42 protein-coding genes (2 of these 42 only partly in view) are annotated in these 57,671 nt (G+C 72.5%); 22 read left to right on the top strand and 20 right to left on the bottom strand.

Annotated elements, in window-relative coordinates:
* From ACZ6WH_RS07970 to ACZ6WH_RS07960, 3 genes are all read right to left on the bottom strand, one after another.
* Positions 1–450, bottom strand: partial view of a threonine aldolase family protein gene (locus tag ACZ6WH_RS07970; protein ID WP_469727211.1) — the start only. The gene continues 657 nt to the left of window position 1, outside the view; 450 of the gene's 1,107 nt are visible here — the first part of the coding sequence; the start codon lies at positions 448–450; the stop codon falls past the left edge of the window.
* Positions 451–518: 68 nt separating this feature from the next.
* A complete protein-coding gene (locus ACZ6WH_RS07965; RefSeq protein ID WP_469726824.1) occupies positions 519–1,283 on the bottom strand; it encodes an SDR family NAD(P)-dependent oxidoreductase in 765 nt (254 codons plus the stop codon).
* Between the two features lie 29 nt (positions 1,284–1,312).
* Entirely contained in the window at positions 1,313–2,710 is a 1,398-nt protein-coding gene (locus ACZ6WH_RS07960; RefSeq protein ID WP_469726823.1) for a DUF6421 family protein, read from the bottom strand.
* Positions 2,711–2,950: 240 nt separating this feature from the next.
* Between ACZ6WH_RS07960 and ACZ6WH_RS07955 the strand changes: the two genes are divergently transcribed.
* The 3 genes from ACZ6WH_RS07955 (at position 2,951) to ACZ6WH_RS07945 (ending at position 4,680) form a co-directional block, all read left to right on the top strand.
* A complete protein-coding gene (locus ACZ6WH_RS07955; RefSeq protein ID WP_469726822.1) occupies positions 2,951–3,703 on the top strand; it encodes a PadR family transcriptional regulator in 753 nt (250 codons plus the stop codon).
* Between the two features lie 78 nt (positions 3,704–3,781).
* Positions 3,782–3,907: a hypothetical protein gene (locus ACZ6WH_RS07950; RefSeq protein ID WP_351598893.1), complete on the top strand. Its 126-nt coding sequence runs from the start codon at positions 3,782–3,784 to the stop codon at positions 3,905–3,907.
* 89 nt (positions 3,908–3,996) lie between these two features.
* On the top strand, positions 3,997–4,680 hold the full coding sequence (locus ACZ6WH_RS07945) for a glycerophosphodiester phosphodiesterase (RefSeq protein WP_469726821.1): 684 nt from the start codon (positions 3,997–3,999) through the stop codon (positions 4,678–4,680).
* Between the two features lie 43 nt (positions 4,681–4,723).
* Here the strand turns inward: ACZ6WH_RS07945 and ACZ6WH_RS07940 are convergent, their stop codons facing one another.
* The gene (locus ACZ6WH_RS07940; RefSeq protein ID WP_469726820.1) at positions 4,724–5,266 is read right to left on the bottom strand and encodes a GNAT family N-acetyltransferase; all 543 of its coding nucleotides are present in this window, start codon (positions 5,264–5,266) and stop codon (positions 4,724–4,726) included.
* Between the two features lie 172 nt (positions 5,267–5,438).
* On the opposite strand from ACZ6WH_RS07940, the gene ACZ6WH_RS07935 reads away from it, so the two are divergent.
* The 5 genes from ACZ6WH_RS07935 to ACZ6WH_RS07915 all read left to right on the top strand — a co-directional run bounded on the left by ACZ6WH_RS07935 (position 5,439) and on the right by ACZ6WH_RS07915 (position 9,250).
* Positions 5,439–5,831, top strand: a complete 393-nt coding sequence (locus ACZ6WH_RS07935; protein WP_469726819.1) for a VOC family protein — start codon at positions 5,439–5,441, stop codon at positions 5,829–5,831.
* Between the two features lie 194 nt (positions 5,832–6,025).
* Positions 6,026–6,589: a DUF5134 domain-containing protein gene (locus ACZ6WH_RS07930; RefSeq protein ID WP_469726818.1), complete on the top strand. Its 564-nt coding sequence runs from the start codon at positions 6,026–6,028 to the stop codon at positions 6,587–6,589.
* 136 nt (positions 6,590–6,725) lie between these two features.
* Positions 6,726–7,661: a M56 family metallopeptidase gene (locus ACZ6WH_RS07925; protein WP_469726816.1), complete on the top strand. Its 936-nt coding sequence runs from the start codon at positions 6,726–6,728 to the stop codon at positions 7,659–7,661.
* Positions 7,662–7,726: 65 nt separating this feature from the next.
* Positions 7,727–8,464 carry a phosphatase PAP2 family protein gene (locus ACZ6WH_RS07920; RefSeq protein WP_469726815.1) on the top strand — a complete coding sequence of 246 codons (738 nt, stop codon included), beginning with the start codon at positions 7,727–7,729 and terminating at the stop codon, positions 8,462–8,464.
* A 90-nt stretch (positions 8,465–8,554) separates the two neighbouring features.
* Complete coding sequence (locus ACZ6WH_RS07915; RefSeq protein ID WP_469726814.1) at positions 8,555–9,250, top strand: HAD family hydrolase; 696 nt, start codon at positions 8,555–8,557, stop codon at positions 9,248–9,250.
* A gap of 67 nt (positions 9,251–9,317) precedes the next feature.
* On the opposite strand, the gene ACZ6WH_RS07910 is transcribed toward ACZ6WH_RS07915, so the two are convergent.
* The 9 genes from ACZ6WH_RS07910 to ACZ6WH_RS07870 form a co-directional block, all read right to left on the bottom strand.
* On the bottom strand, positions 9,318–10,925 hold the full coding sequence (locus tag ACZ6WH_RS07910; RefSeq protein ID WP_469726813.1) for an amino acid adenylation domain-containing protein: 1,608 nt from the start codon (positions 10,923–10,925) through the stop codon (positions 9,318–9,320).
* Positions 10,926–11,002: 77 nt separating this feature from the next.
* On the bottom strand, positions 11,003–11,692 hold the full coding sequence (locus ACZ6WH_RS07905) for a thioesterase II family protein (RefSeq protein WP_469726811.1): 690 nt from the start codon (positions 11,690–11,692) through the stop codon (positions 11,003–11,005).
* The gene (locus ACZ6WH_RS07900; RefSeq protein WP_469726809.1) at positions 11,689–12,987 is read right to left on the bottom strand and encodes a condensation domain-containing protein; all 1,299 of its coding nucleotides are present in this window, start codon (positions 12,985–12,987) and stop codon (positions 11,689–11,691) included. Before ACZ6WH_RS07900 ends, ACZ6WH_RS07905 begins: the two co-directional genes overlap by 4 nt.
* Entirely contained in the window at positions 12,980–14,275 is a 1,296-nt protein-coding gene (locus ACZ6WH_RS07895) for an MFS transporter (RefSeq protein WP_432851608.1), read from the bottom strand. The genes ACZ6WH_RS07900 and ACZ6WH_RS07895 overlap by 8 nt, the downstream gene beginning before the upstream one ends.
* Entirely contained in the window at positions 14,265–16,082 is a 1,818-nt protein-coding gene (locus ACZ6WH_RS07890; protein WP_469726807.1) for a condensation domain-containing protein, read from the bottom strand. The genes ACZ6WH_RS07895 and ACZ6WH_RS07890 overlap by 11 nt, the downstream gene beginning before the upstream one ends.
* A complete protein-coding gene (locus ACZ6WH_RS07885) occupies positions 16,079–17,200 on the bottom strand; it encodes a MupA/Atu3671 family FMN-dependent luciferase-like monooxygenase (RefSeq protein ID WP_469726805.1) in 1,122 nt (373 codons plus the stop codon). Before ACZ6WH_RS07885 ends, ACZ6WH_RS07890 begins: the two co-directional genes overlap by 4 nt.
* Positions 17,197–20,232, bottom strand: coding sequence for a type I polyketide synthase (locus ACZ6WH_RS07880; RefSeq protein ID WP_469726804.1), 3,036 nt, complete (start codon positions 20,230–20,232; stop codon positions 17,197–17,199). The genes ACZ6WH_RS07885 and ACZ6WH_RS07880 overlap by 4 nt, the downstream gene beginning before the upstream one ends.
* A 64-nt stretch (positions 20,233–20,296) precedes the next feature.
* Positions 20,297–23,368, bottom strand: a complete 3,072-nt coding sequence (locus tag ACZ6WH_RS07875; RefSeq protein WP_469726802.1) for a non-ribosomal peptide synthetase — start codon at positions 23,366–23,368, stop codon at positions 20,297–20,299.
* 3 nt (positions 23,369–23,371) lie between these two features.
* Positions 23,372–23,635, bottom strand: a complete 264-nt coding sequence (locus tag ACZ6WH_RS07870; RefSeq protein WP_469726801.1) for a hypothetical protein — start codon at positions 23,633–23,635, stop codon at positions 23,372–23,374.
* A 358-nt stretch (positions 23,636–23,993) separates the two neighbouring features.
* On the opposite strand from ACZ6WH_RS07870, the gene ACZ6WH_RS07865 reads away from it, so the two are divergent.
* From ACZ6WH_RS07865 to ACZ6WH_RS07850, 4 genes are read left to right on the top strand one after another with little or no spacing between them, the layout of a single operon-like run.
* A complete protein-coding gene (locus ACZ6WH_RS07865) occupies positions 23,994–27,158 on the top strand; it encodes a non-ribosomal peptide synthetase (protein WP_469726800.1) in 3,165 nt (1,054 codons plus the stop codon).
* Entirely contained in the window at positions 27,155–34,174 is a 7,020-nt protein-coding gene (locus ACZ6WH_RS07860) for an amino acid adenylation domain-containing protein (RefSeq protein ID WP_469726799.1), read from the top strand. The genes ACZ6WH_RS07865 and ACZ6WH_RS07860 overlap by 4 nt, the downstream gene beginning before the upstream one ends.
* Positions 34,175–34,212: 38 nt before the next feature.
* On the top strand, positions 34,213–34,422 hold the full coding sequence (locus tag ACZ6WH_RS07855; RefSeq protein WP_469726798.1) for an MbtH family protein: 210 nt from the start codon (positions 34,213–34,215) through the stop codon (positions 34,420–34,422).
* Positions 34,412–35,644 (top strand): cytochrome P450, encoded by a 1,233-nt coding sequence (locus ACZ6WH_RS07850; protein ID WP_469726797.1) that lies wholly within the window; start codon positions 34,412–34,414, stop codon positions 35,642–35,644. Before ACZ6WH_RS07855 ends, ACZ6WH_RS07850 begins: the two co-directional genes overlap by 11 nt.
* Positions 35,645–35,697: 53 nt before the next feature.
* Here ACZ6WH_RS07850 and ACZ6WH_RS07845 read toward each other — a convergent pair whose 3' ends face one another.
* Positions 35,698–38,133, bottom strand: coding sequence for a non-ribosomal peptide synthetase (locus tag ACZ6WH_RS07845; protein WP_469726796.1), 2,436 nt, complete (start codon positions 38,131–38,133; stop codon positions 35,698–35,700).
* Positions 38,134–38,478: 345 nt separating this feature from the next.
* Between ACZ6WH_RS07845 and ACZ6WH_RS07840 the strand changes: the two genes are divergently transcribed.
* From ACZ6WH_RS07840 to ACZ6WH_RS07820, 5 genes are all read left to right on the top strand, one after another.
* Positions 38,479–39,678: a MalY/PatB family protein gene (locus tag ACZ6WH_RS07840; protein ID WP_469726794.1), complete on the top strand. Its 1,200-nt coding sequence runs from the start codon at positions 38,479–38,481 to the stop codon at positions 39,676–39,678.
* Between the two features lie 204 nt (positions 39,679–39,882).
* A complete protein-coding gene (locus ACZ6WH_RS07835; protein WP_469726793.1) occupies positions 39,883–41,805 on the top strand; it encodes a B12-binding domain-containing radical SAM protein in 1,923 nt (640 codons plus the stop codon).
* A 481-nt stretch (positions 41,806–42,286) separates the two neighbouring features.
* Positions 42,287–43,798, top strand: a complete 1,512-nt coding sequence (locus ACZ6WH_RS07830; protein ID WP_469726791.1) for a flavin-containing monooxygenase — start codon at positions 42,287–42,289, stop codon at positions 43,796–43,798.
* Between the two features lie 117 nt (positions 43,799–43,915).
* Positions 43,916–44,884: an AurF N-oxygenase family protein gene (locus ACZ6WH_RS07825; RefSeq protein ID WP_432851633.1), complete on the top strand. Its 969-nt coding sequence runs from the start codon at positions 43,916–43,918 to the stop codon at positions 44,882–44,884.
* Between the two features lie 57 nt (positions 44,885–44,941).
* Complete coding sequence (locus tag ACZ6WH_RS07820) at positions 44,942–46,549, top strand: FAD-dependent oxidoreductase (protein WP_469726789.1); 1,608 nt, start codon at positions 44,942–44,944, stop codon at positions 46,547–46,549.
* A 119-nt stretch (positions 46,550–46,668) separates the two neighbouring features.
* On the opposite strand, the gene ACZ6WH_RS07815 is transcribed toward ACZ6WH_RS07820, so the two are convergent.
* The 3 genes from ACZ6WH_RS07815 to ACZ6WH_RS07805 form a co-directional block, all read right to left on the bottom strand.
* Positions 46,669–47,358, bottom strand: a complete 690-nt coding sequence (locus tag ACZ6WH_RS07815) for a TetR/AcrR family transcriptional regulator (protein WP_432851637.1) — start codon at positions 47,356–47,358, stop codon at positions 46,669–46,671.
* Between the two features lie 99 nt (positions 47,359–47,457).
* The gene (locus ACZ6WH_RS07810; RefSeq protein WP_432851639.1) at positions 47,458–47,982 is read right to left on the bottom strand and encodes a hypothetical protein; all 525 of its coding nucleotides are present in this window, start codon (positions 47,980–47,982) and stop codon (positions 47,458–47,460) included.
* A 234-nt stretch (positions 47,983–48,216) separates the two neighbouring features.
* The gene (locus tag ACZ6WH_RS07805; RefSeq protein WP_469726787.1) at positions 48,217–48,756 is read right to left on the bottom strand and encodes an HAD domain-containing protein; all 540 of its coding nucleotides are present in this window, start codon (positions 48,754–48,756) and stop codon (positions 48,217–48,219) included.
* 326 nt (positions 48,757–49,082) lie between these two features.
* Here ACZ6WH_RS07805 and ACZ6WH_RS07800 point away from each other — a divergent pair, with 326 nt between their 5' ends.
* A complete protein-coding gene (locus tag ACZ6WH_RS07800; RefSeq protein ID WP_469726786.1) occupies positions 49,083–49,958 on the top strand; it encodes an MEDS domain-containing protein in 876 nt (291 codons plus the stop codon).
* 51 nt (positions 49,959–50,009) lie between these two features.
* Here ACZ6WH_RS07800 and ACZ6WH_RS07795 read toward each other — a convergent pair whose 3' ends face one another.
* The gene (locus ACZ6WH_RS07795) at positions 50,010–50,930 is read right to left on the bottom strand and encodes a dihydrodipicolinate synthase family protein (RefSeq protein ID WP_469726785.1); all 921 of its coding nucleotides are present in this window, start codon (positions 50,928–50,930) and stop codon (positions 50,010–50,012) included.
* A gap of 267 nt (positions 50,931–51,197) precedes the next feature.
* Between ACZ6WH_RS07795 and ACZ6WH_RS07790 the strand changes: the two genes are divergently transcribed.
* Positions 51,198–52,739 (top strand): UxaA family hydrolase, encoded by a 1,542-nt coding sequence (locus tag ACZ6WH_RS07790; RefSeq protein WP_469726783.1) that lies wholly within the window; start codon positions 51,198–51,200, stop codon positions 52,737–52,739.
* Between the two features lie 223 nt (positions 52,740–52,962).
* On the top strand, positions 52,963–54,420 hold the full coding sequence (locus ACZ6WH_RS07785) for an amino acid permease (protein ID WP_469726782.1): 1,458 nt from the start codon (positions 52,963–52,965) through the stop codon (positions 54,418–54,420).
* A gap of 107 nt (positions 54,421–54,527) precedes the next feature.
* Here ACZ6WH_RS07785 and ACZ6WH_RS07780 read toward each other — a convergent pair whose 3' ends face one another.
* The gene (locus ACZ6WH_RS07780; RefSeq protein ID WP_469726780.1) at positions 54,528–55,985 is read right to left on the bottom strand and encodes an FG-GAP-like repeat-containing protein; all 1,458 of its coding nucleotides are present in this window, start codon (positions 55,983–55,985) and stop codon (positions 54,528–54,530) included.
* A 147-nt stretch (positions 55,986–56,132) separates the two neighbouring features.
* Between ACZ6WH_RS07780 and ACZ6WH_RS07775 the strand changes: the two genes are divergently transcribed.
* The gene (locus tag ACZ6WH_RS07775) at positions 56,133–56,657 is read left to right on the top strand and encodes a DinB family protein (protein WP_469726779.1); all 525 of its coding nucleotides are present in this window, start codon (positions 56,133–56,135) and stop codon (positions 56,655–56,657) included.
* Positions 56,658–56,666: 9 nt separating this feature from the next.
* A complete protein-coding gene (locus ACZ6WH_RS07770; protein ID WP_469726777.1) occupies positions 56,667–57,197 on the top strand; it encodes a hypothetical protein in 531 nt (176 codons plus the stop codon).
* On the opposite strand, the gene ACZ6WH_RS07765 is transcribed toward ACZ6WH_RS07770, so the two are convergent.
* Positions 57,194–57,671, bottom strand: partial view of an LLM class flavin-dependent oxidoreductase gene (locus ACZ6WH_RS07765; protein WP_469726776.1) — the end only. Its footprint extends 587 nt past the window's final position; the window shows 478 of its 1,065 coding nt (coding positions 588–1,065); its start codon lies beyond the right edge, outside the window; its stop codon occupies positions 57,194–57,196. The two genes, ACZ6WH_RS07770 and ACZ6WH_RS07765, sit on opposite strands and share 4 nt — an antisense overlap.

Here is a 57,671-nt window from a genome sequence, read left to right as displayed (position 1 = left end):
CCAGCCGTACGCCTCGCGGTCGATCAGCTCCGGGGTGAGCTTGCCGTCCGGGGTGGGGACGGTCAGCAGCTTCAGGCCGCCGACCCGCTCCGGCGCGCCGCATTCGTCGACGTGGATGTGCGCGGACTCCGCGCAGATCACGGCGCCCCAGCGGTCCGTCACGGCCTGGAGGGCCACGACGTTGGCGCCGGTGCCGTTGAAGACCGGGAAGGCCTCGGCGGTCGGCCCGAAGTGGCTGCGGATGACGCGCTGGAGATTCTCGGTGTACTCGTCCCCGCCGTAGGCGATCTGGTGACCGCCGTTGGCGAGGGCGAGCGCTTCGAGGATCTCGGGATGCGTGCCGGCGTAGTTGTCGCTGGCGAAGCCGCGCACCGACGGGTCGTGGTGGCGCCGCGCGTCGGTCCTGCCGGTGCCGGCGGCGGATTCCGTGGCCCGTTCCGCCCGCCCCACCGCTTCGCGCACGGCGGGGCCTACGGCCTCGGTCACGGCCTTCGCTACGGCCTCGGTCACTGCCTCGGTCACGGCTTGGGGGTCAGCCACAGACGCTGTCCATTCACTTCCCGGGCGGGCCGGTCCCAGACGCCGACGACGGCTTCGGCCAGCTCCGTCACGTCCGTGAAGCCCGCGAATTTGGCGTTCGGTCGCTCGGCGCGCATCCGGTCGTTGACGAGCGCCTTGACCACCAGGATCGCAGCCGCCGCGTGCGGCCCGCTCTCGCCCCCGGCCTTGCGGAAGGCGTCGCCCAGCGCCAGGGTCCAGGCCTCGGCCGCGGCCTTCGACGCGGCGTAGGCGGCGTTCCCGGCCGTCGGCCTGCTCGCGCCGGCCGCGCTGATCAGCAGGTAGCGGCCGTTCCCGCTGCGCTTCAGGGCCCCCTCGAAGGCGAGCGAGGTGTGCTGGACGGTACGGATCAGCAGCTTCTCCAGCAGGTCCCAGTCGGCGAGGTCGGTCTCGGCGAAGGAGGCGGAGCCGCGCCAGCCGCCCACGAGGTGCACCAGCCCGTCGATCCGGCCGAACTCCTTCTCCGTACGGTCCACCCACTCCCGGGTGGCGGCCAGGTCCAGCAGGTCGACGGTGTCGCCCGTGACGGTCGCGCCGCCGTGCGCGTACCGCGCGGCGTCCACCGCCTCGGCCAGCCGCTCCGCGTCCGCGTCCGCGGCGACCACCGTGGCCCCCGCCTCGGCCAGCCGCAGCAGCGCCGCCCGGCCCGCCGGGCCGCCCGCGCCGGCCACCGCGACGACCGCGCCGTCCAGCGCGCCCTGGTTACCGGTCGAAGTCGTAGTCATCTCCGCCTCCCGCTGCTTCTCGTCCGCGCTCACGCCGCCGCTCCGGCCGCAGTACCGGCCGTGATGCCCTTGGTGGAGGCAATCACCTCACGGAGCTTCTTGCGCAGGGCCTCATAGAACATGCTCAGCGGGAATTCGTCCGGAAGCACCTCGTCGACGAGTTTGCGCGGCGGCAGGCTCAGGTCCAGGGCGTCGGGGCCCTTGGCCCAGACCGAGCCGGGGTGCGGCGCGAGGTAGCCGGAGACCAGGTCGTAGGCGGCGAACCAGTGGACCAGCTTGGGCCGGTCGATGCCGTCGCGGTAGAGCTTCTCGATCTCGCCGCACAGCTCCTGCGTCACCTGCGGGATCCGCTCCCAGTCGATGTGCAGGGTGTTGTCCGTCCAGCGCACGGCGTCGTGCTGGTGCAGGTAGGCGAAGAGGAGCTGGCCGCCGAGGCCGTCGTAGTTCTTCACGCGGTCGCCGGTGACCGGGAAGCGGAACATCCGGTCGAAGATCACCGCGTACTGCACGTCCCTGGCCTGCGGCAGGCCCTCCGCCTCCAGCTTCACGGCCTCCTTGAAGGCGGTGAGGTCGCAGCGCAGCTCCTCCAGGCCGTACATCCAGAACGGCTGCCGCTGCTTGATCATGAAGGGGTCGAAGGGCAGGTCACCGTGGCTGTGCGTACGGTCGTGGACCATGTCCCACAGGACGAACGCCTCCTGGCACCGGTCCTGGTCGGACAGCATCGCGCGGACGTCGTCCGGGAGCTCGATACCCAGCACCTCCACGGCGGCCTCGCTGACCCGGCGGAACCGCGCGGCCTCGCGGTCGCAGAAGATGCCGCCCCAGCTGAAGCGCTCCGGGGCCTCCCGCACGGCGATGGTCTCGGGGAAGAGCACCGCGGAGTTGGTGTCGTAGCCGGCGGTGAAGTCCTCGAAGGTGATGCCGCAGAACAGCGGGTTGTCGTAGCGCGTGCGCTCCAGGTCCGCGAGCCACTCGGGCCAGACCATGCGCAGCACGACGGCCTCGAAGTTGCGGTCCGGGTTGCCGTTCTGGGTGTACATCGGGAAGACGACCAGGTGCTGGAGGCCGTCCTCGCGGCCGCGCGCCGGCTGGAAGGCGAGCAGCGAGTCCAGGAAGTCCGGCACGCCGAAGCCGCCGTCGGCCCAGCGGCGCAGATCGGCGACGAGCGCGCGGTGGTACGCGGCGTCGTGCGGCAGCAGCGGGGACAGCGCCTCGACCGCGGCTATGGCGCGGTCCACCTCGCGGCGGACGGCCTCGGCGGCGGGCGCGCCCTCGGCGCCGAGGTCGATGGAGCCGTCGCCGGCCTGCCAGGGCCGCAGGGCCTCGACCGCGTCCTTGAGGACCGGCCAGGCCGCGTGCTCGACGACGCGCTCAGCGGTCGACGTACCCGCCTGGACACCCACAGGCGAAAGAATTTCCGTCATGACTGCCCTCCGGCAGGAGATCGTGTGGTGGGGACACCGTAACCAGGGAGGCTTCGGACTCTCAAGGGGATACGAAGGAAATCATCCTGCCGTACCCCCGTTGTCGGAGATGTTTTTCCTGCGATCCGGCCGCATCTCGGCGTTTTCTCTCCTACCCAGCCATTCGGGTGACAGGCGTACCGGGATCGGACGGAACCGGTCATCATCCGCTCATCGCACGATCAGCGGCCGCTCAGGACCGTGCGGAAAGACGCGATCTTCGGGCTCCGCGACCACGCCGCCCCGCCGCGCCTCCAAGATGGCCGGACCAGCACGCCGTACCGCCGCCAGGGGGCCACCACGTACCCGCGACTTCCCGTCACCGCCTGGGCGGTGCTCGGGCTGCTCTCCTTCCGTGACGACCGCACCGGCTACGACCTCAAGAAATGGGCCGACGCCTCGCTCCGCTTCTTCTACTGGTCGCCGGCCATCAGCCAGATCTACGCCGAACTGCGCCGCCTGGAGGAGCTGGGCCTGGTCACCTCCCGGCGCTCGGGCCCGGAGGAACCGCGGGCCAAGCGCAGCTACACCATCACCCCGGACGGCCGGGACGCGCTCACCGCCTGGGCGGAGGGCACCCAGGACTGCGGCCCGCCGGTCCTCAAGCACCCGCTCGTCCTGCGCGTCTGGCTGGGGCACCTCGCCGTGCCCGGCACCCTGCGCACCCTGGTGGAGCGGCATCGCGACCGCACCCGCGCCGCGCTGCGGGAGGTACGGGAGGCGCTCTCCGCGATCGGAGCGGAGCGCGAGGGGGACTTCCCGCGCGTCGCGCTGGGCTGGAGCGAACGGCAGCATCTGGCCGAGCTGGAGCTGGCCGAGGCCATGCTCGCCGACCTGGAACGGCTGGGGTGCGGGACCCCGGAAGGGGCCCGGCGGGCGGCGGACGGCCGGGGCCGGAGCGCCCAGCCGGTCCCCCGGCGTCAGCACGCGGAGGACGCGCCCACGCACGGGTGACCGGATTCGCGGCCCCGCGCCCCGCCCGGAGAGGACAGGTACCCTCCGCACCGCCCGTCGACGAGGGAGACACCCCGCGTGAGCACCCGTGCCGTACTGGTCGCCGCCGTCATCACCGGCCTTGTGCTGGGCGTCGCGAGCGCCCGCGCCGGGCACGCCGCGACGACATCCGGTGTTCCCTTCGCCGTCAGCGTGGCCCGTTAGGCTGGCCGCCGTTTCCGGCAGCCGTGCCCCAGCCGGCTGCCGGTGCCGTACCGCCAGCCACAGCCGACAGCCACAGAAGCGAGGCAGCCTTGTCCTTCCTGACCATCGGACACCGCGGGGTCATGGGCGTGGAGCCGGAGAACACCCTGCGTTCCTTCCGCCGCGCCGAACACGAGGGGCTCGACCTCATCGAGCTGGACCTGCACCTCAGCAAGGACGGTGCGCTCGTCGTCATGCACGACGCGGAGGTGGACCGTACGACGGACGGGCACGGGCCGATCGCCGACCACACCCTCGCCGCGCTGCGTGAGATGGACGCGGGCGAGGGCGAGCGGATCCCCGTCTTCGAAGAGGTCGTCGACGCCGTGCGGGCGCCGCTGCAGGCCGAGATCAAGGACGTGGCGGCGGCCCGCGCGCTGGCCGACGTGCTGCGCGAGCGGGACCTCGTCGACCGGGTCGACGTGATCTCCTTCCACGACGAGGCGCTGGCGGCGGTCAGCGCGCTGCTGCCGGGCGTCCGCACCGGCCTCGTGGCCAGCCGGTACGGCAAGGACGTGGTGGACCGGGCGCAGGCGGTGGGCGCCGGCTACGTCTCGCTGAACATCCGGCGGCTCACCCTGGAGCTGACCGAGCGCGCGCACGCGGCGGGCCTGCGGGTGCTCGCCTGGACCGTGAACACCCACGACCAGCTGCGGATCGCCCGCGGGCTCGGCCTGGACGGCGTGATCACCGACTTCCCCGAGATCCGCCGGGCGACGCGCTTCACGGCGTAACGGCCGCGGCGCGGGCCCGGCCGAGCCGGCTGCTCGACCGGCGTCAGGCCAGCTTCTTGACCAGCAGCTCGAACTCCAGGTCGGCGCGCTGCGGGATGCCGAACCGCTCGTCGCCGTACGGGAACGGGGTCATCCGGCCGGTGCGCGCGTAGCCGCGGCGCTCGTACCAGGCGATCAGCTCGGCGCGCTGCCGGATGACCGTCATGTGCATCTCGCGGGCGTCCCACTCCTCGGCCACGGTGCGCTCGGCCTCGGCGATGATCACCTTGCCCAGGCCGCCGCCCTGGCGGGTGGGGCGTACCGCGAACATGCCGAAGTACGCGTGCTCCCCGCGGTGTTCGAGCTGGCAGCAGGCCACCAGCTCGCCGTCCTGCTCGGCGACCAGGAGCCGGCTGCCCTCGGCCTCGACCACCGCGGCGACGCCCTCGGGGTCGGTGCGCTGCCCCGCGAGCAGGTCCGCCTCCGTGGTCCAGCCCGCGCGGCTGGCGTCGCCCCGGTACGCCGACTCGATCAGCTCGACGAGGTCGGGGACGTCGGACGCGGTGGCGGGGCGGAAGGTCAGCTCGGGAGCCGGCGTGGTGGCCATGACGGGCGGGGGTCCTCTCGGGGGCGGGCGGGGCCGTGGGTACGTGCCGGGGCGGGTGGCCCGGTGGCTGCGTGCCGGGCAGGCGTGGCGCCCGGTCGTGTCGAGGCTAACAAGGGGGCGGCCCCGCACGTCGCCGTGTTCCCGAAGCCCGGGAACCTTTAGGGTCCGTGCCATGGTGCAGGTACTGAGCAGCAGAGTGCTGGTGCGGCCGGCCGACGCCGAGCGGTCGCGGGAGTTCTACGGCAAGGCGCTGGGCCTTCCCGTGTACCGGGAGTTCGGTACGGGGCCCGAGCGCGGGGTCGTGTACTTCCTCGGCGGCGGCTTCCTGGAGGTCTCGGGCCGGTCCGAGGAGCCGCCCACCCCGACGCTCCAGCTCTGGCTCCAGGTCGCGGACGCGGCCGCGGCGCACAAGGAGCTGGTGGCGAACGGCGTGGAGATCCTCCGGCCGCCGGTCAAGGAGCCGTGGGGGCTGATCGAGATGTGGATCGCCGACCCCGACGGCCACCGGATCGTCCTCACCGAGGTCCCGGCGGACCACCCGATCCGGTACCGGCCGGGGATCTGACGCGTGCCGTCGGCCGAGGGGCCGGACGACCGGCGCCGGCCCGGCGGCCGACGGTAATTCGCACACGCGCTCCCTAGTGCGCCTGTGCGCTCCCGTGAAGCGGGGTCCCGGTGGGCATCCTGCGAGCGGAAGAGATCGTTCGCGCCGGAGTTCCGGCGCGCGCGGCCCGTAGGTGCTCCGGGGGGAGGTACACCGTGCACGGACCGACGACGACCGGCTGGCTGCTGGTCGTACTGTGCGCAGCGGCGGGCATTTACTGCCTCGCGCGCTCGCGGGCGGCGACGGAGCGGGACGCGGGCCTGCGCGGGCGGGCGCGCGGCGAGGCGGTGATGGCGCTGGGCATGGGGGTGATGGCGCTGCCCGCCTCGGCCGTCCCCGTGCCGGGCTGGTCGGCATGGGTCTTCGTGGGGGTCTTCGCGGCGGCGGGCGTCTGGGCGGTCGCCGCCCGCCATCCGCACCACGCCGTGGGTTCGCTCGCCATGGTCTACATGGCGCTGGTGATGACGGCGGTGCCGGCCGGCGCCGGGCACGGCGGCCACGGCGGGGCGGGCGGCGTGCCCGTCCTGACCGGCCTGCTGCTCGCCTACTACGCCGCGCACGCCGTCGCCTCCGGCCTCCGGCTGATACCGGCCCCCGCCGTGCTGGCTGCGGGGAGCGCGCCGGGCGGCGGGGTGGCGGCCGTGCCGAGGCCCGAGCTGCTGAGCGCCTGCCGGACTGCGATGAGCATGGGGATGTTCACGATGCTGCTGGCGGTGTGAGGCGCGGCGGTGGGGAGGCCCGGGGCGAGCCGTGGCGGCTCCCCTGAGCGCCTCACACCTCAACTGCCGGTGGTATGCGTCACTCTCTGGGCGAGACCGTACCTCTCAGTAGCCTCCCGCTCATAAAGTGACGGCCATGATGGTCCCCTTCGCGCTGATCCTCCTCGGCGCGCTGGCGGCGGCAGTGGCGCCGCGCCTGATGGCCCGTGCGAGCTGGCCCGACCGCGAGCCGGTGCTCGCTCTCTGGGTCTGGCAGTGCGTGGTCGCCGGTGTGCTGCTGTGCTGTGTGCTGGCCATGTCGCTGAGTGCCGCGGCTGCCTGGGAAGCCGTCCGGGGCAACGTCTTCGCGCTCGCCCCGCGCGGCGTCATCGAGGCGTACGCGCTCGGTGCGTACGGCTCCTGGGCCGCGCCGCTGGCCGTCCTCCTCGCCTGCGGCGGGGCGTGGACCGCCGTCGTGCTGACCCGGGAGGTGCGGGCCGCGCGGGCGCGCCGCAAACGGCACCGCGCCGATGTCGCGCTGCGCTCCCCGCTGCTGCCCGGCGAGGAGCGGACCGGCGACCCGATGGTGGTGCTGGAGGGCGACCGCGCCGAGGCGTGGTGGCTGCCCGGCCTGTCGCCCCAGCTGGTGGTCACCACCGGCGCGCTGCGCCGGCTGAAGGGGCAGCAGCTCGACGCGGTGATCGCGCACGAGAAGGGCCACGCCCGCGCCCGCCATCACCTGCTGCTGCACTGCGCGGCGGCGCTGGCTGTCGGCTTTCCGCAGGTGCCGGTCTTCGCCGCGTTCCAGGACCAGGTGCACCGGCTCGTGGAACTGTCCGCCGACGACATCGCCTCCCGGCGCTTCGGACGGCTCACGACCGCCCTGGCACTGGTCGAACTGAACGAGGACCGCGGGGTCTTCGGCCCCACCCCGACCCAGTGCGCGCAGGTCCCGGCGCGGGTCGACCGGCTGCTCTCCCCCGCGCCCCGGCTCACCCCGGGCCGCCGCCTGGGCATGACGGCCATGGCCGCGCTGGTACCGGTCGTACCGCTGCTCGTCACCTTCGTACCGGGGCTGAGCGCCCTCGCGTGACGGCGGCGAACGACGCGCGCGGCCACGAGTGGCCCTGACCGGGGTCGTTCCGTCAGGATCGAGGCATGGGATCTCCGTCGCCTCCGTCGTCTTCCGGGATCGACAGTGCCTCCGGGCCCGCCGTGCCGTCCGGGCCCACGACAAGCGCGCGGGCGCTCCGCGCCGCGGGGTGGCTCGCCGCGGTGGCCGTGGCGCTCGCCGTCCTCGTGATCGTCCGCTGGCCACCGCTGATGCACGCGGACCGGACGGTCGCCGGGGAACTGCACCGGGTCGCGCGCACCTCGCCGGACTGGACCGCGGTGAACCGCGTCCTCAGCGACTGGGTGTGGGACCCCTGGACCATGCGCGCGGCGCTGGTGGTGCTGGTGGGGTGGCTGTTGTGGTGCGGGGTGCGCGTCCTCGCGGCCTGGGTCGCGGCCGCGTCCGTCGCCGGGACGCTGCTCCAGCAGGGCGTCAAGGCCGCGGTGGACCGGCCGCGCCCGGTCTGGCCGGACCCGGTCGACTCGGCCCACTACGCCGCGTTCCCCTCGGGGCACGCGATGACCGCCATGGTCGCGGCCGGACTGGCGCTGTGGGTACTGCGCGAGCGCGGCGCGCCCGTGACGTGGCTGCGGGTGGTGGGCGCGGTGGCCGTGGTGTCCGTGCTCGGTGTCGGCGCCACCCGCCTGTACCTGGGCGTGCACTGGCTCTCCGACGTGCTGGCCGGCTGGCTCCTCGGCGCGGCCCTGGTGGCGGTGGCGGCGGGCCTCTACACACGGCTCGCGTCGACGGCGGCGACACCCGGCCCACCCGGCCGGAGCTGACCGCCCACCGCGACCGGCCCGTTGCGTCGGTGCACCGACGCAACGGTGGTCGTGCTTGGTCCGGGGCGCCGGACGGGTCAGGATGTGGTCATGGCGTACAAGGGTGTGCTCTTCGATTTTTCCGGGACGCTGCTGCGGATCGAGTCGGTTACCTCGTGGCTGCGCGGCGCGCTGGACGAGACCGGTATCACCATGACGGCGGAGGAATTCGCCCACACCGCACGGGAGCTGGACCGCGCCGGCGCGCTGCCCGGCGGGTCCTCCCCGGAGCGGCTGCCCGACGGACTGACGGAATTGTGGCGCATCCGGGACCGTACGGCGGAACACCACCGCGAGCTGTACACCGGGCTCGCCCGCCAGGTGCCGCTGCCGGCCGAGGAGTTGTACGACACGCTGTACGTCCGCCACAAGTCACCGGCCGCCTGGGCGCCGTACCCGGACGCCGCCGACGTGCTGCGCGGGCTGCGCGAGCGCGGCGTGGCGACCGGGGTGGTCAGCAACATCGGCTGGGACCTGCGGCCGGTGCTGCGGGCGCACGGACTGGCCCCGCTGATCGACGCGTACGTGCTCTCCTACGAGCACGGCGTTCAGAAGCCCGACCCGCGCCTCTTCGAACTGGCCTGCCGGGAGCTGGGGCTCGCCGCGCAGGACGTCCTGATGGTCGGCGACGACCGCCACGCGGACGGCGGCGCCCGGGCGCTCGGCTGCGGCTACTTCCCCGTCGACCACCTCCCGGCCGCCGAACGCCCGGACGGCCTGCGTCCGGTCCTCGGCCTGGTGGGCTGAGCTCAGCCCCGGCCGACCGGACGTCCAGTGAGAACAAGCCGGAGGTGGCGGACGTGCGGGGAGGGCGTCACGCGTCGCCGGAGTCCTTACCCCCACTGGGCCGGGCTGTGGTGCGAGGCTCGGAGGCGAAGGCGGTACGGTCCACCTTGCCGTTGGCGTTCAGGGGCAGCTCCCGCAACTGCGTGAAACGCCTCGGGATCATGTAGACGGGCAACAACTCGCGCAAGAAGGCGATGAGTTCACGCTGCGGGGTCGCCTCGCCCGTGTAGTAGGCGGCCAACTCGGCCTCGCCGTCGTGCTCGTGGACCACCGCAACCGCGTCGCGCACAGCCGGGTGCCGTGCCAGTGTGGTGTCGATCTCGCTCAGCTCGATGCGATGACCGCGCACCTTCACCTGGTGGTCGAGGCGTCCCAGGTGGACCAGGCCCCCGTCCTCGCGGCGCACTCGGTCACCGGTGCGGTACCAGAGGTCCCTGGTCAGCGGCTGCGTGGCGTCGTGCGCCGTGGCGGCCCGGCCCGGGCTCCACGCCACGAAGCGGCCGGCGTTGTCGGCCGGGTCGAGGTAGCCGTCGAACCGCTGGACACCGCGGAGACAGAGCTCACCTGTCCCGGCAGGCTCGCCGGACTCGTCGAGGACCACGTGTTCCAGGTGCGGCGGCACCTCACCGATCGGCAGGGTGCCGTTGGTGCCCGCCGCGAGCAGCGCCCCCTTGCCGCCGAGGTCCTGCCCCGCGGAGACGATGGCGACCTCCGTCGGTCCGTACAGATTCCACAGCCGGGCGGCGGGCGCCGCCGCGGCCCACTGTTCGGCCTGTTCGGCCAGCAGTCGCTCGCCTCCGAACATCACGGCTTCCAGCGCCGGCATGGAGCCCGGGGCCAGCGCGCCGGTGCGGGCGGCGATGCTGCCCACCGACGGGACGCAGAACCAGTGGGTGATGCGTTTGCCGTTCACATAGGGCGACGGTCGTACGACGTCGTTGGGGCCGGGCACCACGAGGGCTCCGCCGCTGGCCCAAGCGGCGAAGATCTCGAAGACCGCGACGTCGAAGGAGATCTCCACGTTCTGCGAGACCCGGGACTCCGGAGCGAAGGCGTTGTATTCGAGCAGCCAGCGCAGCGTCGGAACCACGCGCGCGTGCCGGACCGGCACGCCGCGGGGCCGGCCCGTGGATCCCGAGGTGTAGAGGATGTACGCGACGTCCTCGGGTGAGACCCGCACCGCGGGAGCCGGTTCCTCCCCCGTTGTCCCCCCGTCGCCGGCCGCGGCCTCCGTCACTGTGACAAGGGGCGGCAGCTCCCGGTCGTCCGGCCCGGTCGCGGCCAGCTCTTCGGCGCGGCCCCTGGCGTACTCGTCGGCCACGATCAGGTCCAGGTCCGTCATGTCCGCGATCGTGCGCAGCCGTGCGGCCGGAAAGGACGGGTTGAGGGGGACGACGGCCGCGCCCAGGCGCAGTGCGGCCAGATAGCCCGTGTAGGCCGCGACGCTGCGGGCGGCCAACAGCCCGACCCTGGCCGGGCGCCCCGGGAGACGGCCGGCCAGCACGGCGGCCAGGCGGGCCGAGGCGGTGTCCAGTTGCCGGTAGGTGAGAGTGGTGTCCCGCACGTCGAGCGCTGTGCGGTCGGGGTGACGTCGGGCGCTCGTGACGAAGAGATCGACGAGGGTGGCAGATTCCATCAGTGCGTCCAGTTGTTCGCGGCTTTCCGGGGTGGCGGGGCGGTGGCGCCGGTGTCGGAGGGCGGCGCGGAGCGGGCTCACACCAGCTGTTCCAGCGTCTTCCACAGCTGCGGCCAGCACTCCGTGAGGTACATATGGCCGCCGGTGAACTCCACGGTGTCGAAGTCCTCGGAGGTGAATGCGGCCCAGTCGAGCCACTCCTTCTCCGGTGCGAGCGGGTCCTGGTCCCCGCGGATCGCGGTGATCGGCAGCGGCAGCGGATCACGGCCGAGCGGTACGTAGTCCGCCATCAGGTTCACGTCGGCCCGCATCACCGGCAGCAGGAGGTCACGCAGTTGCGGTTCGGTGTATTCCGGTATGTCCCGGCCCGCGATGGCCTTGGCACGCTCGATGACTTCCTCGTCGTCGCCGTCCAGCCGTTCCGCCTGCCGGTAGGAGGGGCTGGTGGAGCCGCTGACCACCAGGCGACGGGGCAGCGGGCCGCCGGTCTCGGCCAGGTGCCGGGTGGCCTCGTAAGCGAGGATCGCGCCGAAGCTGTGTCCGAACACGAGGAACGGCTGCCCGTCCACCGCGGCGTCCTGGATGCGTCGTGCGGTGCCGGACGCGGCCTCGGCGATGGTCGTGTAGAACGGCTCGCCGAACTCCTCCTCCCGGCCGGGTACCTGGATCGGTACCGCCCGTAGCACGGCGGACTCCGCGCCGCGCCAGCGGCGGTAGATCCCGGCTCCGGCGCCCGCGAAGGGCAGGCACATCACTGCGGTGGTCATACGGCGTCCTTCGGAAGGGAGGGTCCGGCATCGGAGTCGGCGCAGAGCAGGGCGAGCTGGTCATCGAAGGCGCGCAGCAGTGCGGCCGTCCGGTTCTGCCAGGGGCTGCTCAGCGGTGCCTGGGCGATGCAGTGCAGGGCTCCCGCGGGCAGCTCCGTCACATGGAGCTGGACCTCCGCGTGTCCGCCGATGGGCGGGGTGGAGAGGGCGTGGATCCGCACCGGGCCGGCGGCGTGTTCTGCCCGCTGCCAGCTTTCGAAGGCGAACAGCGCCTGGTAGACGGGCATCCGTCGGCCGGCCGTCGCCCGGCCCGAGCGGATGATCTCGTCGCACGGCAGGGCAGCGCCGATGATGCTTTCGCGCAGGGAGCTCCAGACCCGCTCGACGGCGCCGGGCCCGGACAGGCCGGGCATCCGCACGGGCAGCGTGTTCGTCAGGTAGCCGATCTCGTCGGTCTGGCCGGGCGTGCGTGCCGCCACCGGCGTTCCGACACAGAAGTCGGCGCCCCCGGTGAGTGCGGCCAGCGCCCGGCCGAGGGCCGCCAGGAGCACCGCGTACGGCGAGCAGCCGCCACGTCTGGCGCGAGCTCGTACGGCCTGCCAGGTGGCGGCGGGAAGCTCGACGCTCGTTTCGGCCAGTTCGGCCTCGGCCAGCTCCCGCTGGCTGGGGCCGGGAACCGCGGCGGTGTCCGGCAGGGGGAGTTCGGCCGCACCGTCGAGCAGCGTCCGCCAGTGGGTGGCCAGTTCCGTGCGTTCGGCGGGGGTCGGCTCGGCGGGACTCTGCCGCTCCAGGGCGGGCAGGGCGGGGTTCTCCCCTGCGGCGGCCAGGGCGTAAGCGCGGGCCAGGTCGGCGCTGAAGATCTCCTGGGAGAACCCGTCGAAGGCGATGTGATGCGCCAGCAGGTAGAGCGTGGCACCGGCCTCGTCGGGCGCCAGGGCGGTGCGGAGCACGCGTCCGGTGGCGAGGTCCAGGGCATCGTCCGCCAGCAGGGCCGCAGCCGCGTCGTGGGGGCCGGTGCCCGCGGGGAGGTGCAGCGGGGGCGCGGCGTCCCGGGGTGGGAGCGCCTTGCGTACCAGCCGGCCCTGTTCGACGACGAAGGCGGTGCGCAGCGCCTCGTGGCGGGCGGTGACCGCGCCCAGGGCCGCCCGAAGGACGTGCCGGTCGAGGGGGCCGTCGACCCGGATCCGGGCGAGGGCCCGGTTGGCCCGGGTCGAGGGCGCGATCTGCTCGCCGACCCAGAACTGCCGTTCCAGCGCAGAGGCCCGCTGCACCCGGACCGTCGTGTCCTCACTCACGGGCCAGCTCCTTGCCGGAATCCGCGGAGTCCTCGGCCGGTGCCGGCTTCGTGTCCATGTCGCGCAGCGCTCGGCTGCGCAGCGAGACGAGCACCAGGACGATGTACGCGGTGCCGAAGAGAAGAAGGGTTCCGCGCAGCCCGATGCCATGGATCGACCACCCCGCCACGAGGATGCCGATCGGGGCGGCGCTCATCCCGACGGCGGAGGTGAGGGCGAAGACCCGGCCGAAGGCGGCTTCCGGGACCTTCTCCAGCATCACGGTGGAGAGGGCCGGATTGAGCGGTCCGGCCGCGAGGCCGAGCAGGAAGGAGATCACGATGCTCAGCACCACGCCCGGCATGCCGCCCAGGGCCAGCCGGAGGGCGCCGATGACCAGGAAGCAGCCGAGCAGCGTCCAGCGGCGGCTGGTCAGCCAGCGGGCGCTGGCGGGGCTGTAGGCGAACGTACCGGCGACTGCGCCGCAACCGGAGGCGGCGACCAGCCAGCCCAGATACTGTCCGCTGCCGAGCACCTCGTCCGAGTAGACCGGCAGGATCACCGGGTTGAAGGCGTCGTCGAGGAAGTTGGTGACGAAGACGAAAGCGGTCATGGCACCGACCACGGGAATCCCCCGCACCAGCTTGGCCCCCTCGGCGAGCTGCCGGAAGAAGCCATGATCACGCGGGGCGGCGGAAGCGGATGCGGACCTGTTGGGTACGCCGACCGCGACCAGCAGGGCGGACAGCAGGAAGGTACCGGCGTCCACGTACATGCCGGTCACCGGTCCGGACACGGCGACCAGCAGGCCGGCCAGCGGTGCGCCGACGAGCAGGCCGAGCCGGGGGGCGCCCTGCATCCACGAGTTGGCGCTCGCCAGGCGGACCCCTGACTGCTCCGCGAGCGGCTTGATCAGGCTCTGCCGTGCGGCACCGGTCGGCGTGGAGCCCAGGCTGCGGCCGAAGAGCAGCCCCATCAGGACGGGCAGGGGCAGTCCCACGGTGTTGTCGAGCAGCGGGACCAGGCCGATGGAGACGCCCGCGACGACATCGCTCAGCACGCTCATCCGCTTGCCGCCGATGCGGTCGATCCATACCCCGCCCACGGCACCCGCGAAGATCAGCGGCAGCGTGTTGGCGAAGCCGGCGAGTCCGGTCGAGACGGAACTGCCGGTGGTGTGGAGGACGTACAGCGGCACGGTGATCACCGTGATGGCGTTGCCGAAGGACGACAGGTAGTGCGCCAGCAGCATCATGAACAGCGGCCGGCGCTGCCGTGTCGCAGGCGCGGTGCCCGGGTCAGAGGTCATGGGTTTCCTCCGGACGGGTGGGGGGTGTGCCGTCGTGGACCGGGGTGCCTTTCGCGTCGGCGAAGAGGCGTTCCAGGTACTGCTCCTCGACCCCGACGAGGCCGGGCACCGTGGAGCTCTGCGGGTCGTCCGGCCGCAGCGGGTTCCCACGTGCCAGGAGCAGTGCGGTCAGTTCGGGGAGCGTGGCGCCCGGGGTGATGTCCCCGGGACGCATGTCGAAGCCCGCGCGGCGGAGCAGCCGGGCCAGCCGGGCGGCCAGCAGCGGCGTGCCGCCGCTCGCGGCGAAGGCCTCGTCGGGGGCGTCGCCGTACTGGGCCAGCGCCTCGCGCCAGGCGGCGGCGACGGCGTCGCGGCCCCGGGCGGCGGGACTGACGAGGGGCGTGTCCGGGGAGGCGGCGAACAGCTCCACCAGTTGCAGCAGGCGCCGGGCGAGGCGGTCGATGGTCTCCGGTTCGAACAGGGCGGTCCGGTACTCGAAGCGGCCGTAGACCAGGTCGCCCAGGTGCCACCAGGCGACCGTGACGTCCATGGAGGAGATGCCTTCGGGCACGGCGTTGGCGTAGACAGTGGCGCCGGGCACGTCGTAGGCGACCGTCTCGGCCAGGTCGAGGTGGACCAGCATGGTACGCAGCAGCGGGTAGCCGTGCGCGGTCCGCTCCGGCGCCGCGGCCCGGACGATCTCGCCGAACGGCGTCTCGTGATGCGCCGAGACGGCCGCGCCCGCCGCCTGGGCCGCGGCCAGGAAGTCGTTCGGTGTCGGGTTCTCCGGTACCCGGATCCGCAGCGGCACGTTGGTCAGCAGAAAACCGACCAGGTCCTGCACCGCGGCCTGGCCGCGGGTCACGCTGGGCACCCCGACGAGGATGTCGCGCTCGCCGCTCTCTTCGTACAGCAGGGCCGCATACGCGGCGGCCATGGCGTTGGCGACGGTGCTGCGCGCGGCCTTGGCGCGGCTGATGAACGCGGCGGCCGTGCGCTTGTCCAGTACGAAGTTGTGCTGGCGGCCGCGCCGGTCCTCGGTCTCCACGGGGTGGTCGTAGGGCAGCAGGGGCGCGTCCGGGGCGTCGGCAAGGTAGTCGCGCCAGAAGGCACGGTGGCGTTCACCGTGCTCGGTGTGGAAATAGCTGCGCTGCCAGTGCGCGTAGTCGCCGAACTGCACTGGCAGGTCCGGAAGTTCGGGTCTCCGGTGCTCCAGCCGGGCCCGGTAGGCCTCCAGCAGCTCCCGGTTCAGCCGTACGTACGACCACTGGTCGGTGAAGGAGTGCGGCATGGTCTGGACAATCTGGTGGTCGCCGCCGCCCAGGTCGGCCACGCCGATCCGCAGCACCGGGTCACGGGTCAGGTCGAACGGGCGACGTACGTGCCGGGACACGAAAGCGCGGCGGCGCTGCTCCTTCTCCTCGGCGGGGCCGCCCGACAGGTCGGTGAAGGTGAGGTCCGCGCCGCGGTCGGGGTGGACGCGCAGCCGTGGCTCGGCCCCCTCCACCTCGACCGTGCTGCGCAGCAGTTCATGCCGGCGCACCACGGTGGCCACCGCCTCGGTGAACGCGTCGCGGTCGAACGCGCCGACGAAACGCAGACCGAAGCCGAGGGTGTAGGTGATGGTGCCGGGGTACAGCTGGTCGAGGATCCACAGGCGCTCCTGGTCCATGCCGAGGGGCGCGGTGTCGCGCGGCCCCGTGCGCGGCGTGAGCGGCGGCGGCCCTTGGCGTTCGCGGGACAGCCGCGCCATCAGAGCGGCCCGTTGCCGGGGCGAGAGTCCCGCGAGCCGGGCTGTGAGGGCGGCTCTGTCGGGGGCTGCGGTCATCGTTCACGCTCCGCGGGGAGACAGGCGAACAGGGCGGGCAGGGCGCTGAGCACTTCGTCGGTGGGCAGGCCGAAGTCGACGAGGAAGCCGACTTCGTCGGCGCCCGCCTCCCGCAGCTCTCCGAGGACGGCTGCCGCCTTGGCGGGCGGCCCCAGGAGCGAGGGCCCGGCGAGATAGTTGAGGTAGGCGCTTTCCAGCAGCAGCTTCTCGTCCTCGCCGGGCGCGGTGGTCTGATTGCGGTAGGCCCGCAGATAGCCGTGCATCGCGGGACGCAGGAACTCCTCCAGGTCGTCGCGGTCGCTGACGTACGCGTGCACCATGACCACCACGTCGCCCTCTCCCGGGTGGCCGGCGCGGCGCCATGTCTCGCGGTAGTGGGCGATGTTCTGCCGTAGCTGCGGCATCGTCTGGCCGAGCAGCGCGGTCATCACACCGAGCCCGGCCTGTGCGGCCGAGGCGAAGGTCTGCGGATTGCCCGCCGAGGTGAGCCAGACGGGCAGTTCGCGTCGTACGGGGGCCGGGCCGGTGCGGACGGCGGCGGTGCCGCCCGCGGTGGTGGGGTGGCTCACCCGCTCGCCCCTCCAGTGGGCCCGTACCTGGTCGACGATCCGCAGGGTGTCCTCACGGCGCCGGGCGTAGTCGGTGCGGGCGAGGACGAAGTCATCGGGATGCCAGCCGCTGGCAAAGGAGAGCCCGGCCCTGCCGCCGCTGAGGTTGTCGACGACGGACCAGTCCTCGGCGATGCGGGCCGGGTGGTGCAACGGCGCGGCGACACTGCCGGCCCGGATCTCTATGCGTTCGGTGTGCACGGCGACGGCCGCGGCGAGCACCGCCGGGTTGGGCGAGTGCCCGCCGAAGTCCACGAAGTGGCGCTCCGGCAGCCAGACCGCGTGCAGGCCGGCGGTGTCCGCCTGCCGGGCGGCGTCGAGGACGAAGCGGTAGTACTCCGGTGCGGCGACGGCGTCGGCGCTGGCGAAGAAGTACAGGCTCTGCCGGTGGGGGGCGCCGTCGGCCCCGGCCCCGGCGGGTGTGCCGTCGGCGCGGGGCTGGAGGCGCCGCCCGAGCAGCCTGCGCTGCTCGGGCGTGAGGGCTGCCAGTCGGCGGGACAGGTCGGTCACGAGGCCTCCTCGATCTCGTCCAGCAGCCGCAGGAGTGCGTCGTCGTCTCGTTCGGCGGCCAGTTGCTCGGCTCTGTGGATGAAGGCGGCCAGGTCGGAGTGTTCGTAGAGATCGCCGAGCACCAGGGCGAGGAGCAGGGTGTCGTTGATGACGGCGATGAGCTGTGCGGCTTGCAGGGACGTGCCGCCGAGCGTGAAGAAGTTGTCCTCGGGCGTGAGGGGCGCTCCGCCGAAGGTGTCCTGCCAGATCTCGGTGATCGCCGCGGCGATGTCGCTCGACCCGGCCTCCGGCTCGGCGGCGGCCACCTCCTTGGACGCGGCGGGGGCGGCGGCCTCCTGCCGGCCCGGCGGTGCGGTGTCCACGACGTCGTGGAGCGCGGTGGCGGGCGCGTCGAGCCAGTGCCGGGTGGCGGCGAACGGGTAGCGCGGCAGCGGAGCCGGACGCTCCGGCAGGGGCGGTGCGAAGCCGAGAGGGCAGCCTGCTGCCCACAGTTGGGCCAGGGCGGCGTCGCGGGCGAGTGTCGTGTCCTGGTCCGAGCCGCCGAGCAGTTCGACGGTCCGGGGCGGGCGTGACATGTCGAGTACGCGGGCCGTGCGGCGCACCGGATTGGTGAGCGACCGGCTGCCGCCCACCCCGATGACGACGTCGCACCGCCCGGCCAGCAACGTGCGTACGCCGTCGCCCAGCCGTACGGTGCCCCGCAGTTGGGCCGCCCAGTAGTCGGGCGAGGTCGCCTGCTCCGTGGTGAGCGCCGCGCCGGTGAGGTTGGAGATCACTGTGGTGCGCGGGGCGGAGAGCCGCAGCGTGCCCAGGAACTCCCCGAAGCGGGCGGCGGCCTGTTCCATCGCGCGGGTGTGGAAGGCGTGCGAGGTGGCCAGCCTGGTGGTGGCGAGGCCGCGCTCGGCACACCGTCGTTCCACTTCGGCGACGGTGGCGAGGTCACCGCCCAGGACGACGTCGTCGGGGCCGTTGACGCCGCACACGTCGGCCGGCAGGCCGTCGACGAGCGCGCGGGCCGCCGTCTCGTCGAGGGGCACGGCCAGCATCGCCCCGGCCGGGGCCTCGCCCATCAGCGCGCCGCGCCGGACGACCGCGGCCGCGGCGTCCTCGACGTCGAGCACCCCGGCGTACGCGGCGGCGGTGAGCTCCCCGATGCTGTGGCCGAGGAGGGTGTCGGGCCGTATGCCCTGGCGCTCCAGCCACCACAGGTGGGCCAACGAGGCGGTGAACAGCAGCGGTTGGACCACCGCGGTGTCGAGGAGCCGGGGGTCGCCGCTGCCCCAGTCCGCGAAGGACCGCAGGTCCGGGCCGCCGGCGTCCAGGACGGCGGCCTGCAGCCGGGCAAGGTCGGCTGCGAAGGCCGGGTCGTCGGCCGGCAGGTCGGCGGCCGTGAGCCGGATGCCCTGCCCGGGCAGCAACACGGCCACGGCGGGGTCGGGCGCGGCCGGCGGCACGTCGGCCGCGCGGGCGGCCTCGTGCAGGCCCTGCCGCAGCGCCGCTCGCATCCGCGCGGCGTCATGGGGCAGGGCGATCGCGGCCCGGTGTGCGAGGTGGCGCCGGCCGTGCCACAGCGTGCCGAGCACATCGTCGAGCGGGACGTCCGCGCCCGGCCCGTCGAGCCAGTCGGCGAGATCCTGGGCGCGGTCGCGCAGCGCCTGGGGGGTGGCGGCCGACAGGGCGGCGACTCGGGGGGTGCCGGCCGGCCGGTCCACCGCATGGGCGCTGCCGCTCTGCGTGGGCCCGCCTCCGGCAGGGCCGTCCGCCGCTGCGGGCGCGAGGACCACGTGGGCGTTGGTTCCGCCGAGGCCGAAGGAGCTGACGGCGGCGCGGCGGGGCAGCGTGGCGCTCCACGGGCGGGCTTCGCGGGGGATGAAGAACCGGGGGGATCCCAGGTCGGCGTCGGGTCCGTCGCCCGGCTGGGAGGGGAGCGGTGGCACGGTGTCGTGCTGCAGGGCCAGCACCGTCTTGATCAGCCCCACCACTCCGGCGGCGGTGTCGGTGTGGCCGATGTTCGGCTTCACGGCGCCGATCGCACAGCCGGCCTGCGCCGTGCCGTACACCTCGGCGAGTGCGGCGAGTTCGACCTGGTCACCGAGGACGGTGCCGGTGCCGTGGGCCTCGACGTAGCCGATGTCCGCGGGGGTGAGCGCGGCGACCTCCAGGGCTTCGCGGATCGCCTCGGCCTGTCCGCGGGGGCTCGGCGCGGACATGGCCATCCGGTCCGCTCCGTCGTTGTTGACGGCGCTGCCCACGATATGGGCCCGCGCGGCCCGGCCCGGCCGCGGAAGGTCGGCGCCCCGGCGCAGCACCACGACGCCGGCCCCGCTGGCCGGAACCGTCCCGCCGCTGCCGCGGGTGAAAGCCCGGCAGCGGCCGTCCGGCGCGTAGATGCCGCCCTCCGCCCACCGGTACTCGGGCCGTTCCACGGGGAAGACGGTCACGCCACCGGCGACGGCGACGTCGCACTCGTACGTCAGCAGGCTGCGCACCGCCTGGTGGACGGCGACCAGCGAGGTGGAGCACGCCGTCTGGACGGTCATGCTGGGGCCGGTCAGGCCCAGGCGGTAGGACAGGGCCGTGGCGAGGTAGTCGCGGGAGTTGCCGAACAGGATCTGCTCGGCTCCCTGGGTGCGCACGGTGCGGTCGTGGCGCCGGACGTTGTGGTGCAGGTAGTCATCGGGCCCGCAGCCGACGAACACGCCGACCCGGTCGGTCGACCGGGTGGTGTCCAGTCCGGCGTCCTCCATCGCCTCCCAGGCCAGCTCGGTGAGCACGCGGTGCTGGGGGTCCGTGAGGGCCGCCTGCGCGTGTGTCATGCCGAAGAGTTCGGCGTCGAATTGGGCATAGCGGTCGATCTGCCCGGCGGTCATCGGCGCTTCGCCCGCCTGCTCGACGGGGTCGCCGGCCGCGGGCACGGTCACCTTGCCCGCGACGAGGTTCGCCCAGAACGTGTCCGGGTCCGACGCTCCGGGGACCCGCAGCGCCAGGCCGACGACGGCCACCGTGTCGTCCTGACGGTCCGACTCAGTCATGCCGGTGCTCCTTCACGTACGTACGACCGGGCCGGGGCGTTTCCCCCGGGGCGAACGGGCTCGGTCATGACTGCGCCGCGTGCCGGCCGAGGGCGGCGGCCAGCCGCCTGGGGGTGGAGTTGCGGAAGACGTCGCGCAGCCGGACCTCGGGGAAGTCCTCGCGCAGTGCCGTGACGAGCAGTACCGCCTGCACCGATGTGCCGCCGAGGTCGAAGAAGCTGTCGTCCGCGCCGACGGGGACGCCGAGTACTTCCTGCCAGGTTTGCGCCACGGACGCCCAGGGGCCGTCGGGCTCCTCCGGTGCGGTGTCCCGACCGGGGGCGGGCGCCGTCGACGCGGGCTCGGGAAGGCGGGCGGTGTCGAGCTTGCCGTTCGGCGTGAGGGGCAGTTCGGGCACCGCGGTGAGGGTGGCGGGCAGTGCGTGCCCGGGGAGCCGGTCGGCGAGCCGGTGGCGGATGTCGGCGAGCGCGTCGGGCTCGTCGGTGACGACGTAGGCGTCCACCCGCGCGGTGTCGGGGCCCCCGGGGACGCGCACCACGCAGGCGGCGGCGCGTACGCGCGGGTCCTCCAGCAGGGAGTGCCGGATCTCGCCGGGCTCGATGCGGTGTCCGCGGATTTTGACCTGTTCGTCGAGGCGGCCGAGGTACTCGACGCGGCCGTCGGGCAGAAAGCGCCCCAGGTCCCCGCTGCGGTAGAGGCGCCGGCCGGGCAGGTCCGGCAGGCCGTCCAGGAACCGCTCGGCGTTCAGCTCCGGCCGGTTCAGGTACCCCTGGGTGACCCCGGCGCCGCCGATGTACAGCTCACCCGGCACTCCGGGGGGCACCGGCCGGCCGCGGCCGTCCAGGACGTAGACGTCCCAGCCGGGGACGGGCCGGCCGATGGAGCGGCTGCCCCGCCGCGCTTCCTCTCGGTCCACGGTGTGCCAGGTGCAGAAGACGGTGGTCTCCGTGATGCCGTACATGTTGACGGCGCGGCAGACGTCCTCGGGGTAGCGGTCCATCCAGGGCAGCAGGACGCCGCGGTCCAGGGCCTCTCCGCCGAAGATGAGCAGCCGTACCGCGAGACCGCCGTCCTGGAAGGACCGGGTGCCGACGAGTTGGGCGAACGCGGAGGGCGTCTGGTTGAGGACCGTCACGCCCTCGGCGCGCAGCAGGGCGTGGAATGCCTCGGCATCGCGGGAGACGTCGTAGGGGACGACGACGAGCCGGCCGCCGCTGAGCAGACAGCCCCAGATCTCCCAGACGGAGAAGTCGAAGGCCAGGGAGTGGAAGTACGTCCAGACGTCGTCGGGTCCGGGCGCGTAGCCCGTTTCGGTGGCGGCGAGCAGCGCGATCACGTTGCGGTGGCTGACCAGGACGCCCTTGGGCCGGCCGGTGGAGCCCGAGGTGTGGATGATGTAGGCCGTGGCATCGGCGGTGAAGGAGGGCAGCGGCCGCTCCGGGTCCTCGGGGACGGCGTCCACCGGGACGACGGACAGCCCGCCGGCCGCGGACAGCAGCCCGTCCGCGGTGATGACGGTGTGCAGCCCGGTGTCCTCGATGACGAACGCCAGCCGCTGCGGCGGATAGTCGGGGTCGAGGGGCACGTAGGCCGCTCCGGCGCGCAGCACGGCGAGGACCGCCGTGACCTGTCCGATGCCACGGTCCAGGCACACCCCCACCCGGTCGCCGGGCCGTACCCCGGCCTCGCCGAGCGCGGCGGCCAGGTTGCGTGAGCGCTGGTCCAGTTCGCGGTAGGTGAGGCGGTCGGCGCCGCAGACGACGGCCGTGCGGTCGGCGGCCTCGGCCGCCTGGCGTGCGAACCGCTGCGCAAGAGTGTCGGCGGGTACGTCCAGGGGCGTGCCGCGGCCGGTGGCGAGCCCGTCGAGCAGCTCGGGGCCGGTGAGCGTGGTCACCGCGCCCAGCCGCTTCGCCGGGTCGCCGGTGAACTCGTCGAGCACCCGGAGCAGTTGCCGGAAGAAGAGCGCCGCTGCCGAGTCGTCGACCAGGGCGCGCTGGTGGCGCAGCAGCATGCGGATGCCGCCCTGCTGGCCGGGCTGCTGGTAGAGGCCGATCGTCAGCGGGAAGTGCGCGGTGCCGAGGCCCTGGTCCGCGTGCGGTACGGCGGCCGGCTCGCCCTCGGTCAGGTGCGGCAGCGCGTCGATGGCGGCCAGCACCACCTGTGGTGCGGTGCGGGCCGAGGCGGGCCAGACGGCGGACAGCGGCAGGTCGGCATCGCGGTATGCCCGCACTCCGCGGCGGTGTACGGCGCGCAGGAACTCCGACACGGTGCTCTCGTCGTCGAGGCCGACGGGGACCGGCGCGGTGGTGTTGAAGTACCCGACGGTGCCGGAGTGAGCGGCCGGGCGGCGGGAGACGGTGGTGCCGACGACCGGGGTGGCGCAGCCGGAGTTGCGGCCGATGACGAATCCCGCGGCGGCCAGCACCACCGAGTGGGCGGTGATGCCGAGGTCGGTGCCGAGCCGCCGGATGCTCTCGTGCAGCGCGGCGGGGACGATCGCCTCGGCCACTCCCCCGGCCGGGCCGTCCTCGGCCGGTGGGCCGTCGGGTGCGGCCCAGTCGAGGGAGGGGGCGCTGTCGGCGGCGGCGAGTTCGGCGCGGATGGCGGGCGCGTCGGCGCTGCGTGCGGACAGCCGGCCGCGGGCCGCCGCGGCCCACTCGGCGAAGTCGGGGCCGCTCTCCACGGTGTCGGTGAGCAGAGCCCGGGCGATGAGGCCCATGGAATGTCCGTCGACGACGAGGTGGTGGGCGACGATCAGGAGGTCGGCGGTCTGCGGCCGGTGCCGGAGCAGGACGACCCGCAGCAGCGGTCCTTTGGCGAGGTCCAGCGGGACGCGGAGTTCGTCGTGCACGCGTTGTCGTGCGGATGCGCCGTCCGGGTCGGCGTCGAGCACGGCGCACGACAACTGCGGGCGGTCCGGGGCCTCTTCGAGCAGCCAGGACTCTCCGTCCCGCACCACCCGGGCGGCGAGCACCGGATGGGCGTCCAGCAGCCGCTCCAGCCTCCGGGCCAGCAGGTCGGCGTCGAGGGGGCCGGTGATCCGGTAGACCGCGTTCACCAGATAGGTGGCGGGGTCGTCGGTGGCGTGGTCCGCGGTGTAGAGATCGACCTGGTTGGGTGCCAGCTCACAGCCCATGGCTCAGCTCCCCGCGGCGTCGGTGGTGAGCAGACGGGCGATCGCCTGCGCCCCGCCCGCCTCCAGCACGTCCAGATACTCGACCTGACGGCCCGTCAACTCATACAGGCGCGCGGTCAGCAGGACCGCGCGAAACGAATCGCCGCCGTTCTCCAGAAATCCCGTGCCGGTGTCCGCATCGGGCCCCAGAATCTCAAGCCAAAGGCCCGCCGCCAGGTCCATGACATCGCCGGCAGAGGCGCCAGAAGGGTACGAATTCGATTCCACTGACAAGTCCCCCGAATTCCCACTGATCCGAATTCATCGCCGCCCGAAGTGGCGGCGGAAAATTTCTCGGACCGGCGGCTGCCGCTGTCAGCACGCCGCCGTGACTACCCAAGATCACGAATCCTGGGCAAGAATACCGAGCTCACAGTACCGATCCAGCCGATGGTGATCAATGTGACTCACGCCACACTGTCTATGTCCCATTTCGGATTAAATCCCCCGGTGCGCCCCGGGGTGCTTGCCGATCTTTTTCCTTGACAGCGCCAGATCGCGTACTTAGCGTTCCTCTGCGATTTGTTGCATCGGATTCAAGGCGGGGGCTATCCGAATGTCTGAAGACTCGGATTCAGAAAGTGCGATGGGACCGGCAACCGCCGAGCAGACGCGTTTCTTTCTACTGGACCAACAGGGCGGCCGACCGCCTCTCGTCCATCACATCCGCATCGACGGCCCGGTCGACCCGGCCCGTCTGACGGCTGCCGCACGGGCCGTCGCCGAGGCCCAGCCGGCGCTGCGGACCTCCCTGCACCCGACGGCCGACGGGCTGCTGCGGCGTCTGCACGCCGCCTCCGAGGTCGACATCACGGCCGACCCGGCCGGGGACGATGTGCTGCTGGCGCGGCGCCTGCACGAGGCCGGCGCCCCGTTCGTTCACGGACAGGGGCCGCTGTGCCGCATCCGCGTCGTCGTCACCGGCGAGCGCGTCCACTGCTTGGTGGCGGTGCACCACGCCGTGTTCGACGAGGAGTCGGCCGCTGTCCTGCTCCGGCTGCTCGCCGACGCCTACGGCAACATCGCCCTGCGGCAGGCCGATGACCGCAGGCCGGCGCCGGACGCCGGGCGCGTGGCGGACCTGGAGGCCTTCTGGTCCCGGGAGCTCGAAAGGTGCCCCGCGAACACCGCGCTGCCCCGGATCGAGTCGGCCGAGCCGCGGGGCCACGCGACTGTGACCCTCCCGGTTCCGGCGGAACTCACCGCCGCCCTGCACCGCCGTGCCCGGCAGTCCGGTGCCACCGCGTTCGCCCAACTGCTCGCCGCCACAGCCGTGGTGACCGCCTGGTACAGCGGCCGGGACGACGTCGTGCTCGCCACTGTCGCCACCACCCGGTCCAAGGACGACCAGGACGTCATCGGCTGCTTCCAGAACACCCTCCCGATCCGGCTCCGGCTGTCGGGCGCCGACACCGCGTCCGTGCTGGACCTCGCCGCCGACGCGCTCTTCGACGCACTGGACCACGGCGACCTGCCGGTCGAGGACATCCTGCGGGTCTGCCGGGTGGAGCGCAGCCCGGGGCGCAGACCACTCACCCAGATCATCTGCACGCAGACGACCGCGCCCGCACCGGTCACCGCACACGGCCTGCGCTGGCAGCTCGTACCGCCCTCCGTGGCAGCGGGCGAGTACCCGCTCGCCGTGTCCCTGCACCGCGCCCCGGACGGCGGGATGGGCGTAGGCGTCGAGTACGACCGCTCCGAACTGCCCGCGCGCGCCGCCGAGCTGTTCGCCGAGCACCTCGTGCGTGCCCTGGCCGCCTGCGTCGCCGAACCGCCCGTCCCCCTCACCGGCCTGCGGCTGGCCGGCACGGGTGACGTGCGGCCCCGCGCCCCGGAGGGCTCGGACGACACCCGTACGCGAGCCGGGGACACGGCCCGGCCCGCGCTGCCCGGACTCGTCGCCGAGCACGCCCGCCGAGCCCCCGGGGCGACCGCGCTCGTGTGCGGCGCCGAACAGCTCGGCTACGGCGAACTCGACAGCCGTGCGAGCAAGTTGGCGGCCGCCCTGATCGCGGCCGGCGTACGGCCCGGAGACCGGGTGGGCGTGCGGCTGCCGCGCACCCCGGATCTGCTGGTGGCGCTGCTCGCGGTCTGGCGGGCGGGCGCCGCCTACGTACCGCTCGATCCGGACTACCCGGCCGACCGCCTCCGGCTCATGGTCGAGGATGCCGCGCCGGCCGCCGTCATCGGCGCTCCGCTCCCGGGCGCGGCCCCCGACGCCACGGGCCCGGTGGTCCTCGCGCCCGACACGGCAGCCCCGGAACCCGCGCAGTGGCCCCGTGTCCGCCCCGAGGATCCCGCCTACGTCATCTATACGTCGGGGTCGACCGGCAGACCGAAGGGCGTGATCATCCGCCACGAGAACCTGGCCGCCCTCTTCGCCTCCCTGGACCGGGAGTTGACCGGTCCGGCCGCCGTCACCGTGGCCGCCACCAGCGTCTCCTTCGACATCAGCGCCCTGGAGCTGTTCTGGCCCCTCACGGCCGGCCGCACCGTGCTGCTGACCGACCACCGTGCGGTCGTCGAGCTGGAGATCCCCGAAGGGGCCCTCTACCAGTGCACTCCCACGGTCGCCCGCATCCTGGCCGACGACCCCGGCGGGCGGCGGGCCCTCGGGCGGCTCAGCACGCTCCTGGTGGGCGGCGAACCACTGCCCCGCGACCTCGCCGACCGGCTCACCGCGCTGGTCCCCGGCGGCGTGCTCAACTGTTACGGCCCGACCGAGACCACCGTCTGGTCGACGGTATGGCGGGTACAACCCCACACGCCGGTGCACATCGGCCACCCCCTGGCGGGCGAGGCATGCCGCGTCGCCGATCCGCACGGCCGGCCGTTGCCGCCGGGCGTGCCCGGACGGCTGCTGGTCTCCGGCGCGGGAGTGGGCTCCGGCTACTGGGGGCGGCCCGACCTCACCGCCGAGCGGTTCGGGGAGTACGACGGCCACGTCTGGTACGACACCGGTGATCTGGCGGTACTCGACCCCGACCACGGGCTGCGCTTCCTCGGCCGCACCGACAGCCAGGTGAAGATCCTCGGCCAGCGCGTCGAACTCTCCGAGATCGAGAGCGTGTTGCGTGCCCATCCCGCGGTCCGTGACGCCCTGGTCTCGGTGGCGTCCGACGGTGCCACGCTCACCGCTCTCCTCGTCCCCTCTGCCGGTGCCCCCAACCCCGCCGCCCCGTCGGCGGCACCGCCGGAGCTCGCCGCCGGCCTGCGGCGACACGCGTCCGCCGCGCTGACTCCGGCCATGGTGCCCGCCGCGTGGCTCTTCGTCGGTGAACTGCCGCAGCTGCCCAACGGCAAGCTGGACCGGACCACCGCGAGCGGCTGGTCGGCCCGGGCGCAGCCGTCGGTGCCCGGCCCGCCGGCCGGGGAGCCGACAGGAGGAGCACGCGACTCGGTCCGTCAGGCGTGGGAACGCGTCCTCGGCCGGCCGGTCGACGACCCGGAGGCCACGTTCTTCGACCTCGGCGGCACCTCCGCCGGGCTCCTGCGCGTGCTCGTTCTGCTGCGGGACCGGCACCCCGGCCTGACCGCCGCCGATCTCTTCCGGCACACCACGGTCAGCGGCCTGGCCCGGCTGCTCGACGCGCCACGGGTCACACCCGGCGGCGCGGAGAGCCCGGACGCCGGCACGGCCCCGCCCACCGCGCGGGGCGCCGCCCGGGCGAGGGCGCTGGGCCGATGGCGGCAGCAGCGCGAACGTTCCCCACAGCACCTCCGCGACAGAAGGGTCGATGACCAGTGAGCACGCACCCGGTGCCGGCCCCGCAGGCTGCCGCGCCGCACCCCGCCGTCGCCGCCACGCCGTATCAGCAACACCTTTACACCGAGTACGAACTGACAGATCATCAGCACCCTGACGCGCTGCGGCTGAGCGTCACCTTCGCCGGCACCACCGACGCCGGACGGCTGTGGTCCGCCCTGTCCGCGTGCGTGCGCCGCCACGATGCGCTGCGCACCCGTTTCGCCTTCGAGGGCACGGCCCTGGTGCAGTCGGTGCACGACGACGTACCCGAGTCGTGGGCGGGCCCCGACGTTCCCTTCGACCCCGAAGAGGGGCCCTTGCTGCGGGCCGCCGTGGAGCCCGACGGCCACGCCGGCCTTCGGCTGACGCTGACGGCGCACCCGATGGTCGCCGACGCACGGTCGCTGGACCTCCTGCTCGACGACCTCGTGACCGCCTGGCAGGCCCAGGAAGGACCGGAAGCCGCCGCACCGCTCCTCTCCCCCGTCCGGCAGTTCACCGAGTGGGCCGCGTCCGCGGCAACCGCGGGCGAACTCGCCGAACCGGCAACGGGTCCCGCCGAGCACCCGGCACCGCCGCGGCTGCCGGAGGCCGCTCACGGCCGCGCCTCCGGCCCGCACCGGCTGCGGCTGCCGGAGCAGGCCGTCACCGGGCTGCGCGGCCTGTGCGCGCAAGCCGGTGTCTCGCTCGACGACGGGCTGACGGCCCTGCTCGCCGTGCTGGTCTCCCGCTACGCGGACACCGACGACATCGTGCTCGCCGCGGCCCGCGACAGCCGGGGGGCCGCGTTCGTCTCCTCGGTCGGCCCGTTCACCTCGCCCCTGGCGGTCCACGCGGACCTGAGCGGGACCCCGGACTTCCGCACCGTGCTCGGACGCCTGCGGCACCTGCCCCGGCACGGCACCGGCACGGACGTCCCATGGCCGTCCCCCGGAACTCCGCCGCTCCCGGTCGCCTTCGCACCGCGCGCCGCGGTCACCGCCGTGCGGGAGCTGCCCGACGGGGTCACCGTCACCCGTCACGACACGCCCACGGAGCATCCCCACGCCCTGCGGCTGACCGTGGCACCGGACGGCGAGGCCTGCTTCGACGGCACCTGGCCGGACTGGCTGACCGAGCAGTTCGCCCGGGACTACGCCCGGCTCCTCACCGAGGTCGTACGCGACCCCGGCCGACCGGTGCACCTGCTCGCGGTACCCGAGGCCGGGGCCACCGCTCCCGCCCCGCGGGAGAGCAGCGAGGAAACCGTCCTCGACCGGTTCGCCCGCCACGCGGCCGGCCGGCCCGACAGCGTCGCGGTCCGGCACGGCCGCGACCAGCTCACGTACGCCGAGCTGGAGCGGCGTGCGAACCGGCTCGCCCGTCACCTGCGGGAGCTCGGCGTGGGCCCCGAAACGCTCGTCGGGTTGAGCGCCGAACGCTCCCTCGACCTGGTCGTGGCGATCCTGGGCATCCAGAAGGCCGGCGGGGCCTACGTACCGCTGGACCCCGCGTACCCGGATGCCCGGCTGTCGTTCATCGTGCGGGACACCGCGCTGACCCATGTGCTCGTCGACACGCGGCCGGGTGCCTGGCTGGACGGCTTCGCGGGCACTGTCGTCTCGCTGCGGGACGACGCGGCGGCCATCGCCGCGCACCCGGCCGAGGCACCGGAGCACCGGGTGCGGCCGGAGGACCTGGCGTACGTCATCCACACCTCCGGTTCCACGGGCGAGCCCAAGGGCGTCCTCATCGAGCACCGCAACGTGGCCCGGCTGTTCACCTCGACCGAGCACTGGTTCGGGTTCGGCCCCGACGACGTATGGACGCTGTTCCACTCGTACGCCTTCGACTTCTCGGTGTGGGAGCTCTGGGGCGCGCTGGCCCACGGCGGACGTCTCGTCGTCGTCCCCTACGAGACCAGCCGCGACCCCGGCGACTTCTTGCGGCTGCTGCGCTCCGAGGGCGTCACCGTGCTCAACCAGACCCCCTCGGCGTTCGCCGTGCTGATGCGTGCGGAGGCCCGCGCCGAGGCCGGCTCCCTGCCGGCGCTCCGCCATGTGGTCTTCGGCGGAGAAGCCCTCGAACCGCCCACGCTGCGCCCTTGGTTCGCCCGGCACCCCGACGGGGCGCGCCTGGTGAACATGTACGGCATCACCGAGACCACCGTGCACGTCACCTACCGGCCGATCACGCCGCGGGACGCCGAAGGTGACACCGGCAGCGTCATCGGTGCCGCCATCCCCGACCTCGCCCTGGATGTCCTGGACCACCGGGGCCGCCCCGCTCCTCGCGGCGTGGTCGGCGAGCTGTACGTGCGCGGTGCCGGTCTCGCCCGCGGCTATCTCGGGCGCCCTGAACTGGACGCTTCCCGATTCGTCACGCTGCCGGGCGGCCGCGCCTACCGCACCGGGGACCTGGTGCGCCGACTGCCCGGCGGGGAGCTGGAGTACTGCGGCCGGGCCGACGACCAGGTCAAGATCCGCGGCTTCCGGATCGAGCCGGGCGAGGTGGAGACGGCCCTCGTACGCCATCCGGACGTGCGGGAGGCCCTGGTGTCGTCCGCCGACGACGGGCAGGGCGGCGGCCCGCGCCTCGTGGCGCACGTCGTCTCCGAGAACGCCGCACTGGGCGCGGCCGAGCTGCGCGACCACCTCATGGACACGCTGCCCGCCCATATGATCCCGGCCGCGTTCGTAGTGCTCGACCACTTCCCCCTCACCGTCAACGGCAAGGTCGACCGGCATCGGCTGCCCTCTCCGTCCCGCTCCGACCGGGCCCCGCTGACCGCTTCCGCCAACCCGGCCGAGGAGATCCTCGTCCAGGTCTGGGGTGAGGTCCTCGGCCATGAGCGAGTGGGCACCGACGAGAACTACTTCCTGCTGGGCGGCGACTCGATCCGCACCATCGCCCTGCTCAGCCGGGCCCGGGAAAAGGGGCTGGACTTCCGGCTCCAGGACCTCCTGCGGTACCAGACGATCCGGGAACTGGCCCCGCACACCTCCCTCGTCACCCCCGGCTCCGGCAGTGCCACCTACCGGCCACTGTCGCTGCTCACCGCCGGGGACCGGGCCGCACTCCCCGCCGACGTCGAGGACGCGTTCCCGCTCTCCCAGCTCCAGGCGGGCATGCTCTATCACAGCGGGCTCGACGCGGCCGAGCGGATCTACCACAACGTCTGCGGGTACCACATCCGCGCCGCCTGGTCCGAGGATGCCTGGCGCACCGCCCTCGACTCGATGGTCGCCGACCACCAGATCCTGCGGGTCTCCTTCCACCTGGAGGGCTTCAGCGAGCCGCTCCAGCTGGTGCACCGCAGGGTGACGGCACCCCTCTCCTTCGAGGACCTGCGCCATCTCGACGGCGCGGCGCAACGTGCCGTCATGGACGAGCGGTTCACCGTCGAGAAGCAGCACCCGTTCGCCTGGGAGCAGGCCCCGCTGATCCGGTTCCACGTCCAGCGGCTGACCGACGACACCTTCCAGCTGTGGCTCACGGAGCACCATGTGATCCTCGACGGCTGGAGCGAACGCTCCCTGGTCACCGAGCTGTTCGACCGCTATCTGCGCTGCCTGCGCGGCAGCGGTGACGCCTTCCCCGAACCGCCCGCCGCCCGGTTCGGCGCCTTCGTCGCCGAGGAACGTGCCGCCGTGGCTGCCGAGGAACACCGCGCCTTCTGGACGGAACAGCTGGCCGACTGCCCGTTCTCGGCCCTGCCCCGCCTGCGGCCCGCCACGGGCCGGCCGGACATGCGCATCGTTCCGGTGGAGCTGCCGCAGGAGACGGCGTCGGCGCTGGCGGAGCGGGCCGAGCGGCTCGGGGTGCCGGTCCGCACCGTTCTGCTCGCCGCGCATCTGCGCGTCATGTCGCTGCTCGCGGGCAGCCCGGACGTCGTCACGGGCGTCGTCCACAACGGACGCACCGAGGAGCGCGACGGCGACCGGGTGCTCGGCATGTTCCTCAACACCCTGCCCTTCCGGGCCCGGTTGGCAGGGGGCACCTGGAACGAGCTGGTGAGCGACGTGCACCGCACGGATATCGCCGTGCAGCCGCACCGGCGCTTCCCCATGCCGGAGATCGGACGTGCCCTCGGCGGCCGGGAACTCTTCGAGAGCTTCTTCAACTTCACCCGCTTCCACGTCTACCGGTCGGTCCTGGAGCAGACGGCCGACCTGGAGGTGCTCGACGAGCGGCGGATCACCAACACCAGCATCCCGTTCGGCGCCGAGTTCTCCCAGGACCTCGCCTCGAACGCAGTGCGACTCCATCTGCGGTACGACGCCGACCGGTTCGACGCGGAGCAGGTAGCGGAGTTCAGCGGCTACTACCGGCGGGCACTGACCGCGCTGGCCGCCACTCCCGGGGAACGCTACGAGCACAGCACACTCCTCTCCGAGCGGGAGCTGCGGCGGCTCAACGGGTGGCACGGCGAGCGGGTCCCCCGGCGCGGTGACGGGAACTTCCCGTCGCTGTTCCAGGCCCGGGTCCTGGAGCGGCCGCACGCGCCGGCGGTCGTCAGCGGCCGCACCACACTCGGCTACGCGGAGCTGAACTCCCGCGCCAACCGGCTCGCACGGCAGCTCATCGCCCGTGGCGCCGGCCCCGGCCGCGTCGTCGCGGTGGCGCTGCCCCGCTCCGCCGACCTGATCGTGGCCCTGGTGGCGGTGCTCAAGACCGGTGCCGCCTACCTGCCCGTCGACCCCGAGTACCCGCAGGAGCGGATCGCCCTGCTGCTCACGGATTCCCGGCCGGCCCTCCTGGTGAGCATCACGGATACGGATGCCGCACTCCCCGCGTCCGACGTCCCGCGGCTGTTGCTGGACGACCCGGCCTTCGACGAGCCGGGCCCCGACGGCGACCTCACCGACGCCGAGCGGTCTCGCCCGCTGCGGCCCGCCGACGCGGCCTACCTCATCTACACCTCCGGCTCCACCGGCCGGCCCAAGGGCGTTGTCGTCTCCCACGCCAACATGGCCGATCTGATGGCCTGGACGGAGGGCTTCCTCGGCACGGACGGGCTGTCCCAGGTGCAGGCCACCACCTCGGTCAGTTTCGACATGTCCGTCTTCGAGATCTTCGGCCCGCTCGCCACCGGCGGCACCGTCCGCATCCACCGGGATCTGCTCGCCCTGGCCGAGGCCGAGACCCTGGCGTGCGGCCCGGTCGCCGCGCCCGCCCTGGTCAGCGGAGTGCCCTCCGTCTTCGCCGACCTGATCCGGCGCCTGGATCCGGCGGTGACGGCCGGCACCGTGGTACTGGCCGGCGAACGGCTCAGCGCGCCGGTGGCGAACGCGGTCGCAGCGGCGTTCCCCGGCGCCCGGATCGCCAACGTCTACGGCCCCAGCGAGGCCCCCGTCTACGCCACCGGCTGGCTGGGCACCGGCCCCTTCGAGCAGGCTCCCCCCGTGGGCCGCCCTTCCTGGAACACCCGCGCTTACGTACTGGACCAGGGGCTCTGCCCGGTTCCCGTGGGTGTCCCCGGCGAGCTCTACCTGGGCGGTACGGGACTTGCCACAGGCTATCTCGGGCGGCCCGCGCTCACCGCGCAGCGCTTCGTCGCCGACCCGTACGGCGAACCCGGGTCCCGGATGTACCGCACGGGTGACCTCGTGCGCTGGCTGCCGGACGGCAACCTGGAGTTCCTCGGGCGGCTCGACGACCAAGTCAAGATCCGCGGCTTCCGGATCGAACCGGGTGAGGTGGAGGCGGCCCTCGCAAGCCATCCGCAGATCGCCCAGGCGGCCGTCGTGGTCCGCGAGGACCGCCCCGGCGACCAGCGCCTGGTCGCCTACGTCCGCCTGGAACCCGGTGCCGCGTTCGACGGCCGGGCGCTGCGCCGGCATGCCGAACGCACCCTGCCGCGGCACATGGTGCCGGTGGTCGTACCGCTGGAGGCCTTCCCCCGCACCCCCAACGGCAAGCTGGACCGGCGCGCGCTGCCCGTGCCGGAACCCGCTGCCGCGACGGGTCACGAGGAGCGGCCGCCGCGCACTGCCCTGGAGAAGGAGCTGGCCACGCTCTTCGGCGAGGTCCTGGGTGCGGACGAGGCGGCCGGCCCGCTCGGCGCGCACGACAGCTTCTTCGAACTCGGCGGCCACTCTCTGCTCGCCTTCCGGCTGCTGGGGCTGCTCCGTACCCGGTTCGGGGCCCGGTTCGGCATCGACACGCTCTTCCGCACCCCGACCGTCGCCGGTCTCGCGGCACTCCTCGACGGTACGGCGGCACAGGCCCCACCGGACGGCGCACTGGACGTGCTGATCCCGCTGCGCCCGCACGGCAGCCGGGAACCGCTGTTCTGCTTCCACCCGGGCGTCGGCCTCAGCTGGGTCTACTCGGGTCTGCTCCGGCACCTGGACGCCGACCGCCCGGTCCACGGCCTCCAGTCACGCGGCCTGGAGGACCCCGCCGCCCTCGAACCGGACCTCGCCGCGATGGCGAGGGACCACGTGGCGCAGCTGCGTTCCGTCCAGCCTCACGGCCCCTACCACCTGCTGGGCTGGTCCATGGGGGGCATCGTGGCCCACGAGGCGGCCCGGCTGCTGCGTGCCGAGGGCGAGGAAGTGGCGCTGCTGGCAATGCTCGACTCCTACCCCCGGCGCCCGGACGCGCTCCCGGTGGACTACGACCAGCCCGAGGCCCTCGCGGAGGTACTGCACTCGCTGGGGCTCCGGCAGCCGGACGACGCGCCGCCGCTCGACGCGGCCGCGGCGCTGCGCGTGCTGGCGCGGCACGGCAGCCCGCTCGGCACCATGACGGCCGGCCAACTGGCCTCCGTGGCCAGAGTGTTCACCAACAATGTCAACGCGCAGCGGCGCCATGACTCGCGCCCCGTCGACGTGGACGTGCTGTTCTTTGAAGCGGTGCGCGACAAGGGGCCGGATCCTGAGCGGCCGGACCTCTGGGCGCCGTACACGAGCGGGCGGATCGAGAGCCACCCGATCGCCTGCCGGCACGGCGACATGCTCGCCCCCGGCCCGCTGGCCGACATCGCCGCCGTGCTCGCGCGGCATCTGTCCACCCCGCACCGCGCCACGTGAGCGGTCCTGCCGCCCTGCCCGAACTGTCAGGAGACGCTGTGAGAAACCCCTTCGACGACCCTGCCGACGCCGAGGACCGCTTCCTCGCGCTCGTCAACGACCGGCACGAATACACGCTGTGGCCCGCGACGGCCCGCGTTCCGGCGGGATGGTCGGTCGCGCACGGCCCGGCCGGCCGGGGGGACTGCCTGGAACTGATCGAACGGTCCTGGACCGACGGCCTCGTGGGGGCATCGCGTGAGCGGTGACCGCGCCGGCACCCTCGGGCGGCCCACGATCGCCTTCCGCACCATCGACCCGGCGCTGCACCCGGATCCGGACGCCTGCGACGCCTGGCGCGAGCTGCGCGCGGAGCGTCCGGTCGTCTGGTGCGAGAGCGACGACGGCGGACCGGGATTCTGGGCCGTCACCCGCTACCGCGACATCGCCGCGGTCTACCGGGACACCGCACGGCTCAGCTCCGAGCAGGGCAACATGCTCGGCACTCTGCTCTCCGGCGGGGACTCGGCGGGCGGCCGGATGCTGGTGGTGACCGACCCGCCCCGGCACACGGCCGTGCGCCGCATGCTGATGGGCGCGTTCTCGGCCCGGGCCATGGCGCCGGTCGAGGAGAGCGTCAGGGCCGCCACCCGGTCTCTGGTGGCGGCCCTGGTGGAGGCGGGCAGCGGCGACTTCGTCAGCGATGTGGCGGCTCAGATCCCACTCGTCGCGATCTGCGAACTGCTCGCCGTGCCGTCCGCTGACCGCGCCGAGATGCTCGAGATGACCATGGCCGCGCTGGGCGCGGACGGGTCCGAGGAATCCCGCGCGGAGGCCGCCGAGGCACAGCAGGAGATCCTGCTCTACTACGCCGGGCTGCTTCCCGGGCGCCGCAAGGCTCCCGGGGAGGACATCGTGAGCCTGCTCGCCACGCAGGAGGCCGAGGGCGCCCCGCTCAGCGACGCCGAGGCCCTGCTGAACTGCTACAACATCATCATCGGCGGTGACGAGACGACACGGCTGTCGTCGGCGGGCGCGGCCCTCGCTCTGATGGAGCATCCCGGGCAGTGGCAGCTGCTGCGCGAGGACGAGGGACTGCTCGACCCCGCTGTCGAGGAAGTACTGCGCTGGACGACCCCCGTGACGCACATCGGCCGTACCGCCACGGTGGACATCGAGCTGCGGGGCCGGCACATCGACGCGGGCAGCATCGTCACGCTGTGGAACATCTCGGCCAACCGGGACGAGGAGATCTTCGAGGACCCCTACCGCTTCGACATCTCCCGCACCCCCAACCGCCATCTGACGCTCGGACACGGCCCGCACTTCTGCCTGGGCGGCCCGCTGGCCAGGGTCGAACTGCGGGTCATGCTGGAGGAGCTGCGCCGTCAGGTCGGCGCGCTGGAGCCGGCCGGCCCGGTGGAGCGGGTCACCTCCAGCTTCCTGACGGGCGTGAGCCGGCTGCCGGTGCGATGTTCGGCACGTTCGTGACCGCCGCGGGCGGGCGGCACACCACGGTGCCGCCCGTCGGGGCGATCGGCAGCTCAGGCAGAGGCGCGTGGCGGCGTGTTCCGCGGGTCGCCCCCGCCGGCTTCCAGCAGCCCGGCCAGGCCCCGCACGGTCGGGTGCCGGTACAGGTCGGCCAGGGTGAAGCCGGGCACCAGCGTCATGACGCGCATGGCCTTCATGGAGTCGCCGCCGAGCGTGAAGAAGTCATCGTCCCGGCGCACCGAGGGGAGGCCCAGGACTTCCTGCCAGGCCTCGCAGAGACGCGACTCCCACGGGCCGCGGGGCCGGTCCTCGGCGTGCACGGCCGCCGTGGCCTGTCCGGCACGCCGGGACGGGAAGGCCGGTGGCAGGGCCTTTCGGTCCACTTTGCCATTGGGGCTCAGGGGCATGGCGGACAGCGTGAGCAGCGTGCCGGGGACCATGTGGGGCGGCAGCTTGCGCGCCAGGTGCTCGCGTACGTCATCGGCACGGAATCCCGCACCCTCGGCCGGCACGGCGTACCCGACGAGTACCGGGGCGCCGGCGGCATCGCTCTGGGCCGTCACCACGGCTTCCCTGACCGCCCGGTGACCGCGCATCACGGCCTCGATCTCGGTGAGTTCGACGCGCAGGCCGTGGATCTTCACTTGGAGGTCGACTCGTCCGACGAGCTCCATCAGCCCGTCGTCGCCGAACCTGGCCAGGTCTCCGGTGCGGTAGAGCCGCTCGCTGACGGGCCCGTGGGACCATCGCAGGAAGCGCTCGGCGGTCCGCGCGGGCTGGTCCAGGTACTCGCGTGCGAGCCCGGTGCCGGCCAGGAACAACTCCCCCGTGACACCCGGTGGTACGGGCCGCAGGGCGTCGTCGAGGATGTACGCGCGCTGGTTGGCCATCGGCCGTCCGTAGGGGATGCTCGTCCATTCCGGGTCGACGGCCTCGACCTCGAAAACGGTCGAGTAGATGGACGCTTCCGTGGCTCCGCCGAGCGAGATGAACCGGCATTCGGGTGCGCGGGCGCGCATCCGGTCCGGCAGCTGCAGCGGGATCCAGTCACCGGCGAGCATGACCAGCCTGAGATCGCTCAGCGGCCGGGGCCGGCGGTGGTCCGGCCGCACGGTGGCACCCGGCCGGCCGGGCGGGGTCGCCGCTGCCGCGGGTTCCTGCCCGGGTGCGGGCTGCTCGGCGTGCGCGAGGTGTTCCAGGACCAGTTCCAGCAGCGCCGGCGCGGTGTTCCAGAGGGTCACCCGATGCCGGGCCGACAGCTCGGCCCAGTGCGCGGGGTCCCTGGTGCGGCCCGCCGCGGGCAGCACCAGGGTGCCGCCGGCCGCGGGGACACCGAGGAATTCGTACACGGACATGTCGAAGCTCGGCGACGACAGGCCGAGGACGCTGTCGCCCGGCCCGACGCCGAAGCGGTCGTTGAGGTCCGCGATGTTGTTCATCACTCCGCGATGACACAGCGCGATGGGCTTGGGCTCGCCGGTGGAACCGGACGTGTGCATCACGTAGCAGAGGTGATCCGGCCCGGCCAGGGGCGGCAGATCGTGGTCGGGCTCCGCGGCCAGTTCGTCGGCCTCGCGGTCCAGGACGATCAGGTGGGGGGTCACACTCGGCGGCAGGCCGTCGGCCACGTCGCTGCGGCTGATCACCGCCATGCACGAGGCGCCCTCGACCATGGTGGTCACGCGGGCCTGCGGGTAGCCGGGGTCGAGCGGCACATAGGCGCCGCCCGCCTTCAGCACGCCCAGGATGGCGACCAGCAGCTCCGGCGACTGGTCGAGGTAGAGACCCACGCGTCGGTCGGCGCCGACCCCGAGGCGTCGCAGTCGTTGGGCCAGCCGGTTGGCGGCGGCGTTGACCTGCCGGTATGTCAGCGTGGCGTGGTCCTGCACCACGACGACCGCGTCCGGAGTGCGCACGGCCTGCTCCTCGAACGCCTCGTGCAGGCAGGAGCGCGCATGCGGCAGATCGGCAGCCGTGGCGTTCCATTCGACGAGGATCCGGCGCAGTTCGTCCTCGTCGAGGAAGTCCAGTTCTGCCAGCGGCAGCTGGGGCCGGCCGAGCCCCGCGTCCAGCAGGGTGTGGAAGTGGTGAAGCAGCCGCTGCGCCCTGTCGGCACCCAAGGTCCGCTCGTCGTAGTGCAGTTCCACCGGCCGGGGGCCGTCCTCGGCCGCGGGCAGCACGAGCAGCGCCTCGCAGGAGAGATCCTCCTCGGCCGCCGTACCGGTACGGACGGCGATGGGCAGGGCCCCGGCCGCCGTCTCGCCCTCGCCCGCATCGGCGTCGACGCCGGCGTCGGCCACCAGCTCGCGGAAAGAGGTCCCACCGGTGATCAGCAGCCGCAGTGCGGCGTGGCCGGCGCCGCCCACCCGGAAACCGACGTGATTCCGCCCGGTGTACCGGTACAGCAGCGCGGCGAAGGCGGCGAAGGCCGCTCGTTCCCGGGTGGTGTCACAAGCCTTTGCCAGCGTGTCGAGAGCGCCGTCGTGCAAGGCGGGGACATTGCGGCTCACCATTCCCGTGCACCGCGGACCGTCGCCGCCGAGCAACCGGCCGCCCGGAATCCGAACACCATAGGAAGTCAAATCCCCGCCCTCCGTCCCGGGGCTCCGGGCGATGTATTCCCGCGCTCGGCTCCCCGCTCTCCACCCGTTACTGATGCATCGCCAAATACTCTGCGGCAAGCATCGGTTGGCGACGTTATCGATCACCCTCGACCGTGGCAACGTGACGAGCGTCACAGCAATTTTCGAGGGGCCGGAGCACAACCTGATTCGATGTCTTTCGGGACCTCGACAACACAGTGGGACAATCCCGACCGGCAGGAAGGCCGCACCATGAACTCCCTCGCACTGGCTGCGCAGTCGAAGCTCGATTTCCTGGACCTCCGCGAGTTGTCACAACGCGACGGGGAGAAATGGGCCCACGCCGGTCCGGATGTACTGGCGTCATGGGTGGCGGACATGGACTTTCCCACCGCACCCGCGATCCGCGAGGCGGTGGCGCGCCGCGCGGCGGGGGACCTCGGCTATCCGATGTGGTTCGACGAATCGGACGGCGGTCCGCTCGGCGAAGTGTTCGCCGAGCGGACCTGGCGACGGTACGGGCACGCCCCCGACCCGACGCACGTGCGGCTGTTCACCGACGTCAATCAGGCGCTGCTGGCCACGCTCCAACTGGCCACGTCCCCCGGTGACTCCGTACTGCTGCACACCCCGGCCTGCCCGCCGTTCGTCGAGATCGTGGAGCGGCTCGGACGCACCCCCCTGACAGTGCCCATCGAGGACCACGGCGCCGGCTGGGAGTTCGACCCCGGACGCATGGAGAGTGCCGCGGCCGCCGCGGGCCCCGGGCGGTGCCGCGCCTTGTTCCTGGTGAACCCGCACAACCCCACGGGCAGGGTGTTTCGCCGCACGGAACTGGAGTCGCTGGCGGAGCTGGCGCTCCGGCACGATCTACTGGTGATCTCGGACGAGGTGCACGCGGATCTGACGCACGCCCCCCACCAGCACATTCCCTTCGCCTCTCTCGGCCCCGAGGTGGCCGCTCGCACCGTCACCCTGACGTCGGGCAGCAAGGCGTTCAACCTGGCCGGGGTCCGCTGCGCGGTGGCGCACATCGGACCCGAGGCAGTGCGCGAGGCCCTCGATTCCTGGCAGGGAATGCTCTTCGGCCAGGTGGGAGTCCTGGCGGTGGAGGCACTCAAGGCCGCCTGGACTTCGGGCGACGCCTGGCTGGCGGAGGTCAAGTCCCTGCTCGACCTCAACCGCCGTCGAGTGGCCGAACACCTCCCGGACGGGCTGTCCTACCGGATTCCGGAGGCCGGCTTTCTCGCCTGGCTCGACTGCCGCGGTGTGGAAGTGGGCGACGATCCCATGCCATTCTTCCGCGACCGGGCCAAGGTGCTGCTGTTCTCCGGCCCGGCCTTCGGGACCGATGGAAATGGCTTCGTGCGCCTCAATTTCGGCACCTCTCCGAGTGTGCTCGATGAAACTCTGACTCGTATGCGTGCCGCGGTCGCACACAAGTCGAAGTGACTGTCTCCTTTGTCCTATTGACTTGCTCTGGGAACCGCCCAGTAAGGTAATAATCAAGATCACGGGGGCATTTACAGAATTCTCTCCCGGTCGGTCACCGACGCAGCGGAAACGGCCTGCAATGCATTCCGTACCGACGCCGCGTATCCGATTTCAGGCTGCCCCTCTTTCATGGCAGCCGCACGGGCCGGAGGGCTCAATACCATGCACACTATCGAAAGTGCACAATCAACGAACGGCACCATACGCGTACACCGCCCGGAAGACGGGGCGGACCTGACCGCATTCCGGCTGCTGCGCCGCTCACGCCGGGAGAAGCTGCGCGAGGACCTGACACGGGGACACACGGCACACCGCTACTTCCCGGTGCTGTCGGTCCTGGCGCCCGTCATGACCCAGGCCGAGGGTGAAATCACCTACCCAGGTGATCCGATGTGCCTCTACACGGCACTTTCCGTCGCGGTCCGCCGGGCCGTCGACGACGCCGGGCCACTGGAGAAGGCCACGCACTACAACGACTTCGCACCCCAGTGGACCCGGTTTCCGTCCAAGGAATACCGGCTGGCCGCCGGCGCGGACGGCTACCGGCCCTACGGTGACGACCCCAACACCGACCAGACGGTGTTCGACCCCCGGGTCTGGGACGATGCCGCCAAGGAGCGGTGGGTCCGGCTGGTACGCGAAGTGCGTCCCCGTGCCGTCCTGATCAGCGCGGTCTCCCCCGCGCACCGCTACGCGCTGGAGATCGCCTCGCTGGTCAAGGCAGAGGCCCCTGACACCTTCGTCATCCTCGGCGGCAGGCATGCGGACGAGACCATCACGTGCACCCCGGACGGCCAGGCGCTCATCCTCAAACCGAGCAGCCCGCTGTCCGTCATCCGCGAGGGCAAGGCACCCCGGGTCATCGACGCCGTGGTGACCGGCGAGGCCCACCATGCGGTGGACCTGCTCATGCGGGCCGTTGCCCTCGCCATCGACCTCGACCGCCACCGGGTGAACCGCGAGCACGTCCTCGGGCACCTGCAAGCGCTGCTCGCGGAGGAAGGCCCGGGGCCCGGCCAGGCCCTGGCCGTCCTCGTCTCCGACGACGGCTTCGACGCCGTTCCGCTGCGCGGCCGCACACTCGACCTGGCCGAACTCCCCTCGCCCTACGAGGCGTTCGCCATCCGCTCACACTTCCCGATCTTCACAGCGCCGACGACCGGCAGGGTGCTGCGCACCGCTCACTTCATGGTGTCCAACGCATGCCCCTACCGCTGCAACTTCTGCTCGGAGTCGGTACAGGTGGCGGGCGTCCTGAAGCGCTTCAAACGTGACCCCATCAGCACAGCGGCCGAGAGGGTCTGCGAGTACGTCCACTACGGCGCCGAATCACTGTTCTTTGACGACTCCGTGTTCTGGAGCGGGCGCTACCGGGACATCGCCGAATTCTGCGACCTGCTGGCCGAGTTGCGCACCACGGACGGCGCCCGGATCGCTCCGCGCTTCGGCGCCCGGCCGGCCGGCCCCGACGACCTCGACCGGCTGCGCCGGCTCCAGTGGGGCGCGCAGCTCACCGTGGACACCCTCGTGGCGCTGCACACGCCCGAGCAGTCCGCCGAGATCCTGCGGAAGATGAAGGCCGCCGGCTGCACCTACGTCTACATGGGCATCGAGAGCATGTCGACCCAGGTCATGGACAACATCCACAAGAACCTGCGGCGGGACGAGACGCGGCCGTGGAAGGCGAAGGTCAGGGAAGCGGCCCGACTGGTGAAGGAGCAAGGGCTGGAACTGGGCACTTCGGTGCTCTTCGGCCTGGACGGCGAGACGCGCGAGAGCATCGACGAGACCATCCACGAGGTGGGGCGCCTCGTGGACGACGGACTGATCGACCTTGCCAGCCCCAACATCCTCACGTACCACCCCGCCACTCCGGTCACCGTCAAACACGGTATGCAGGACCGTCTCGACTATCACTCGCCCCTCATCGACAACCGCAAGCCGTACATCTACTTCGAGGAGGCCTTCCCCGGGGTGGTCTCCGTCCTGCTCTCCGAGGACGACATCTGGCACATCCACAACGAGACACGCGTCCACTGGGGAACCGTCCGCAACGACACGTCCCCGACGCAAGCGATCTCGTGATGCCCTGCGCCTGACCGGCATCCGGGTCGCGGTCAGGCGCCTGAGGCAGCTCCGCTCATTTCGACCCGGCTGCCGTGCGCAGGGTGGGCGCAGCCGCAAAGCTGCGCCCACCCTGCCGTTCGTACGCGATCCCGCATGACGGCCATCGGGACCGGCAAGAGGCCGGCCCGCCTGTCGGGGTGCCGGGGGCGTCGGCGATGACGTGGACGTACCCGCTTCGGCGCGGGTCGGCAGGAAGCCCGTACCCCCCTATTTGTGACCTTCCCCTTCATAAAGCCCCTGTGCTGGTCGGACACCTCGCACCGCGAAAACGTGACCCACATCACGTTACCGGCGGTATCTGAAACAGCGTGTCGCAGGTAAATTGCGGGGACGCAACAGCTGTGGAACCACGCGTGAACAATCGTCAGCGTCCCGAGCGGCGGCGGCCCCGCATCTGCATCGACCAGGGCCCCGCGAGCGAGAGTGAGGACCTCCGCACATGGAGCAGCAGCACGTCGACGTCCTGGTCATCGGCGCCGGCATATCCGGCATCAGCGCCGCGTCCCACGTCCTGCGCGACGAGCCCGGCGCGTCGCTCGTCGTGCTCGAGCGTCGCGCCCGGGTCGGCGGCACCTGGGACCTCTTCCAGTACCCCGGGATCCGCTCCGACTCCGACATGCCCACCTTCGGCTTCGGCTTCCGCCCCTGGCGCGACGCGCGGATCCTCGCCGACGGCGCGCAGATACGGCAGTACGTCGAGGACGCGGCGGCCGACCGCGGCGTGCTGGAACGCATCCGCTTCGGCCGCCGCGCGATCAGCGCCGACTTCTCCCGCGGCACCGGCCGGTGGGACGTGGTGGTCGAGGACGAGGCCACCGGCGAGCGCGAGTCGTACAGCGCGGGCTATCTCATCGGCGCGACCGGCTACTACGACTACGACCGGCCCTACCGCCCGCAGTTCCCCGGCGAGGAGGACTTCCAGGGCACCCTGGTCCACCCGCAGCACTGGCCGGAGGACCTCGACCACAAGAACAAGCGCGTGGTCGTCATCGGCTCCGGCGCCACCGCCATCACCCTGCTGCCCGCGATGGCCGACGAGGCCGCGAGCGTCACCATGCTGCAGCGCTCGCCCACCTACGTCCTCACCCTGCCCAAGGTCGACCCGCTCACCTCCGTACTGCAGAAGGTGCACGCCCCGGCCCGGCTCACGTACAAGGTCGTCCGGGCCCGCAACATCGCGCTGCAGCGCGGGAGTTACGCCTTCTGCCGCCGGTACCCGCGGCTGGCACGCAAGGCGCTGCTCGGCCTCGTACGGGCGCAGGCCGGCAAGGGCGTCGACATGCGCCACTTCAGCCCGCACTACAACCCCTGGGACCAGCGCCTCTGCGTGGTCCCCGGCGGCGACCTGTTCAAGGTGCTCAAGAGCGGCAAGGCGGCCATCGCCACCGACCACATCGACACCTTCACCGCCGACGGCATCCGCCTGAAGTCCGGCGAGGAGCTGAAGGCCGACATCGTCGTCACCGCCACCGGCCTGAGCGTCCGCCTCATGGGCGGCATGGAACTCTCCGTCGACGGCCGCCCCGTGGACGTCAAGAACCGCGTCCTCTACAAGGCCGTCATGCTGGAGGGCGTCCCCAACATGTCGCTCGTCATCGGCTACACCAACGCCTCCTGGACCCTCAAGGCGGACCTCGCGGCCGGCTACACGGCCCGCCTGCTGGCCCATATGCGCCGCAACGGCCACGACATCGCCACCCCGGTGGCCTCCGACGGCGACCGCTCCGAGTTCTCCGTCATGGGCGAGGCGCTGACGTCCGGCTACATCGCCCGGGCCAACGAGGTCATGCCGCGCCAGGGCACCCGAGACCCGTGGCGGCTGTGGAACAACTACTACCGCGACCGCGCCATGCTCCAGGACGCCCCCATCGAGGACGGGCCGCTGCGCTTCGAGAAGGCGGCCGGAACGGCCGCGGCGGCCGGGACGCCGGAAACGACCCGCGCGGCCTGACGGCCCGGCCCGGTGTGTTCGGCCGGTAGGTCCGGGCACACCGCGCACCCGCGCAGATGCATCCCCGCACACCCGCATCACGCATCACGCATCCCCTCCAAAAAATCGAGGACGAAGATGTCTGCGAACCTGACCCGGAAGGTATACGACGAGCGCCTGCGGACCTTGTCCGAGGGCTCCGTCAACGTCAACTTCAACGCCTTCACCGACATCAAGTGGGACGACCCCGAGTTCGCCGTGGACACCAGCGACCCGCGCTGGGTGCTGACCTCGGCGGACGCCCTGGGCGCCCACCCCTGGTACCAGGAGCAGCCGCTCGACACGCAGATCCGGATCGGGATCTGGCGCTGGGCGGTCATCGCCAAGGTGGGCATGCAGTTCGAGAACCTGCTCATGCGCGGAGCGCTGGACTACATCTATCAACTGGGCAACCAGAACCAGGAGTTCAGGTACCTCACCCACGAGATAACCGAAGAGACCCACCACACCCAGATGTTCCAGGAGCTGGTCAACCGCACCGGCGTGAACACCGCGGGCGGCAAGCGCTGGTTCCGTCAGCTCAGCCGCGTGCTGCCACTGTTCGGCTCGCTCTACCCCGAGGCGTTCTTCACCGGCATCCTGGCCGGTGAGGAGCCCATCGACCACCTGCAGAAGGGGGCGCTGCGCAGCGGTGAGCCGGTGCACCCGCTCCCGCAGCGGATCATGCAGATCCACATCGCCGAAGAGGCCCGGCACATCTCCTTCGCCCACGAGTTCCTGCGGCTGCGCGTCCCGAACTACGGCAAGGCCCGCCGCGCCGCCCTGTCCGTCCTCTTCCCGGTGATCATGCGCGTGCTGTGCGACGTCATCATGATCCCCGACCGGAAGTCCGCCGCCGAGGTCGGCATCCCCGCCTGGGTGATCAAGGACGTCTTCTGGAAGTCCGAGGCCGGCCGGAAGATGCTCCGCAACCTCTTCTCCGACGTGCGGATGCTGGCCGAGGACATCGGCCTGATGAACAAGGCGTCCCGCCCGGTGTGGCGGGCCCTGCGCATCGACGGCCGCCCCGCGCGCTTCCGCGGCGAGCCCGCCGTGCACGCCGACTGAGCGCCCGCACGCCGCGCACCACCCTGCACCGAACACCCGAACGGAGACCAGCCCGCCGTGCCGTACGTCGTCACCCGATCCTGCTGCGCCGACGCCTCCTGCGTGCTGGCCTGCCCGGTCAACTGCATCCACCCCGCGCCGGGGGAGCCCGGCTTCGGGACCGCCGAGATGCTGTACGTCGATCCGCGCACCTGCGTGGACTGCGGCGCCTGCACGACCGCCTGCCCGGTGGACGCGCTCAAGCCGCACACGGCCCTCGGCGAGGCGGAGTTGCCTTTCCTCGAACTGAACGCCTCGTACTACAAGGAGAATCCGCACGACGATCGCGCGCCCATGTACGTGGTGCCCAAGCAACGCACGCTCCCGGCGGGTGGGTTGAGCGTCGCCGTCGTCGGCGCCGGTCCCGCCGGTCTGTTCGCGGCCGACGAGCTGCTGCGCCACCCCGGCGTACGCGTCACCGTCCACGACCGGCTCCCGACCCCGTACGGACTCGCGCGGGCCGGCGTCGCGCCGGACCACCAGGACACCAAGCAGGTCACCGAGCTGTTCCGGGCCATCGAGGCGCAGCCCGGTTTCCGTTACCGCCTGGGTGTCGAGGTGGGCACGGACCTCACCCACGCCGACCTGCTGCGCGAGCACCACGCGGTGATCTACGCGGTCGGCGCGGCGACCGACAAGCGCCTCGGCATCGAGGGCGAGGACCTGCCCGGCAGCGTCTCCGCGACGGACTTCGTCGCCTGGTACAACGGCCACCCCGACCGCGCGCACGACACGTACTCCCTCGACACCGAGCGCGCCGTCGTCATCGGCAACGGCAACGTGGCCCTCGACGTCGCCCGCATCCTGACCGCCGACCCCGAAGCCCTGGCCCGAACCGACATCTCCGACCGCGCGCTCGCCGCACTCCGCGCGAGCAAGGTCCGCGAGGTCGTCCTGCTCGGCCGTCGCGGCCCCGCGCAAGCGGCGTTCACGGTGCCCGAGCTCCTGGCGCTCTCCGCGCTGAAGGACGTGGACGTACGGGTGGAGGGCTGGCCCGAGGGCCTGGCCCCGGACGCCACCGAGAAGACCCGCCTGCTGTCCGACCTGGCGGCCCGTGAACCGGTGGCGGGCCGGCGCCGCATCGTGCTGCGCTTCCTGACCGGCCCGGTCCGCCTCACGGGCGAGGGCTCGGTCGACGCCCTGGAGATCACGCCCACGACGCTCCACACCGATGAGAGCGGCACGGTCCGCGCACGGCCCACGGGCGACACGGAGACCCTGGAGACCGGCCTGGTCCTCCGCTCGATCGGCTACCGGGCCCGTCCCGTGCCCGGCCTGCCCTTCGACGAGGCCGGCGCGACCGTCCCGCACGAGAACGGCCGGGTCGAGCCCGGTGTCTACGTCACCGGCTGGATCAAGCGCGGCCCGACCGGCTTCATCGGCACCAACAAGACCTGCGCCCACGAGACGGTCGAGTCCCTCCTGGACGACTTCGCGGACGGCCGCCTCAACCGGCCGGCCCCCGGCGCCGGCGTGGCAGTGGATGCGCTGGGCCTGGACGCCTGGCGCGCGATCGACCGCGCGGAGCGAGCTGCGGGCGAGGCGGAGGGCCGCCCGCGGGTGAAGCTCACGGACACGGAGTCCCTGCGCCGCGCGGCGAACGACGCGGCGGCGGTGTGCGGTTGATGCGGCGGTGTGCGGCCGGCGTAGGGGCCCGTGGGCCGAGCGGCCGGCTGCCGGGGTGAGCGGGTGCCCCGGCGCCGGGTGCTCAGTGCCGGCGGCTCGTCCCCCTGAGGCCGCACACATCAAGCCCCTTCCACATCCGACACCTTCTGCTGCGGGGACAGCTCGACCCCCAGGTCCCGCAGCGTCGCGTCCAGCACCGCCCACACCGAGCGGCACAGCATCGCCCGCAACTCGTCCTCGGACACTTCCCGTTGGGGATCGCGCACCCACTGGTTGACGGAGGTGTCCACGAACCCCACGATCCCGACCGCGACGGACCGGATCGGCGCGTCCTGCACCCCGAGCGCCTTCAGTACCTCCCCGAACCGCTCGCTCAGCATCAGCGCGATCGCCGTCTTGGTGTCGGCCACCAACGAACCGTCACCCATCGCGTGCTCGCCGACACCCATATAGGCGTACAGGCGCGGATGCTCGGCCACCCAGTCGAGGTGTGCGCCCACCACCCGCTGCACGGACTCCTCGATGGTGCCCTCGAAGCTGAGCGTGGGCTCCATCCGCCGCATGAACGACTGCACCACGCGCCGCCGGATCAGTTCGTCCAGCCCCGCACGGTCCTTGAAGTGCCGGTACAGCACCGACCGCGACAGCCCCACGCGCTCCGCGAGACGCTGCACCCGGAACGGCGCGCCCTCCTCCTCGATCAGCGCGACCGCCGCATCCACCAATTCGACCTGGCGCTGCGCCTTGTGCTCGTCCCAGCGGGTGGAGCGTCCGTCGATCTGCGGCTCACCGCCGGTTGTTTCAGCCATCACGCCAGGATATCGACCACATGCGCAGGTGAACGCACCCGGCGGCGGAGGGAGCGAGGTCGGCAGCCCACAGGGCATCAGGCCAGGTCGGCCCGCCTTTCAGGGCCGCTTCACGTCCGTGTGTATGGCCAGCTTGAACTGGGCGTGGGTGATCGGGACCGGTACCTTCGTGTCGCCGCTGCCGCGGGCCGAGATCTTCAGGCCCAGCGGGGTGCCCGGGTGCACGAAGATCTGCCACATGTAGGTCTTGTACTGGCCGCCGCCGGTCTTCCAGGTGTCGGTGGTGGCGGTGGAGTCGTAGCCGGTGCCGGTGTTCAGCGGGTCGCGGACGAAGCGGGCGCGGTACTCGTTCGGGCGGGAGTCGGCGGCCCAGAAGACCATCGCGGAGAGCACGCCCCAGCCCTCGTGGCTGGGCCAGATCAGCCCGGAGCGGGCATCGGGGAAGGCCGAGGCGGAGCCGCCGCCGTTGGCCGGGTCGTGCATGCGCCACGGGTCGTAGCTCTCGTCGGACTCGCCGTACGGGAACCGGACGAGGTGATAGCCGTCGCTGCCGTACGAGATCCGCTGGGTGCCGGCGCCGTGCCGGTTCGCGTCCCACAGCAGGGAACAGATGGTGACGGACACCTGGGCCTCCTTCGGGCGGCGCGCCACTCGGGAGCGGCGCGGGGCAGCGGGGGAGGGCGCTGCATACGTGCGTCGTCGGCAGGTCGGCGGCGCACGTGCCGAAACGCGCGCCGAGGGACGAACGTAAGGGGCGGCGCTCCGCCGGTCAATGGGCCCGTCCGCGGCGGGCGGCGGAGCGTCCGGGTCCGCTCTGTGCTGCGGTGATCCGCCCGGCCCGCGCCCGGCGCCGGGCGGTCAGCCCTCGTCCGGTGCCCGCCCGGAGACCGGGCGCGCGGCCCAGGCGGCGAGTGCGTCGAAGTCCTCGGGCAGCAGCCCCACTGCCGGGTCGACGCGGTACAGCAGCGCGGGTCCGGTGTGGTGGTGGGCCACCCAGCGCCGGTCCGGCCGGCCGATCTCGTCGTCCACCCAGATGAAGGGGCGGCCCGCCGCGCAGCGCACCAGGTGCCGGGTCTTCCAGTGCACGCCGGAGGGGTCCGCGTGGTGGCCGTCAGGCCAGTCGAGGTAGGGCAGCGGGGGCAGGCCGAGGACCGGCGCGATCCAGGTGTTGGCCGCGTCCTTCCAGGTGGTGGCCCACACCAGTTCGCAGCCGAGGGCGAGGAGGGCCGGGCCGTGCGCGGGGTTGAGCCGTACGAGCAGCGGATCGCGCGGCGGCTCCCAGCCCGGTGGCCGCATCCGGTGCGTGCCGTAACCGGTGGAGCGCCGGGTCACCGGCGCCAGCCAGGGGTTGAGCGGGCCGTCGACGTCGAGCAGGAGCAGCGGTCGCGAATCCGTCACGCCCCGATGGTCCCTTTCCCCGGTGCCCGCCGCCACCGGATCGGCCACAGGACACGGACGGTTCGGCTGTCCAGCGAACCGTTCGGCTGCCCAGTGGATCCCTCGACCGCCCAGCGGACCGTTCGGCTGTCCGCAGGAAGGTGGATGTCAGCTTCGGAGGGGATTCGGCACCGGACCGGTCCGATACGGGCTCAGCCGGTCGGTTGCGCTGCACACCCGGGCAGTTGCTGATCGGGGTCGCCGCGGGACGGACCGGTTCGCCTATCTTCTCTCCGGCAGTGACATGGGTGCGCTCCGGACGGCGGCGCGACGGAAGGCGACGGGTGATGGCCGGGGAGCAGCGACGCCACGGCACGTTGCCCGTACAGCGGATGCGCTCCGGAGACCACGCGTTCTGCCGGTACGCGGCACGGCCGGCGTGGGAGCTGGTGGCCGCCTACGTGTGGCGGGGCCTGGAGCGCGGCGAGCGGGTGATCGTCTGCCCCGCGCCGCAGACCGGGCCCGATGAAGCCCGTACGCGCCTGGAGGAGAACGGCCCCTCGCTGGACCTCGTGTGCGCACGGGGACAATTGGAGTTCTCCAGCATGCGCAGGCTGCTGCACCCCGCGCCCCGCTACACCACCGCCCGTCAGTGGCAGCGCATCCAGGAGGAGACGGAGAAGGCGCTGGCGCATCGCTACTCCGGGCTGCGCACCTTCAGCGACATGCACTGGATCGCCGACCTCGGCGCGGACCTGGAGGAGGTGCTGGCCGGCGAGGCGAACGCGGCGCATCTGTTCACCGCCCGCCCGTACAGCGAGGTCTGCGCGTACAACACCGCTGCCTTCGAGCCGGCGGTGCTCGACGCCGTGCGCGCGGCCCACCCGCACGACCTGCTGGAAGCGCCCGGCATGCTGCGGGCGCTGCACACGGCCGGTCGCGTCCGGCTCATCGGCGACGCCGACCTGGCGACCCGGGCCGACTGGCTGGCCTCGCTGCGCAAGGCGTTCACGGGCGGGCCGCCGGAAGGCCGTCTGGTGGTGGACCTGTCCCGGCTGTACTTCCTCAGCGTGGGCTGCGCCTCCGATCTGCTGAACCTGGCCACGGACGCCCGCCACAGGCGGATCGAGGTACGCCTGGACCGCCATCAGGCCGGCCTGCTCGTCCGGCTCGGCAGTCACTACCTCAAGCACGTCACCCTGATCGAGGACCGCGACTCCTGACGCCGCCGTCTCCCCCACCGGCCGGCGGCGGGCGGTGGGGACGGCGGGCGTTCAGCGCGCCCAGCGCAGCACCAACGGGTCGTGGCGGCGGGCCAGTTCGAGGAGGCTCTCGCGGGTCTCGGGCGGGACCGGGCCGAAGGGGGCGCGGGTGCGGTCGGAGCCGATGACGCCGCCCTCGGCGAGCAGGATCTTCTGGGCGCGCAGCCCGCACTGGCGGTTCTCGAAGTGGATCAGCGGCAGCAGCGCCTCCCAGTCCTCGACCGCGCCCTCGCGGTCGCCCGCGTGGTAGCGGCGCACGATCCGGCCGAGCCGGTCGGGGACCGTCGAGCTGGACATGGTGCCGACCGCGCCGGCGTCCAGGTCCGGTATGAGGGTCACCGCCTCCTCGCCGTCGAACGGGCCCTCCAGCTGGTCACCGACGGCGGCGATGAGGGTGCGGAGCTTGTCGGCGGCGCCGGGCGTCTCGATCTTGGCGTACCGCAGCTGCGGCACCTCCTTGATCAGGTGGACGAGGAGGCCGACGGGGAGCGGGGTGGTGGACATGGGGGCGTCCTGGACCATGAGCGGCAGGTCGGTGGCGGCGGCCACGGTGGTGAAGTAGTCGGTGAGGGCGGCTTCGGGGACCGCCATCGTGGCGCCGAAGAAGGGCGGCATGAGCATCACCATGTCGGCGCCCATCGCCTGCGCCTCCTTGCCGCGGCGGGCGGCGACGCGGGCGCTGTAGTGGCTGGTCGTCACGACCGTCGGGACGCGGCCCGCGGTGTGTTCGAGGACCGTGCGGCACACCTGGTCGCGCTCCTCGTCCGTCAGCGAGAACTGCTCGGAGTAGTTGGCGAGGATGCACAGCGCGTCGGCGCCGCCGTCGATGAGGTAGTCCACGACCCGGGCCAGTCCGGCGAGGTCCAGCTCCTCGTCGTCGTCGAAGACCGTCGGGACGACCGGGATCACACCACTCAGGGGCGTCGTCAGCATGGGAGCCTCTCTGCTCGCGTTCGGTATTTCGAACGCTGTCCGACCTGTTGAGCGGGAGCGTAAAGCCGCCCTCTGAGCGGCGTCAATGAGCGGGAGAGCGGGCACCCCTGAGGGCACGTCAAGCCGCGAGCGCCGACGGAGCGGGCGGGGAGGCGTCGTTGACACCCCTCGCCGCCGGTCCTAGCGTGCTCCGGATATCAATCACTGGCCGATATCTCGAACGGCTGACTGTCCGGTCCCCCGCTCCGTCCACGTATCGAGGTGCTCATGGTCCTGCCCGCCACCGCCCGCGCCCTCCGCCTCCGGCCCCAGGACGACGTCGCGATCGCGGTCGCCGACCTGCCGGCGGGCACCACGGTCGACGCGGACGGCCTCGCCGTACCGCTCCGGGGCGACGTCCCCCGCGGCCACAAGATCGCGCTGCGCGCCGTCCTCCGGGGCGCGCCGGTCCTGCGGTACGGGCAGATCATCGGCTTCGCGGCGGCGGACATCGCGCCGGGCGACCACGTCCATCTGCACAACCTGGAGTACCGGGAGTTCGAGCGCGCCTACGAGTTCTCCGTGGACGCCCGGCCCACGGAGCTGCTGCCGGCGGCCGAGCGGGCCACCTTCCAGGGGTACGTACGCGCCGACGGCTCGGTCGGCACCCGCAACTACCTGGGGATCCTCACCAGCGTCAACTGCTCGGCCACCGCCGCCAAGCAGATCGCCGCACGCCTCCGCCATTCCGGCGTCCTCGACGACTACGGCCACATCGACGGCGTCGTCGCCCTCACCCACGGGCAGGGCTGCGGGCTGGCGGCGGACGGCGAGGGCATCGAGGTGCTGCGGCGCGTGATGCGCGGCTACCTCACCCACCCCAATTTCGCCGGCTTCCTGCTCCTCGGGCTGGGCTGCGAGGACAACCAGGTCAAGGCGCTGACCGACGGGCTGCCGCTCCGCGCCGACCTGCCGGTCTTCGCGAGCACGATCCAGGAGCTGGGCGGGACGCGGAAGACCGTGGCGGCCGGTGTCGAGCGGCTGACCGACATGCTGCCGGCCGCCGACCGGGCCCGCCGGACGACCGTACCGGCGAGCGAGCTGATCCTCGGCACGAACTGCGGCGGCTCCTATTCCTACTCCGGCATCACCGCCAATCCGGCGCTCGGCGACGCGGTGGACCGGCTGGTCCGGCACGGCGGCACCGGGGTCGTCGGCGAGACCCCCGAGATCTACGGCACGGAGCAGCTGCTCGTGCGCCGCGCGGTCACCCGGGAGGTCGGCGAGAAGCTGCTGGAGCGGATCGCGTGGTGGCGCGAGTACACCGCGAGGAACGGCGGCTCGATGGACAACAACCCCTCCCCCGGCAACAAGGCGGGCGGCCTCACCACCATCCTGGAGAAGTCGCTCGGCGCCGTCGCCAAGGGCGGCACCACCGCGCTGGCCGACGTCGTCGACTACGCGGCGCCGGTCACCGGCAAGGGCTTCGTCTTCATGGACACCCCGGGCTACGACCCGGTCTCGGTGACCGGCATCGTGGCCGGCGGCGCCCAGGTCGTCTGCTTCACCACGGGGCGCGGCTCGGCCTTCGGCTGCGCTCCCGTACCGAGCCTGAAACTCGCCACGAATACCCCGCTGTACGCGCACATGACCGAGGACATGGACATCAATACGGGCACTGTCATCGACGGCACGGCCAGTGTCGAAGAAGTGGGGCGGGTCATTTTCGACCGGGTGCTGGCGGTCGCCTCCGGCGAACCCACCAAGAGCGAGTCGATGGAATACGGCGAGGAGGAGTTCGTGCCCTGGCACATCGGCACGGTCATGTGAGGTTTCCGGTAATGGCCCGGGAAATTACCGGCTCGGTAATCACCGGAATGCGTGGACGGAACCCCTGTATCACCATGTGAGACACGAGGGTGTCGCGTTGCGCTGACGTGGGGGGCTGTCCGACACTCCTCCGGCGGGGGCCACGTACGTTCGTTCCCGCGTCACTCAGAGAGTTCGGAAATACACCGTGAGTCTGCTACGAAAGAAGCCCCTCGAACGCGCAATGAAGGAGGCTCGCGGAGAAGGCGAACAACGCCTGCGCCGTGATCTTTCCGCGCTGGATCTCACCGTCCTCGGGGTAGGTGTCATTCTCGGCACCGGAATCTTCGTACTGACCGGCACGGTGGCCCGCGACATGGCGGGCCCGGCCGTCGCGCTCTCCTTCGTCGTCGCCGCGGCGGTCTGCGGCTGCGCGGCGCTGTGCTACGCCGAATTCGCGTCCTCGGTGCCGGTCGCCGGGTCCGCGTACTCCTACTCCTACACCTCGCTCGGCGAGCTGCCCGCCTGGATCATCGGCTGGGCCCTGAGCCTGGAGCTGATGCTGGCCACGTCGGTGGTCGCGGTCGGCTGGTCCGGCTATCTGAACTCGATGCTGCACGGCATCGGCCTGCATCTGCCGGCCGCCGTGAGCGGCGGCGACGGCTCCGTGCTGAACCTGCCGGCCGCCCTCCTCATCCTCGTGCTCACCGGCGTGCTCATCGCGGGCGGCAAGCTGTCCAAAGGCGTCACGAACGTGCTCGTCGCGGTCAAGCTGGCCATCGTGCTGCTGGTGATCATCGCGGGCGCGTTCCTCATCGACACCGCCAACTACCACCCCTTCATCCCCGACGCCCAGCCGACCGGCAAGGTCTCCGGGCTCCAGGCCCCGCTGCTGCAGGTGCTGACCGGCATCACCCCGACCGCGTTCGGCGTGTCCGGCATCCTCAGCGCCGCGGCGCTGGTGTTCTTCGCGTACATCGGCTTCGACATGGTCGCCACCACGGCCGAGGAGACCCGCAAGCCGCAGCGCGACCTGCCGATCGGCATCATCGCCTCGCTGGTCATCGTCACCGTGCTCTACGTCGCGGTGTGCCTGGTCGTCACCGGCATGCAGCACTACTCCGAGCTGTCGGTGCAGGCACCGCTCGCCGACGCCTTCACGGCGAAGGGGCACCCGGGCTTCGCCACCGTCATCAGCGTGGGCGCGGTGGTCGGCCTGACCGCCGTGAGCCTGATCTGCTTCCGCTCCCAGAGCCGGGTGGTCTTCGCGATGGCCCGCGACGGGCTGCTGCCGAAGGCGCTGTGCAAGGTGGACCCCGAGCACGGCACTCCGAAGATCAACCTCTGGGTGCTGGGTGTCCTCATGGCGTGCCTGGCCGCGTTCCTGAAGTTCGACCTGCTCGCCGAGATGGTCAACATCGGCACGCTCTTCGCCTTCGGCGCGGTCTCCGCGAGCGTGCTGATCCTCCGCCGGACCGCGCCCGACCTGCCCCGGGCCTTCCGTACGCCCTGGGTGCCGGTCATCCCGCTGGTCTCGCTCCTGTGCTGCCTGTACCTGATGCTCAACCTCCAGGTGTTCACCTGGATCGGCTTCCTGGTCTGGCTCGCGGTCGGCCTCGCGCTGTACTTCGGCTACGGCCGGCGCCACAGCCTGCTGGGGAAGCAGCAGGAAGCCCCGGCGGTGGAGACCGAAGCGGGCTGACGACGTGGTGCGCGACGGGTGACGTCGCCGACCGTGCGTCGGAACGGCCGGAAGGGGCGGCACCGGAATTCTCCGGTGCCGCCCCTTCCGGCTGTCCGTCCGCCTGCTCAGTGGCCCGAGATGACGTCCCCGAACATCGGGTCCTCCCCCGACTTCCCGATGCCGACGGACGACGCGCCGAAGCTCACAGCGCCGGTGGCCGTGACGCCTCCGGCGGAGCCGCGCAGGACCCACACCGCGCCGTCGTCGCTGTTCTCGCCGCCCGCGCCCACCGACAGCTCAGCGCGGCCGTCCTTGTTGTGGTCGGCGAGGTGGATGGCGTCGCCGAACATGTCCGACGACTCGTTGGCGCCCGGGACACCCGGGGTGCCCTGGTGGAAGGACTGGGCGCCGGCCCCCGTCAGACCGGCGGCGCCACCGTGCAGCACCCAGACGTTGCCGGCGTGGGACGCGGCGCCGATGGACTCGAAGACCGCGCCGACCGCGAGGTCCGGATAGCCGTCACCGTTGACATCGCCCGCGGCGAGCGTGCCGCCGAACGAGTCGTCGGACTCGTCCGCTCCCGGCACGCCCTCGGTCGCCTGGCTGAAGACGGCGCTGCGCGTGGTGTCGACGCCCGCCGCGCCGCCGTAGAACACGGTGGCGTACCCGCCCTCGGCCGTCTGGTCGAAGATGTCGAGGAAGTCGGTGCCGACGACCAGGTCGTCGTGGCCGTCGCGGTCGAAGTCCGCCACGGTGAGCGCGCCCGCGTACCCCGGGCCCGCCTCCGTCTGGAACGTGGGCCCGGTCGAACCGCCGCGGTAGACGAAGTTGCCCGTGGAGGACCCCACCACCACGTCGTCCGTCCCGTCGCCGTCGAAGTCGCCGCCGGCCAGCTGGACGGCGCCCCTCGGGTACCCGCCGGACGCGATCTGCGCGTCGAAGCGCAGCTTCCCGGCCGCGCCGCCGGACTTGGTGAAGCCGCCCTTGAAGATCCACACGTCCTTGCCGGTGGAACCGACCGCCAGATCGGCCTTCCCGTCACCGGTGAAGTCGCCGACCGCGAGCGACTGGCCGAACCGGTCGTGGCCCGTCGCGTTCGGGTCGCCGACCGTCGTGCCGCCCGACAGGCCGGACGAGCCGCCCCACAGGATCGTGACCGAACCGCCGTCCGCATCGCCGCCGACGTCCTCCAGCGGTGTCCCCACGACGAGATCGCCGTAGCCGTCGTTGTTGAGGTCGCCGTGCGCGAGTTCGGTGCCGAAGCGGTCGGAGGTCTCCGAGGCGCCCGGCACGCCGGAGGAACTCTGCGTCGTGGTCTTGTGGCGCGCGGCACCGATCCCGCTGGACGAGCCGTAGTTGACGACCACGGCACCCGCCTTGGCCTGCCCGTTCGCGACCGCACCCGGGGCGGCGGCCGCCAGATCGCGGTAGCCGTCACCGTTGAAGTCGTCGGCGAGGCCCGACGCGGCAGCACTGGCGCTGCCGGGCAGGGCGATGAGCAGTCCGCCGGCCAGGGCGGCGGCGACAGCGGTGGCGCCCAGGGCGGCGGGACGCCGGGAACGCTTGTGATGGGACCGGGACATGCTTTCCTCTCAGAACATCTGTATGAACTTGGAGTTGACCTCCGGTGAGCCTGAAGGGTTGTACGGGACGGGAGAGGTTCTGGTGGCCACGCGGTAACCTCCCGCCGAGGCCGCGGCACGGGCGCGGCACGGGGGAAGGGAGCACCGGTGACCACCGAAAGCGCCGGCAGTGTCGAACGGACCGGGCCGCCGACGCGCGGCGGGGAACGGGAGACGCTGCGCGCCTTCCTCGACTACCACCGCGCCACGCTCGCGATGAAGTGCGAGGGGCTGACCGACGAGGAGCTGCGCCGCCGCTCCGCTCCGCCGTCCACGCTCACCCTGCTCGGCCTGGTACGGCACATGGCAGAGGTCGAGCGCACCTGGTTCCGCCGGGTGATCGACGCCGAGGACGTCCCCCTCGTCTGGTCGGACGAGGGGGACTACCAGGTCGCGTACGACGCGACCACCGCCTCCCGCGAGGAGGCGTTCGCCGCCTGGCAGGCGGAGGTCGCGCACGCCCGCCGCATCGAGGCGGCGGCGCCCTCGCTCGACGTCACCGCCCACGCCGCCCGCTGGGGCGAGGACGTCTCACTCCGCCTCGTCATGCTGCACGTCACCCTTGAGTACGCCCGCCACAACGGCCACGCGGACTTCCTCCGCGAGGCCATCGACGGCAGGGTGGGGGTCTGAGGAGGAGGTATGGGAGAGACGGAAGAGGAGGGCGGTGCGTCGGGCGCGCACCTGCCCGCGGGGTACGGATACAGCCGTCCGCCCGGCCAGGGGTACGGGTACCCGCAGCCGCCCGGTAGAGGCATGGGGGACCTCGTCGCCACCGCCGCGCTGACCATGGCCGTGACGCCGTTCCTCCAGGCCATCGCCACACACTTCGGCAGCAAGCTGGCGGGGGCGGTCGACGACGGGACGCGAGCGGCCGTGCGACGGTTCCTGCGGCGCGAGTCCGGCCAACGGGCGAACGGCGCGCAACCCGAGTCGGCGCGGCCGATCAGCCTGCGCACCCAGCACGGCTGGCACGTGGTGATCCCGGTCGAGATTCCGGCCGAGGCGCTGGCTCAGCTCCAGGCCGTGGAGTTCGCCGTACCCCCGCAGCTCGCGCCCGAGCCCACCCCTTGCATCCAGTGGATCGGGAACGCGTGGCACGTGATGGGGGCGCACGACGGCGCCACGGTGCTGTGGCGATGGGACACCGCCGCGGGCCGCTGGACGCGCTAAGCCGCGTCCCGCTCCGCCGTGACCTGGCGTACCAGGTCCACCGCGCGGCCCAGGGTGGCCAGGCGGGTGGCCGGGGTGTCGCCCGCGGGGTAGAGGCGTACGGTGTCCACGCCCGCGGCCTGCCAGACGCGCAGCCGGTCGCGGACCCGCTCCTCGGTGCCGATGAGCGTGGTGCCGAGCACCATCTCGTCGGTGACCAGCCCGGCCGCGCCCTCCCGGTCGCCGGCCTGCCAGCGTTCCCGTACCGCGGCCGCGACCTCGGCCCAGCCCTGGCGGCTGTAGGCGGCGTTGTAGAAGTTGGTACGCGCCGAGCCCATGCCGCCCAGGCTGAAGGCCAGTTCCTTCTTCCGGCCGGCCACCATGGCGCGCAGCGCGTCCTCGTCCTCGGCGAACGCCACCTCCGCGCCCTGGCAGACGTCGAGTTCCGCACGCGTCCGGCCGGCGGCGGACAGCCCCGCGTCCAGGTGGTCGAAG

This window comes from Streptomyces sp. NPDC050806, from assembly GCF_055586425.1.
Note: the sequence above shows the minus strand (reverse complement) of the source record. Positions and strands in the feature narration are given on the sequence as shown.

Bases quoted from the DNA above. Each gene is read 5' to 3' on its own strand.
- ACZ6WH_RS07965 (WP_469726824.1), bottom strand. From the start codon at position 1,283: ATGACTACGACTTCGACCGGTAACCAGGGCGCGCTGGACGGCGCGGTC.
- ACZ6WH_RS07960 (WP_469726823.1), bottom strand. From the start codon at position 2,710: ATGACGGAAATTCTTTCGCCTGTGGGTGTCCAGGCGGGTACGTCGACC.
- ACZ6WH_RS07940 (WP_469726820.1), bottom strand. From the start codon at position 5,266: ATGGCCACCACGCCGGCTCCCGAGCTGACCTTCCGCCCCGCCACCGCG.
- ACZ6WH_RS07935 (WP_469726819.1), top strand. From the start codon at position 5,439: ATGGTGCAGGTACTGAGCAGCAGAGTGCTGGTGCGGCCGGCCGACGCC.
- ACZ6WH_RS07925 (WP_469726816.1), top strand. From the start codon at position 6,726: ATGATGGTCCCCTTCGCGCTGATCCTCCTCGGCGCGCTGGCGGCGGCA.
- ACZ6WH_RS07920 (WP_469726815.1), top strand. From the start codon at position 7,727: ATGGGATCTCCGTCGCCTCCGTCGTCTTCCGGGATCGACAGTGCCTCC.
- ACZ6WH_RS07915 (WP_469726814.1), top strand. From the start codon at position 8,555: ATGGCGTACAAGGGTGTGCTCTTCGATTTTTCCGGGACGCTGCTGCGG.
- ACZ6WH_RS07910 (WP_469726813.1), bottom strand. From the start codon at position 10,925: ATGGAATCTGCCACCCTCGTCGATCTCTTCGTCACGAGCGCCCGACGT.
- ACZ6WH_RS07905 (WP_469726811.1), bottom strand. From the start codon at position 11,692: ATGACCACCGCAGTGATGTGCCTGCCCTTCGCGGGCGCCGGAGCCGGG.
- ACZ6WH_RS07895 (WP_432851608.1), bottom strand. From the start codon at position 14,275: ATGACCTCTGACCCGGGCACCGCGCCTGCGACACGGCAGCGCCGGCCG.
- ACZ6WH_RS07890 (WP_469726807.1), bottom strand. From the start codon at position 16,082: ATGACCGCAGCCCCCGACAGAGCCGCCCTCACAGCCCGGCTCGCGGGA.
- ACZ6WH_RS07880 (WP_469726804.1), bottom strand. From the start codon at position 20,232: ATGACTGAGTCGGACCGTCAGGACGACACGGTGGCCGTCGTCGGCCTG.
- ACZ6WH_RS07875 (WP_469726802.1), bottom strand. From the start codon at position 23,368: ATGGGCTGTGAGCTGGCACCCAACCAGGTCGATCTCTACACCGCGGAC.
- ACZ6WH_RS07865 (WP_469726800.1), top strand. From the start codon at position 23,994: ATGGGACCGGCAACCGCCGAGCAGACGCGTTTCTTTCTACTGGACCAA.
- ACZ6WH_RS07840 (WP_469726794.1), top strand. From the start codon at position 38,479: ATGAACTCCCTCGCACTGGCTGCGCAGTCGAAGCTCGATTTCCTGGAC.
- ACZ6WH_RS07835 (WP_469726793.1), top strand. From the start codon at position 39,883: ATGCACACTATCGAAAGTGCACAATCAACGAACGGCACCATACGCGTA.
- ACZ6WH_RS07830 (WP_469726791.1), top strand. From the start codon at position 42,287: ATGGAGCAGCAGCACGTCGACGTCCTGGTCATCGGCGCCGGCATATCC.
- ACZ6WH_RS07825 (WP_432851633.1), top strand. From the start codon at position 43,916: ATGTCTGCGAACCTGACCCGGAAGGTATACGACGAGCGCCTGCGGACC.
- ACZ6WH_RS07815 (WP_432851637.1), bottom strand. From the start codon at position 47,358: ATGGCTGAAACAACCGGCGGTGAGCCGCAGATCGACGGACGCTCCACC.
- ACZ6WH_RS07800 (WP_469726786.1), top strand. From the start codon at position 49,083: ATGGCCGGGGAGCAGCGACGCCACGGCACGTTGCCCGTACAGCGGATG.
- ACZ6WH_RS07795 (WP_469726785.1), bottom strand. From the start codon at position 50,930: ATGCTGACGACGCCCCTGAGTGGTGTGATCCCGGTCGTCCCGACGGTC.
- ACZ6WH_RS07790 (WP_469726783.1), top strand. From the start codon at position 51,198: ATGGTCCTGCCCGCCACCGCCCGCGCCCTCCGCCTCCGGCCCCAGGAC.
- ACZ6WH_RS07785 (WP_469726782.1), top strand. From the start codon at position 52,963: ATGAAGGAGGCTCGCGGAGAAGGCGAACAACGCCTGCGCCGTGATCTT.
- ACZ6WH_RS07780 (WP_469726780.1), bottom strand. From the start codon at position 55,985: ATGTCCCGGTCCCATCACAAGCGTTCCCGGCGTCCCGCCGCCCTGGGC.
- ACZ6WH_RS07770 (WP_469726777.1), top strand. From the start codon at position 56,667: ATGGGAGAGACGGAAGAGGAGGGCGGTGCGTCGGGCGCGCACCTGCCC.